The organism is Collinsella aerofaciens (assembly GCF_015554145.1).
Taxonomy (GTDB): Bacteria; Actinomycetota; Coriobacteriia; order Coriobacteriales; family Coriobacteriaceae; genus Collinsella; species Collinsella aerofaciens_AA.
Map to the genome: position 1 here is coordinate 1 of NZ_JADNHZ010000019.1, position 56,776 is coordinate 56,776.

A 56,776-nucleotide genomic window follows, 5' to 3' on the forward strand; every position below is an offset into this window, starting at 1 on the left:
GAATCCGGCGCATCCGCGTTGGCGCGATTGGCGAAAATACGTTGGTGAAAATGGTGAAAAATATATTGACGCTAACAGAGGTACGACCGCACGTGCTGCACCTCATGCGCGGAGGGGTATTCGACATCGCGGGAACCACGGTTCTTACCATGGGCGGAGCCGCGAGCAACGACAGGCAGTATCGCAAGGAGGGGAGGAGCTGGTGGCCCGAGGAGATGCCGAGCGAGGAAGAGACGGAACACTGCCGCTCCTCGCTCAGCCGCGTGGGTTGGAAGGTCGACTGCGTTGTGACTCATGAGGCCCCTGCCGCCCTGGCGGAGAAGCTGTGCCGCGAGCGCGGGCGCGAGTATCGGGGCGACCGGCTTCAGCGATTCCTTGCCGAGCTCGACGGTCAGCTCGGCTACCGCGCCTGGTTCTTCGGCCACTACCACGACGACAAATGGTGCGACGCCAAGCACCGCCTGATCTACCGAGACATCGTGTCGATCGAAGATGCCGCGCTCGGTTCTAGAAACCTTCTGGAAGCGCTCTAGAAGATTCCTAGAAATCAGCAGCCCGACAGGAGAAGCACGGGGCTACTCGCCCTTCATCTGGGTCATGACCTCGACCTTGGCCTCGGCCACAGCCGCCCGCTGCTCGGCTACAGCGAGGCGGTCCTTGAGGGCGGCGACCTCGGCCGTCAGGTCGCGCTGGGCCAGGAGCGCATCGCTCAGCTCGGCTTGGGCTTTCAACGCGGCGTCACGCTCGACGCGCAGACGCTCGATCTCATCGGACATGGCCTCAGCCTCGGCGTGGAGCTGGACGACCTGCCTGCTGAGCTCCCTGGCATCGGCGAGGTATCTGACGCTCGCGGCATGGAGCTCATTGTTCTCGAGCTCCATGCTCGCGGTGTCGAGCTCGAACTTCTCCTCGATAAAGGCGACCCGCTCATTGCAGTCGGCCTCAAGTCTTTCGTTCCGGTCTCTCGCCTCGACGAGCTTGCGGTTGAATTCGTCGAGCTGGGCCCTGAGTAACGCGTTCTCGGTTCTGAGGTCGCCCGTCTCGCGCAGCAGCTTCTCCCGCCACGTCGCCTCGATTCGCTCGGCGGCCTCATCGAGGACGGACTTCACGCCGTAGATCTCCCTGATTTTCTTCTCGTCTGCCATGGTGCGGCACTCCAATCAACAACGGGCATGGCTCCGCCATGCCATATGGCTGGGAACAATGCACGGCCGCTGTTGATTTGTGTTCGCCCTGCAATCGGTGAGTTCTAAAAGGCGTCTCAAGTCATGCATTCACGCAGGTTTTCGGTTGGAGAAATACCGCACGTTTTCATGGTATCACGCGCCTTAAAGACCATGAATGGACGGCCATATCGATTCGTTGAAAATGGCACCTACGACGTGTTGGTGGCGGGAGAGTGATGGCGTTAAAGATGTCGAGAATGATTATGGGATTGTTTTAGATGCGGGCATGAAAAAGGGTCGAATCGAAGTGTCTGGCCGGACGCCAATTGTCCGGGAACTGTTTCGGTTCGGCCCTGTTTCATTTTACATCCGCGGCATGTTTTTGTAGACGCCTGGCGATTACCGACCTTCACGACCTCGATGACGGTTTCCCCGTCCTCGATTCTTGCCAGATTGCGGTGGACATCGCTGCGCGAACGGCCGGATATCATTTGAGCCAGAATCCTCTTCTATTGAAGCGGATTCTGGCTCAGTGGTTTTTAACTCGGTTGTTTGACAGAAGCCCACGTCGATAGTCGGTCTGTGGACTTAAGATTTCGGGGGCTCCCAAGCGTTTTCGATCGCGGCACGGTAGATTGCAGCGTAATTAAGCATCCAGCTGCCATCGCCCGCTTTTTGAATAAACCCCTTATCTTTCAAAGAGGTATAGGCCCGGGAGATCGTGTTCTTACTCAGGTGGTAGCGCTCCTCAATCCATTTGCTTTTTGCGTAAAAGCCCATGGCTCGTTTGTTTTTGGAAGGATTTCCAAGCTTCCATACTAGGCCGAGGATGAGGCGCTCGGCAGCGACAGTGGTGGCGCAACACGCCCAGTCGGGCACCGAAATAAAATTCGCGTTATCCATTTTCCTTCTAATCTCTCGTTGCTCAGTAACATCATTGGAATATTTGTCGGCAATTGACGGTAGCTCGCTCATGTTTACCGCCTAGTCAAGGTGGGCGGTACGACCTTCGAGCTGCTTGAAAAGTTCGTAGAATGAGCTTTCAAACATGTAATTCGAGCGATGGATTTGGATGAGCTTGCCGGACTCGCGCATAAACTTGCGCGCGGTATTTTCGCTCCAGCCAGTGAGTTCGCGGATATCGTTAACGCGGAGCAACCGATCGCACTGAGCGGCACCAGTGGGGAAAGTCGGTGTGGACGCCTGAGTGCTAATCTGTGGAGTAGCCATGATGAGCTATCCTTTCAATGAGGGCCCTCCCTGTGCTTGTAAGACTTACCAGGTTCATAAGCACTTGGGGGGCCGGTTTTTATGACTACATGCGTAGCCATCTGACAGCTTTAGAATCTATTAAAACTCATTAGATGTCAATCAAATAAAGCGTTTACCTGCGGAAATAGTAGTATAGTACCGTAATATTATTGATGAAACGATGAATGAACAACATGCTATTTCTCGCTTTTCTGTATATAGGCGTTGATGAAGTCTTCGTAGCCTTTAACTGCTTTTATTTCTGATTGTTGAACGAGGCTTGTATACGTTTTGAGCGTGATATTGGGGTCCGCGTGGCCAAGAATACCTTGCACGCTTCTAACGTCCGATCCGTTCGCCAGCATAAAAGTGCTTACACAATGCCTGAGCTGATGCGGGCAGATGCCCTTATATAGTTTTCCGCCAGTCGAATTGTTCGGCTCATAGATTCCAAGATTGCAGCTAACTGCGAAATCGCGAAACCAATGGTTGAAGATGTAGTTTTTCATGTGACAGACAGTAGGGACCCCCTGCTTGACAGCAATATCGCTAATGATGGGAGTGCTGCCAGTCTGGGACAGCCCCAGAGAGGCCAGGAGCTCTTTTTGTATGGCTGACCATGATTGAAGACGTTCGGCCAAGGTCTCTCCAACGGGGATTTTGCGTTGGCTTTCTTGTGACTTGGGTGCCCTCAGTTCATGGTCGTTGGTGTACTGCCTGTCAATTTTCAAGGTTTTATTGGCAGGGTCCCAATCGCGCCATTCGAGGCCCAGCATCTCGCCTTTTCGCATACCCGTATACACTAGTACTAGCGTACCAACAGCTTCGGCGGTGAGCTCAATGTGTTGAAGATGTGTGCATAGGGTAGCTACTTGGTCGATTGTCAGTGATTCTCTTTTGTTGCGTGGTCTGCGAACATGAACGGTAGCGCAGGGGTTTCGGTCAATTATTCTCTTTGCGACTGCATTCGACAGAATCTGACGCAGTTTCGAATTGATTCGTACAAGCTCTGATGGTTTGTATTTTCCCGTACGACGAGCTTCGGCATATGCTTCTTCGATTAGATCGGGAGTTAGCCCCTCAATTGTCTGAAACGCACCGAATAGGTCTTCGATATGCCTGCAATCGTACGCTTCTCTTTCATAGCTCGTTGGCGCAAGTTCGGTGTCCCTATTTTCATGAAAGGCCCAGCAGTAGGACGCAAGCAAAGTGGGCTTTTTAGTTTTAGTGATCGTGCCAGAGGAGTTGATTTCAGCCAGCTTGGCCTGCATTGCAGCCCTAGCTTCTGTTTTAGTCTTGCAACGAACCGTATAAGTTGGGGATCGTTTGTAGCGCCCCGTCTTAGGGTCCTTGATCCCAAGTGAGAAATAATAGCGGTAGGTGTTAGGTGACCTCTTGTCTTTCCAACACGTGCCTCTTCCGCTAATGAGTGGCTGTTCTGCCATCTTTGCACTCCGTTTCTTTGAATAGTTTTCAACAATTCATTGAGTGCAGTTTAGCTAAAGCTGTTAGTAATATGTTTGTAAAAGCGTAGGCGCAGCTACCGGAGGCAAAAGACACAAACTGCTATGTTTATCTGCGGTTATATGATGTTCAATGATGCTTGATGAATGGTAGGGGGTAGCATTAAATCATATCTCCTAAAGCGGGTGTCGACGGTTCGAATCCGCCCGGGGGCACCAGAAGATTATAACGGCGTCGCGAGAGCGGCGCCGTTTCTGGTTTGTGGGAGCTGCCGACGGATTAGGACCGTCGACACCCGCGTCACCAATTTCCCCGCGGGGGGGAGTTTTCGAATCAGCCCGGGGACACCAGAGATTGATCGAGCCCGGTACACCGTCACGGTACCGGGTTCTTCTGGTTCATGTCATGTCAAAAACGAAGCGCCCGCTTGCTGGGGGAGCAAGCGGGCGCCTGTGAGCGAATATGTTTGCGGCGGGAGCCGTAATGGGCGGTGGGGCGGCGACTAGTTGGTCGTACCGGAATCGTCGCCCGTGCTCGTGCCCGAGCCAGAGCCCGAACCCGAGCCAGAAATCGAAACCGTCAGCGTAATCGTGCTGTCGGTGGACTGCTTGCCGGTGGGGGAGACGCCCGTAACGGTGGCGTTTTCGTTGCCGCTCACGGGGTTACCGTTCTGATCGCAGAATGCGATGTTGTAGAACCCGGCGTTGTTGAGCGCGGTAACGGCGGCGGAGATGCTCTTGCCGTACAGGTTGCCCGGAACGCTGGCTTTGCCGGACTTCTTGGCAATGACGACGGTAATCGTGGCGCCAGGCTTCTGCTTGCCGCTGGGGTTCCAGCTAATCACGGTGCCCTCGGTAACCGAGTCGTTCTCCTGGTAGCTCACGTCGACGCCAAAGCCTGCCATATCGAGGGCGTTGCGCGCCTGGGCCTCGGTCATGTCGGTCAGGTCGGGGACGGACGTGGTATCCGGGCCGCTCGAGACCTTGTACGAGATGGTCGTGCCCTTCTCGACTTCCTTACCGGCTTCGGTGCCCTGCTCAAAGACCTGGCCCTCATCGGCCTCGTTGGCCTCCTCGGAGGCGTTGCCCTTCAGGCCAACGCTTGCCAGCGCGGCTTCTGCCTGGTCCTTGGTCAGGCCGACCAGCCGGGGAACCTCGACCTTCTCGGAGGGCTTGGGGCCCTTGGAGATTACCAGGTTCACCTTGGTGCCCTTGGCCTTCTTGGTGTTGCCGTTGGGCGTCTGCTCGGCGACCTTGCCCTCGTCGACATCGTCGTTGTAGCTTTGGTCGATGGTGCCGACCTCGAGGCCGGCTTCCTTGATCTGCTCGACGGCAGTCTGCTGGTCCTTGCCTAGCACATCGGGCACGGTGACCTGCTCGCCGCCAAAGAGTCCTGTGGCAAAGGCCACCACGATACCGATGACGGCAACGGCTGCCACCACGGCGGCGATGATCTTGTTCTTGTTGGATTTGGGCTTTTCGACCTCGTAGGAGCCGGTGGAGCCCGAAACCGAGCTACGGGCGGTATTCTGGCCGCTCACGCCCGAGACGGGACGCACCATGGCGCGCGTCTGATCGGAAAGCTCGCGAGTCTTGGTGGCGCCCAGCTCACCGGGGGCACCGATGATGCGCGTGGGCTCCGAGATGTTGACGGCACGGCCCGACAGGTAGCTGTTGAGCACCTGACGCAGCTCGTCGGCGGTCTGGAAGCGGTTTGCCGGGTCCTTCTCCATGCACTTGAGGATGATGCGCTCAAGGTCGGCGTCGACACCGGAGTTGATCTGGCTCGGCGGAATAGGCAGCTCGTTGACCTGCTTGAGTGCGACCGAGATAGCGTCGTCACCGTCAAAGGGAACGCGGCCGGTGGCGCACTCGTACATCACGACGCCCAGCGAGTAGATATCCGAGGTGGGGCCGAGGTCCTGACCACGGGTCTGCTCGGGGCTGACGTAGTGGGCGGTTCCCAGCACGTTGTTGTCTTGCGTGAGGTGGCTGTTCTTGGCGCGCGCGATGCCAAAGTCCATCACCTTGATGTTGCCGTCTGGCAGCACCATGATGTTCTGCGGCTTAATGTCGCGGTGGATGATCTCGTGCTTGTGGGCGACCGAAAGCGCGGAGCTGATCTGCGAGCCGATCTGGGCGACCTTCTTGGGGTCGAGGGCGCCGTGGCTCTTGATGCCGCTCTTAAGGTCGGTGCCGCGCAGGTACTCCATGACGATGTAATAGGTGTCGCCGTCCTTGCCCCAATCGTAGACGCCCACGATATAGGGGGAGGAGAGGCCGGCTGCTGCCTGTGCCTCCTGCTTAAAGCGTGCGGCGAAGGTTGCGTCGCCAGCATACTGTGGCAGCATGATCTTGACGGCTACCGTGCGGTCGAGGACCTGGTCCTGTGCACGGTAGACGGTCGCCATGCCGCCTGTTCCCACCTTATCCTTGAGGAGGTATCTTCCCCCGAGGACCCTCTGTTCCATTCCTGCTCCTAACATAACTATTCGCTCAACGATGTGTGTAGTACCTACGATGTGGCCGCTGGGGCCGTGTGGCGCGTTGCCGCTAACTCTTCGGCCGCGGCGCGCCTCGGGTGTCCGATTCAATCATGGGCATCACGCTCCCTGTGCGGCAAGCGCCGCGGTCAGGACGATGCCGGCGATCTTGGCGGCCTTGACGTCATGCTTGTCGTAATCCTCTAAGGCCACCGAGATAGCGACTGTGGGTGAATCGTAAGGTGCAAAGCCAACGAACATCGAGTTGACGTTGGTGCCGCCGGTCTCGGCCGAGCCAGTCTTGCCGGCGACCTTGACGCCGGGGATTTGGGCATCGGTGCCGGTGCCGGACTGGACGACGGCAAGCATGACCTGCTTGACCTGGTCGGCCGTGGCGGAGCTGACGGCCTGACCCAGCGAGCGGGACTGCGTGGTCTTGACCACGGTTCCGTCCGGGGCGAGTACCTGGGCTACAAAGTACGGGTCCATGACCACGCCGCTGTTAGCGATGGCGGCGGCAATTACGGCGTTTTGCATGACGGTGGTCTGCGGCCCGGGCGTGTGGTCCATGCCGACAGGCTGGCCGGCGCCGGCCCAGGCGGTCTCCCACTCGGTCATGAGCGACGGGTCGGCCATGATGGAGGCCGCGGAGGTCAGGTCTTGGCCGAGCTTTTGGCCGTAGCCAAAGGCGTTGGCAAACTGCACGAGCGTGTTTGCGCCAACTTCGTTTGCCACCTGGCCAAAGACGACGTTGGAAGACACGGCAAAGGCCTGCTGCAGGCTGATGGTGCCGTAGCTCTCGTTGGCATAGTTGGTGACCGGCGCGTTGCCGATGTCCATGGAGCCGGGCGCCTGGTAGGTGCTGGTAAGGCTGGCGGTGCCGGTCTCGAGTGCCGCGGAAAGCGTAACGACCTTAAACGTGGAGCCCGGCGTGTACAGCGCGTCCATGGCGCGATTGTACATGGAGCCGTCCTCGCCGCCGCCCGCCTGCAGCAGGGCGTCGATGTTGGTGTTGTCATAGGTGGGCGAGCTGGCGCATGCGAGCACCGCACCGGTACGCGGGTCGATGACCACTACAGCGCCCTTAAAGCCCTTGAGCGCCTGCTCGGCCGTCGTCTGGATACGCGAGTCGATGGTGAGCTTGGCGGTGTTGCCCGGCTGGGTCTGGCCCGCGAGCGAAGCGATGGCGTTGTTCCAGCTGGAGTAATCCTTAGAGCCGGTGAGCGTGTCGTTCATGACACTCTCGATGGCGGTGGTGCCATACTGCTGGCTCACGTAGCCAACCACGTGCGCTGCCAGGTTGCCGTTGGGGTAGGAGCGTACGTAGGTGCCGTCCTCCTGCTGCAGCGACTCGGCCAGCGTCACGCCGTCGGACGTGATGATGGAACCGCGCTGGATGTACTTGGAGCGGGCGATAGTGTGGTTGTTGGTCGGCATATCCTGATAGTCCTTGGCCTTGATGACCTGGACATAGGTGAGGTTGCCGATAAGGATGGCGAACAGCGCCGTAAAGGCGAGCACCGCACGGGTTAGACGGTTGGCGAGCGCAACGCGGCCGAGCACACCGGATTCAGGCGTGTCGAGCAGGCGACGGCGCATGCGCGAGCCGACGGAATGGCTGCCGCTGCCGTAGGAAGACGAGGTGGCAAAGCGCGTGCCCGTCGGGGCGGCGGCGGATGCGACCTGATCATCGGTGATGGCAGCCATGGTGCCGGTGCCGGTAAGCTCGGCCTCGCGTCCGGTCGCCTCGTCACCGGCGCGCAGCAGGAGCGCGACGATGATAAAGCTCGCCAGCAGAGAGGAGCCGCCCTGGCTCATAAAGGGCAGGGTGACGCCGGTCAGCGGGATCAGGCGGGTTACGCCGCCAACGATCAAGAAGGCCTGGAAGCTGATGGCTGCCGTAAGACCGGTGGCGCTAAAGGCGGCGAGGTCGGATTTAGCGCGGGCAGCCGTGGTGAGGCCACGCACGGCAAAGAGCATAAACAGGATGAGCACGGCGCCGCCGCCCAAAAGGCCCATCTCCTCGCCGATAGCCGAGAAGATAAAGTCGGACTCGACGACAGGGATGTTGTTGGCCATGCCGTTGCCGATGCCAACACCGACCAGACCGCCATCGGCAAGCGAGAAGAGCGACTGGACGATCTGGTAGCCCTGGCCCTGGGCGTCCTTAAACGGATCGACCCAAACCTGGAAACGCACCTGAACGTGCGATAGGAACTTGTAGGCGCCCACGGCTCCGACAGCTAAGAGCGCAAGGCCGATAACGACATACGAAAAGCGCCCCGTGGCAACGTAGAGCATCAGCAAGAAGATGGTGTAGAACAGCACGGCCGAACCCAGGTCGCGTTCGAAGACGACGACGAGCAGGCACACACCCCACACGGCAAACAACGGCAGCAGCAGTCGCAGGCGAGGGATCTTAAGACCTAAGATCTTGCGGTTGGAGATGGAGAGCAGCTCGCGGTTCTCGGCCAGGTACCCGGCTAGGAACAGCACGATAAAGACCTTGGCGAACTCGCCGGGCTGAATGGTAAAGCCGGCGATGCGAATCCACAGTTTGGAGCCCGAGATCGTGGTGCCGATAAAGATAGGCAGCATCAGCAGAATGATGCCGATAATGCCAAAGGTGTACTTGTAGCGCATGACCACGTCGAGGTTTTTGACCAGTGCGAGCGTTCCCACCATCAGGGCCACCGAGACAAACAGGATGATGAGCTGTGAGATGGCGAGAGCGGGGGCGAGGCGTGTCACGAACGTGATGCCGATGCCCGAAAGTATAAATACGATGGGCAGGATGGCAGGGTCGGCGCCAGGCGCCAAGATGCGCACGGCGATATGCGCCGCGGCGAAGGCGGCAAAGAGGCCGATCGGTACGGCGAGCGTCTCAAAGGAGATAACGGCGCCCGCGGTGAGGACGTACATCGCATACAGCAAGATGACGGGGAACGCCGAGGCGATGAGCAAGAGCAGTTCGGTGTTGCGGCGACTCATAAGCGGCACTCCCTTTCTAATTCTTATCGGAGGCTTCGGCCTCGGCGGACTGTTCGGCGGTTTTCTCGGAATCTGATTCGGAGGTCGATCCCTGGTCGGTGTTGTCGCGAATCGTTTGCGCGTCGATCACCTGGCGGGTCTGCTCCTCGTCGATCTGGTGGCGGTACTTGGATATCGTGTCCTGCGCATCGTCGACGCTTGTTTGCGGAATGCCCGCCTTGAGGCGGTTTTGCGTGTCTTCGGGCAGGTCGGACAGCTTGATGCTGGTTTCGCTCTCGAGCCAGTGGAGCTTGAGTCCGAGCGGCTTGCCGGGCAGGCCGCGCCAGACGGCGACATTGCCCTGGTAGGTACCCAGGTAGTACGAGCCGGTGACACCCGTGTAGGCCCAGATGGCAGCCGCCAGCACCAAGACGAGACCTAAGACGACGCCGATGGTGACGTTGCGGCGACGCACGCGTTGCGCCTCGCGCATAACGCCATCGTCAACCAGGTCAACGACTACTACGGTCACGTTGTCGTGGCCGCCGGCGGCAAGCGCCGCGTCCACTAGGTTGTCGACGCAGATTTGCGCGGTTGAGGACTGCGTGGCGATGTTCTCGATATCGCTATCGGGAATCATGCTCGAAAGGCCGTCGGAGCACAGGATCAGGCGGTCGCCTTCCTCGATATGCAGAGTGAAGTGGTCGGCATACATGGCGGGGTCCGAGCCCAGCGCACGGGTGATGACCGAGCGGTTGGGGTGGACGCGAGCCTCGTCTGCCGTGATCTCGCCGGCGTCCACGAGCTCCTCCACGTAGGAGTGGTCGCGGGTCACGCGGATGAGCGTGCCCTCGTGGAGCAGGTAGGCGCGAGAGTCGCCCACGTGGGCGATGGCGAGCGTGTCGTTTTCGATATAGGCGCAAGTGGCTGTGCAGCCCATGCCGGGCTTGCCTAGGCCGTTCAGGGCCGCCTCGATTACGGCGGCGTTAGCTGCCTCGACGGCTGCCGCCAGGCGTGCTGCGTCGGCGGACTGCGGGGCCGTCTTGGCAATAGTCTCAACGGCGATGGAAGAGGCCACCTCGCCGGCAGCGTGACCACCCATGCCGTCGCATACGCAAAAGAGCGGCGACTGCACCAGGTAGGAATCCTCATTGTGCGGGCGTACGCAGCCAACGTCGGAGCGGGCGCCCCACATGAGTTGCGTGGTGGTGCCGGCATCATAGGTCGAGTCGGTCTCGATGCGCTCCTCGGTCAGGGGCTCAAAGCTCATGGTCGAGCCGGGGTCTTTGAGCTTGGCCTCAACGGCGGCAACGTCGATTTCGGCTGTGTCACCGGGAGAGACGGTGTCGGTCTCGGCGTTTGATTCGGAATCGCCGGTGTCCGGGGAGTCGGGCTCCTCGGACACGCGGGCGGTCGACTCATCGTCTTGCGGGCTGACGTCTATAGGCTCGGGCGCCGGCGTAGACGCGGGCGCAACCTCGGATGCCGGGGCTATGGGAAACGCCGGCGCGGCGGGTTCGGGTGCCGCAAACACCGCAGCGCTCTCGTTGATTGCCGCGGCGACGGGCTCTGCAAAGTGAGCCGGCGCCGGGGCTGCTTCGGGCGCTGTGGGCTGTTCCGCAGCATGTGCGCCGATGGGCGCCGCTACGGCATCCTCTTCGTCCTCGTTATCGGCGAGATCCGAAATATCATGCGTTACATGCGAAAGAGGCAGGGAGAACACGGTGTCCTCGGGCTCCACGGGTGCGGAGCCCGCCGGAGCGGCGTGGGCCGGCGCAGCTGTGGCGGCAGCCGGTGCCTCGGTCATAGTCGCGGACTTGTTCTCCTCGTCGATCATCGACGGTTCACCTTCATGACCACATCGCCGATCTGGACTTCGTCGCCCTCGCGCAGCGTCGCGGGCTCCACGAGCTGGCGGCCGTTGACGAGCGTGCCGTTAAGCGAGTTGAGGTCCTCGATGATGAGCGCCGGGCCCTGCAGCGAAAAGCGCGCATGCGAGGCCGAGACGAATGGTTCGTTGATGCAGATGTCCGAAGATGGCGAGCGACCGACGATGACGGGGCCGAGCATGTCTACGTGGATGCCGCGGATACCGCGCGGGCCCTTGTCCACATCGATCGTCCAGATAGCCGAGTCGCGGCGCTGTCCGCGCACAAGTCCCACGCCGGTCTTCATGACGGCGAACAGGAAGATATAGAGCAGGGCGACCAGGACGATGCGGCCTGCAAAAAGGACGATATCGATGTTCATAAGCGACTATCCCCTAAATTCAAAGGTGCTCAGGCCAAACGTCAGCAGATCGCCGTTGCGCAGCGGGCAGCGCGTAATGCGGCGGTTGTTGACGAGTGTGCCGTTGGTGGAATTGAGGTCCTCGATCGACCAATCCGAGCCCGTAAAGGTGAGCTGGGCGTGGCGGCGCGACACGTTGGGGTCGCGCAGGGCAATGTCGGAAACTGAGCGCTCGCGACCGATGGTCACCTGTGCGGAGGTGATGCTATGGCTCTCGCCGCTCACGACGTCGACGAGCTGGGCGAGCGGGCGCTGCGGGGCGCGAGTGCTCGCCATGTTGGAGGCGATGCCGGTTGCGGCGCCTAGGCCCACGGCGGCACCGGTCGCGGCGGCTCCGCCCATGCCGGCAAGCGCGTCGCGCGAGATGGTCTGCGGCACCGGGATGGGTGCGGCGGCGGGGTCGGGGACGCTAGGCGCGAAGGGGTCTGCCGTGGCAAGCGGGTCAGGAGTGGCGGCGCGAGGCGTCGGCTGCTGCTGGGGCATGGCGGCGGGGCGCTGCTGCTGCGGGGCAGCAAACTGCTGCTGGCCGGCGCGCGGGGCGCTGGCGGCACGGCTTGCCGCGGAGTTGTTCTGGCCCAGGCCGTTTTGATAGGCGCGCTCTTCTTCGTACAGGCGGCCGAGCGTGGGGGCATCGACGTTCTCGGCAAAGACCGAGAACTTGCCGGCGCGCAGCTGCGGATCGATCATAAAGCGCACGAGGGGCTCGCCGACAAAGACATAGCGGCGCTTTTCGGCCTGCGCCTTCACAAACTCGCGGACCTCGCGCGAAAGCTCGGGGTAGAACGGGGCGAGCATGGGATCGTCGTCGGCGGCGATCAGGATGGTATAGAGTGCCGGCGCCGTGTTGACGCCGTTAATCACCAGAGTCTGATCCTCCATGTCGCGAGCGGCCTGCTTGGCAAGCTTCTTAAAGGAGAACGGGGCACGGGTGGCACCGAAGATGCCGGCCACGTGGTCCTCGAAGATGTTCAGGAAGTTCACGAAAGATCACTCTCCGTATAGGTTCTTTGGTATCCGAGCAAATATAGGCATATCCCAACGATTATAGAGGATAGGGTTCCCGCAACTGCCGCCTTGGCGGCGACCGCGGCTGCAAGGCTGGCAATTTCCATATGGTGCGCAAGACAGGATGCCGCTGCGCAGCCGATGCCGGTGACGGCGATGGCGGCGATTGCGGCAAGGTTTGAGCCCTGGTCGGCACGCTTGGCATGGGCATTGAGCAGCGCAGATGACGCTGCGGCAGTTGTCGCGACCAGCACAAAGGCAGCCCAAAGGAGCGGGTCTTCCAGCGCTGCGGCAACGTTACCGAGCCCCAGCACGCCTCCGGCTGAAAGCGCGACCGTCGCCAGACGGGCAAAAAGCACGCCCATGCCCGTTGCCGCGGCGGCGCTTGCCGGGCCGAGCCAAAATGACGCGACGCCGGCGGCGACCCCAGCTGCCAGGAAGGTATTGCCAGTCAGACAGCCAAGCGCGAGTGCGCAGGTGAGCGCGGCGCTCGCGGCAGCCTCGGTGCGACCCCAGGCGATCCACCAACCGGACATGGCAGCGGCAAAGATCACCGCGACGGGCAACATCGACAGGATGCCCTGCGCCTGCATGGTGGCGTTGGCCATGAGCACCAAAAAGCCCACAGCCGAGATGGCCGAGCCGATCTGGGGGGCCAGGCCAGCCGCCGCTCCGATCGCGATAGCCGCAATGACCAGGCCGGGAAGCGCCGCGACCCCGGCCGTTTGCATCAGCAAAAAGCTAAAGGCGCCGCACGTTAGCACCGAGATAGCGTGCATGGTGTAGTCGCGCGCATGGCTCCAGCGCGTGCCCGCCCAGCCGAGCGCGGGGTCGACCTCGATGGCGTCGTCCTCGTAGTACGACGGCTCGATATCGTCGAGCTCCTGCTCGTCATCCGAAAGCTCGCCAACCATTTGCTCCAGACTGCGACGGCCCTCGCGCACGCTGCCCAGACCGGCAAGGAGTTGGTCGCAAAATGCCTCGATGCTGTTGGGGCGGTCCTGCGGCATGGGGGAGAGCGCGCTCATGAGCGCGGCCTCGGCTCCCGGGGGAAAGTGTGGTATCAGCTCGCTGGGATAGGTGGCGCCGCCGATGATGCGGTCGAGCGAGTCGGCGGGCGTGGCCGCCATAAAGGGAGCGCTGCCGCACAAGCCCTCATAGATAACGCAGGCAAGGGCAAAGACATCGGCGCGTTCGTCGACCGTGCCGGTCTCGATATCGAGCTGCTCGGGCGGCATGTAGCCGATGGTGCCGCCGCGCGAGCCGCCAAAGCCACCGGCGGACGACAGTCGCGCCATGCCAAAGTCGGTGAGCTTTACATTGCCCGAGTGGTCGATGAGCACGTTGGCGGGCTTAATGTCCAGGTGGAGTACGCCATTGCTATGGGCGAAGGTGAGCGCCTGGCCCAGGGCATCGGCAATGGCCGCGGCCTCGTCAAAGGTGAGTGAGTGGCCGTCCACGCGATGCAAAAACTCGGCCAGCGACATACCGTCGACATACTCCATGACCAGGTAGGCATAGGCGGTGTCATGCGTAAAGTCGATGACCTGCACGATATTGGGATGTTGAAGCATGGCGGCAGTGTGCGCCTCGCGCAGGACATCCATGATGTCGCTGGCGGGCATGCCGGCGCCGTTGATAAGGGGGATGCGCTTAATGGCGACGCGGCGGCGCAGGTGCGTGTCGCGGCAAATCTCGATGGAGCCAAAACCGCCGGTCGCAAGTGTCTCGAGCGGCTGGTACCGCTTGAGCAGCTCGCGAGAGCTGGTGCCCTCCAAAGGAACGTCCGGCGAGAACCGGGCGGTATGTTGCGAGAAAAGCGGCATGGCCAACCCTCGTGCGTTTAAAGTTCGTTTGCGAGTGGCGGGCGCGGAGCCGAGCCGTTCGCGGTGGCATAGATGCTGCTAGTGTAGCACGCTCGGGCGGATGGCGAGGATAACGGGATGTGAGGCTGCCTGTCTGGCTTGGCCTTAGTGCTTCTTCTTGTTCTTCTTCTGCTTGCGCTGCTTGCCCTTGGTCTCCTGGGGCTTGTCGTCCTGCTTGGCCTCGGCTGCAGCCTTCTCGGCCTTCATTTTCTTCTTCTTGGTCTCGATGCGGAGTTTTTTGTTGATGCGGGCCTTGAGGAAGGGACCGAACTGCTCGGCATCGCCACGGACGAAGGTGTCCTTGGGGATCGTCACGCCCTGGTCGGCGAACATGGCCACAAAGATGCGCTCGCCGTCGAGTACGTGGTCGAGCTTGTCAAACGGGAAGAACTGCGACTTGCCGCTCTTGCCCCAAACCATCAGACCGTCTTCGTTGGCGGCGACGCGGCGATAGCGGCCGCCCATGGACTCGTCGGCCTCGACGGCGTCGATATAGTCGCGGGCGAGCGTGTGGTGCAGGTTCTTGCTCCACCAGGCCAAAAAGGCGCCGAACACGATCAGCACGACGCCGAACTTGATCCAGCTGCCGCCGGCCACCAGCATGCCGATGCCGATGAGCGCGGCAATCGCGGCGGCGACGTACAGGGAGCCACGGCGCCTGGGCGAGGCGACCAGGCGCGCAAAGTCGGTGACGAGGTCGTTTTCGTACTGATACTCGTTGAGGTACAGGATGCCGTCGTCGGCTGCGGCCTGCGCCTCGAGCGCGACCTCGACCTGGTCGGCTGCTTCGGAGGGAACGAGGTTGCTCTCTGCGTCTGCCATGCTCTTTGGACTCCTATCGCGGCGGGCTCGCCGTACGGGTTATTATGAATGCAGTATGCCGTGCGACCGCATGGCCGTCGCGGCAACAAGTCTCAGTATACCCGGGGGAGCACCCATGGAATCGTTGTACCGAAAGTATCGCCCGCTCACCTTCGACTCCGTGGTGGGCCAGCAGCATATCGTCTCGACGCTCGAGCACGCTATCACCGAGGGACGCCTGTCCCACGCCTACCTGTTCTGCGGACCGCGCGGCACGGGCAAGACCACCATGGCGCGCATCCTTGCCAAGGCGCTGCTGTGCCGCAATGCCGAGGCGGCGCGCGCCGAGGGTGCAAGCGGCTGCATGCCCGACGGTGCTTGCGAGGAGTGCGAGCTCATTGCCGAGGGCAACCACCCCGATGTCTACGAGCTCGATGCCGCAAGCCGTACCGGCGTGGACAACGTGCGCGAGGAGATCATCAACTCCGTCAACTTTGCCCCGGTGCGCGGCAAGTACAAGATCTATATCATCGACGAGGTCCACATGCTCACGACGGCGGCGTTCAACGCGCTGCTCAAGACGCTTGAGGAGCCGCCGGCACACGTGATCTTTGTGCTGTGCACCACCGACCCGCAAAAGATTCTGGAGACCATCCTCTCGCGCTGCCAGCGTTTCGATTTCCATCGCATCGGCAACGAGGATATTGAGCATCGCCTGGCATACGTATGCGAGCAGGAGGGCTTCGATTACGACGACGAGGCGCTCGCCATCGTGGCGCGCCATGCCAAGGGCGGCATGCGCGACGCGCTCTCCACGCTGGAGCAGCTGAGCGTTTTTGGCAACGGTTCTGTGCATGCGGACGATGCCCGCTCGCTTTTAGGCGAGGTTTCGGACCAGATTCTGGGCGAGTTTTCCCGCGCCATTGCCGATCGCGATGTTGCCGAGCTCTATGGACTGATCCGTGCGCAGGTCGAGGAAGGAAACGACCTGCTGGAGCTGACGCGCGACCTGGTAGCGCATGTGCGTGACGTGTACGTTGCCTGCGTTGCCGGTGCCCGTGCCGAGCTGTTTGAGGGCGGCTCCGAGCAGGCCGAGGCGCTTGCTGCCGAGGCCGCTGCCTTTGGCGAGCATCCTGCCGACCGCCTGGCCCGCGTGCTGACGGTGCTCGACGATGCCGCACTGGAGATGAGGGGCGCGAGCGACGTGCGCCTGGTGCTCGAGATTGCCTGTACGCGTCTGGCACGTCCCGAGGCTGATTTAACGATTGAGGCATTGGCCGAGCGCGTGGCGCGTCTGGAGGCCATGGTTGCCAACGGCGCCGTGCCGGCGAGCGTGGCTGCTGCTCAGGCCACCGCGCCTGCAGCATCCGTACCCGCTGCTGCCCAGCAGCCGACGCTGATCTCGGGTGCCCGAGCCGCTACTCCGGCGGCATCTGCTACCACCGCTGATACGTCCGCGCGCCAGGGCGGTATGCCTTGGGACCGTGGTGCTGCCGCTCCGGCGGCTCAGCCTGCGCCCCGTTCTGCGTCCGTGTCGGCTTCCAAGCCTGCAGCGTCTGCACCTCAGTCTGCGCCGGCTCCGACGCCTCAGCCCGTTGCAGCCCCCGCGCCTGCCACCGCTCCGGCACCTAAGCCCCAGCCCAACACCGCCGCCCAGGTTGCTGCCGCTGGTGCCGCCGAGACCCCCGCGGTCGAGGATGCCGGTGAGCTCCAGCGCAAATGGGCCGAGGTCGTCGAACGCGTCAAGGCTCGTCAGGCCTCCTACGCAGGGCTTTTGCTCAATGCCCGCGCCACAGCAGACGACGGCTCCAAGCTCACGGTCTCGTTCCCCGCGGGCTCGACCTTTGCCATCAAGATGCTCGGACGCGCCGACACGCAGTCGGTGGTCCTGCCGACAGTCAGTGCGGTCTTCGGTCGTCGCACCGTCGACTACGTCCTGGATGGAGGTGGCACGCTGGCTCCTCAACATGAGGAGCATTCTCCATCTGCACGGGCTGCGGCATCTGCGGACCCGCAACCCGTGTCCTCGGCGGCCCCTGCATCCTCGAACGTCAGCGCGACGCAGCCAAAAGCGGCACCGGTAGCGGCACCGACCCCGTCGGCGCCTGAACCCGCTGCGCCCAAACAGGCTGCTCCGGTCCCCGCGCCCAAGCCCGCCGCCGCGCCTGCGCCCAAGTCATCCGACCTGGGCAAAGCCCCCTGGCTGCGCTCCGACAACCCCGCTGGCGCTCCTGCCACGGGCAAGCTCCCGACCGAGCCCGCACCCCGAGCGCCCGAGCGCGCGTCCGCTCCCAAGGCTCAGCCGTCTGCGCAGTCTGCACCGTGGGAATCCGAGCAGGTGCCCTACGATGACGCCATGGTCGGCGGCTTTGCAGGCGATGCGAGCGGGGACGATCTGCCTCCGTTCGACGTGCCGGGTGCGACGCCCGCGCCCAAGCCCGCTGCAACTGCCCCCAAAGAGGAGGACGCTCCTGCAGCTCCCTGGGAGTCCAACCCCGGCGCGGGCAGTCCCTTCGGCCATCAGGGCGCAGCCCCAAGCATCCCGCAGACCGAGGACGAGGCCAAAGCCCTCATCCGCAGCGTCTTCGGTCAGTCCACCATCTTCAAACCGGTGGAGTAGCTGTACAGGCGGGTATACTGCTCAAGAAGAGACGTCTTTGAACGGAGCGAGCTTATGATGTGGGAATATGTCCGCCTTGAGGACGATACGCAAGTTTCGTATTCCGAAGTCCGTGAGGACAACACGGTGAAGGTTGTTGTGGAGCGCCCGCGCGATTGGGGTTTTGACACGGCGGAGTGCATCTTGCCGGCATTCAATTGGGTGTCACGCGAGGGCTTTAGCGAAGCGGACCTCAAAGAACTCGATGATTTCGTGCGCAACAATGCCCCGCTCATCCTGCGTTTTGCCTACGAAGGCGGACGAGTCTATGCCTAGTCTCTTCCGACTCGGCCATATATCACTTTCTTTTGTCCGGGCGCATCTGTATTTCGGACATGTGTAGTGTGGTGCCGCGTATATCGCATTCGAGCAGACAAGCGCGTGACGGTCGGCCTAGGATGCTGAGGTCGACACGATACGTCGCGCGGCTGTCCGTGTACTCGACTTGCTCGGCGTCGAGGGTTGCTCCGATTGTCAAGAAAGCGCCTGGTTCGGCACCGACAATCTTGGAGTCCTTTATCTTGACCTTGAGCTCTTGGTAAAGGGACGGGCTGTTGTAGTAAACGGTCCGGGTCCCGTCGGTGCACTCATCGGTCGCTTCCCATTTGACGACGGGCTGGTCCGAGCTGGCTATCAGCAGTTCTGCTCCAAAGGCTATAGCATGGGTGATGACAACCAGTAATGCCCAGCCGACAAAGAGATAGAGAACCACATATGCAACGGGGTGTTTTGAGCGGATGTTTTGGAGCGCGTCGGGGGCATTCATGGGGGCACCTCCAAATTGCTGTCTGTGACAATCAAATTATACCCTGCCATCATGAGCGCCGCCTCGAGCAGCGGTTCGGCATTTTGTTATCTAGCTGGATGCAGAAAATGTCGGATTCCGGCTCTACAAGATTTAGCTTTCAATAATATGCAGATGTGAATTATTCAACTTCGCATAATCTTTGGGTGCGGTTTGCACTCCAGGACATGTATATCGACTGAGGTAGCGTGTCCGCCCCGCTTGCTTGCCCCGCGCCGTGGTACGATTTTTGAGTTTGAAAGTCCCACCGCGCTCCGGCTGCCCTTGCAGCTCGGCGTGCGGCCGCACGTAAAGGAGCCATCATGGCCGGTATGAACATGCAGCAGATGATGAAGCAGGCTCGCAAGATGCAGGAGCAGCTTGCCGCCGCGCAGGAGAACCTCAAGTCCCAGACCGTCGACGCCTCTGCCGGCGGCGGTATGGTCAAGGTGACCGTTAACGGCGAGATGGAGCTCGTCAACCTTACCATCGACCCCGATGCCCTCGATCCCGAGGACGTCGATATGCTGCAGGATATGATCATGGCTGCCGTCAACGAGGCCGTTCGCGGCGTCAACGAGCTCGCCAACAAGCAGATGGGCGCCATCACCGGCGGTCTCAACATCCCGGGCATGCCGTTCTAAGACGCGCATATATATGAGTGCTAACCATAGCCTGCAAAAATTGCTCGATGAGCTGGGTCGCCTGCCGGGCATTGGCCCCAAGTCGGCTCAGCGCATCGCCTATTACCTGCTCGAGGCCGATGCCGAGGAGGCGCGCCGCTTGGCCGAGGCCATCCTGGAGGTTAAGCAGGAGGTTCATTTTTGCAGCCGCTGCTTTAACTACGCCACGGCCGACGAGTGCTCCATCTGCCAGGATTCGATGCGCGATACCACTCGCATTTGCGTGGTGGGCGAGCCGCGCGATGTCCAGGCGATTGAGCGCACGGGCAGCTACCATGGTCTCTACCACGTATTGGGCGGCGTGATCAGTCCCATGGACAAGATCGGCCCCGAGCAGCTGCACATTCGTGAGCTGCTGGCACGCTTGGGCCACGAGGACATCCACGAGGTCATCATCGCCACCAACCCCAATATTGAGGGCGAGACCACGGCGAGCTACCTGGCCCGCACTATCAAGCCGCTGGGCGTCGAGGTGTCGCGTCTGGCAAGCGGCCTTCCCGTGGGCGGCGACCTGGAGTATGCCGACGAGCTTACGCTTGGGCGCGCCATTGAGGCCCGTCGCACGATTTAGGTGGCGAGCCTGCTCCTGCCGTATGTTATCCTCGCGACGCACGGGGTAGCCATAATTTCCCCGTGCGACTGTAAGTTTGTTGTGCAACAAAGATGCTTTGTATCCGCTTATCGCATGGATGCTTTCATTCGCATCCTTAATTTGCCCATTCGTTTCGCAACCTTTTGGGTTCGCTGATACACTCAAATATGGATTCGAATGAATGCGCCGCTCCCGAGCGGCGTGTTTTTGTTGGAGGAGAACGCATGCGGCCCGGTGGCACTCAGACAAAGCGCGGCGCCGCGGTGCGCATGCGACGCCGACTGGGCTTGGCGCCGCGGGCGTACGCACTGCTGTCTTGCTCGCTGGTGCTGGTCATAGCTGGCGTTTCTGTCTATGGCATGACCGTGCCGTCCATGATGCAGGCGCATGCCGCACGCGAACCGCGCGTGGGGCATGAGGTCAAAAGTGACCTGGGCACCACGACTGGATATGCTTGGGCAAGTGTGGTCGCGCATATTGTGTTTGGCACCGACGACGCGAACGGCGCCGAGGCCCCAGACAACGAAGTCACGCTTGCCAATGGCAAAACCATCGTGCTCACCAACACCAAGATCATCGATCGGTTGTCCAACAATAGCGTGGCGGCAACGGTGAGTAAGGTCGAGCAGCAGAAGGAGCAGGACGCCCAGCAGTCCGGAAAGCCCGGTAGCTCGGATACTTCTGGCTCCGGCTCGGATTCGTCGAGTTCGGGCGGCGGCTCAGGATCGGGTTCCTCTGCCGGAGGGTCTGGAAACGGCGGCTCGACGGGCGGCAACACTGACAACGATGCAAACTCCGGTGGCCTTTCCGCTGCTGAGGAAGAGAGCATTCACAGTTGGCTTGTGACCAAGTACAACATGCTCGACGGCTATGTTTCTCGTGCCAATGACGTGGTTTCGACCTATAACTCTACGGGAGATCCCAGGCCGTGCGACAGTCTGGTCGGGGAGATGTTTGTCATTCGAGCCGAGTTCGGTCGTCAGACATTCTCGCCCCGGTCAAAGTGGTATCAGCAGTATGCCAATCTGTGGGGCTGTTACACCAACCTATGTCAATGGGTCGGCCATTACGGCGATGATGACGTCGCGCTCGGTAACTTCAACAATAACGTGGCGGCGCTTGCCCTATGATGACCGATCTTGCATCCACCACACCACAATCGCTCGGTCGCGATTCCATGGTCGGCCTGCGCCTGGCGCGTGTCGACGGGTTTGAGCCGGCCATTGCGCTCGGTCAGGACGAACTGCCTGCCTATCTGCGTCGTTTTACGATGCTGTTTGCCGACGATGCCACCATACGCCGTGGCGGTATCGGCCGCGTGACGCGTGCCGTCAACGCCCAAGGCGAGGCCGTGGCGCTCAAGCAGCTCATCTTGCCGACGCGCGATGAGTTTGACGACGATGCAACTCACGAGGCGCTGGTCGCCAAGTTCAAGGCGGCGTTTCGCGAGGAATACGAATGCCATCGCGCCCTTTCGGGCCTTAAGGGCTTTCCCCGCCTCTATGGCTGGGGCGAGGTCGACGGTGTGCCTGCAATTGTCATGGAATGGGTCGAGGGCGAGACGCTCGCCCGCTTGCGTTCGCGGCTCGCCGTGGACGATGCCGGACGCCTGTCGCCGCTTGTGGCGGCGCGTTTGGGTCGCGACCTGTTCGATCTGCTCTGCCGTATGAGCCTGGTGGGTGAGGGCTTTGTCCATCGCGATATCTCGCCCGCTAATATTATGGTGCGTACGGCGCGTCTACCGCTTGACCGGCAGCTTGCCGAGGGCACCTTTGACCTGTGCCTGATCGACTTTGGCTCGTCGCTGGCGCTTGAGCCTGCGTCGGCCGTGGCTGGTACCGGCGGCAAGGCATCCTTTACCGAGCGCTATGCCACGCTGCGTCGCGCGACGGTTGCCTATGCCCCGCCCGAGATGCTCACCGACGATATTCCCGACCTGCGCGCTTTGCGTATGTCGCCGGCGATTGACGTCTATGCCGCGGCAAGCACGGTTTACGAGCTCATTGCCGGCGTCGCGCCATACGAAGCCGTGCCGAGCACTTCGGGCGCCTCGGGTTCGCGCAAAAAGACGCGCGACATCGCCAGCCCCTACCGTCTCAAGATGGACACGCAGCCCGACTATCCCATTGGTGCCCATGCGCCCGGTTGCGATTTGACTCAGTTGCTTCGTCGTGAGCCCGATGTGGCGCTCGCCGCGGCCGAGCAGGCCCAGCAGCTGGGGCTTGAGCCGGATTCCGAGGAGCTACGCGATGCGCTGGCGTTTGTCGATGCCCAGCTGTTCGACGTGGTGATGGCCTGTCTGTCCAGCCATCAAAAAGATCGTCCCGAGCCGGCGGCGGTCGAGGCGGCGCTCTCGGCGTTTTGTGACCACTATGCGCAAAATGTCGGTCGTTCGCTCCGCGGCGAGCCGCTCACGCCGTGCCCCATGGATGCGTCCGGCCGCGCGGTTCGTCGCGCGCTGATGGTCGGCGCGGCGGTCGTCTGCGGCGTGGTTTGGGCTGCGGTCGTGGTTTCGGCCGCGCTGCTGGCGTCGGGCGCTCGCGTGACGGCGACTTTGGGATCGCTCGTGTGGTCTGGGTCGCTACCGGGTGTTATTGCCGCACTGGCGCTGGCGCTGCCAGGCATGGCCGGCGTTGCCGCGGGGGCACTTGCGCGCGATCGGCGCTCGGGCTTCCTGCAGGGTGTGCTTGCGCTTTCTGCCTGCGAGGTTCCGGTGCTGGTTGTGGCTGCATGTAGCGTATTTTCCCAACGCGCCGTGATGGGCGGCCTTGTTGCCGCTCTGGTTGCAACCTATACGCTTACGTGGTTTTTGCTTGCGATGGGCTTTGCCTTTGAACTTCCCGTTTCGGCACCGCGACGCACAAAAGCCCAGATGGCGACTCCGCTTGCCGGTGGAGCCGCAGCTGCCCGTACTTTTGGCGGACCTGTCGAAGTATCGTCCGATTCTATTTCTACGACCAAGGAGGCCTAGGTCATGGCATCTCAAGTTGAGCTCACCCCATGCGGGGCCATGTTTGACATCTTTAAGCGCGCGGCGCATCTGAGCCATATCGAGCTGTGCGGCTTGGTGCTTTCGTCCCGTCCGCTCGCCGACGGCCGCAGCCCGCAGAGCCGAGCTGCCGATCGCTCTTGGGTTTCCCGCTTTATCGTTCGCGCACCGGTCGGCACACTTCAGCAGCGCTACTTTGCCGAATACGGTACCTCGGCTGCGCGTATTATGTCGCAACTGGCCCTGCGCCAGCGCAATCCCATGGACTCCACGGCTGTGATCAATATGGTGTGCGGCCCTGCAGGTGAACCGATGGTACGCGCGCTCGAAGAGTGCCACCAGGACACAAATCTCTATCGCAACGCGCTCGATCGCCTGTCCCAGGCGGCGGAACTCATGCCCGCCGAGCGCGCCGAGGCCGTGCTGGTGCTGTTTGTCGCCGTCGGTTGTTCGGCGGATGTGCGGTCCTCGGTGAACTATGCCATCGACTACGCACACGCGACCTGTGGCGGAGGCACATCCACGCCGCGTTCGCTTGGCATGTCGCTGACCGCAGGCGAACGCGAACCCGCCCCGGCGCACCCCTTGGGCTTGCTGCGCGTGCAAAACAGTTTTGTCGTGAGCGCCCCGCGCTGGATTCAGCCGAGTGAGCAGGGTGTTGAGATTGGCGCGCTGGCCACTGGTGAGGGCGATATTACCGACGTCGGCGACGATGTCTCGGCCCGCCATGCCCATATCTGGTGCGATGCTCAAAATATCTGGCACGTCGAGGACTTGTCGTCCACCAACGGAACCGTGGTGGTAAACGGGGCCACGCGCGTCTGCATTCAGGTCGAGCCCGGCCGTTCCGCCCAACTCAATCCCGGCGACGAGCTCAAGCTCGGCGAATCCACTACCTACGCCATCCTTTTCGGTGCCCTCTAGCCGGCAGATGGGGACGTTCCTTTTCTGCCGGCTGGGGACACTCCTTGGCGCGCCAGAGCCGGTCGCCTGGGGATGGAGAGGCCATTTTGGCCCTTGGCAGTCACCCAAGGTAAACCTTTACCGCCCGCCTATATTTGCCGAAATTACACTTGAAGGCGGGGTACAATAAACCCGCATGCGGATTTCCGTTGCGGGCTCTTCCCATCGCCGGGGCGTGCCCGGGAGCATCCGGCATGCGGCCTTTGCGGCGCTCGGTCATGTGCAAGACGGGCGGTCGGGTCTGTGGGGCGCATCAACTGCCCCTCGCCTCGGCATGTCTTCTCTCCACGCCATGTACCTGCTGCTGAGCCTGCCTGCCAGATGATTGGAAGCAACAGCGTAAATCCCATCACGCCAACATCCCGGCGATCGCCGGGGCCTGTATACCTATATGAGAGGAGAGGGGTATATGGCGCGTAAGTTTAAGTCTATGGACGGCAACGAGGCGGCCGCATATGTTTCGTATGCGTACACCGAGGTAGCGGGAATCTATCCCATTACGCCGTCCAGCCCGATGGCCGACCATGTCGACCAGTGGGCGGCCCAGGGTCGCAAGAACATCTTCGGCACCCCGGTCAAGGTCGTCGAGATGGAGTCCGAGGCAGGTGCAGCCGGTACCGTTCACGGTTCGCTGGGCGCCGGTGCTCTAACCACCACCTACACGGCTTCTCAGGGTCTGCTCCTGATGATCCCGAACATGTACAAGATCGCGGGCGAGCAGCTCCCGGGCGTCTTCCACGTCTCCGCGCGTTGCGTCGCTTCCCACGCCCTGAACATTTTTGGCGATCACTCCGACGTCATGGCCTGCCGTCAGACCGGCTTCGCCATGCTCGCCGAGGGCAACGTCCAGGAGGTCATGGACCTCTCGCCGGTGGCTCACCTTGCCGCCATCGAGGGTAAGACCCCGTTCCTCAACTTCTTCGACGGCTTCCGCACCAGCCACGAGATCCAGAAGGTCGCCATGTGGGACTACAAGGATCTGGCCGAGATGTGCGACATGGACGCCGTCCAGGCTTTCCGCGACCATGCGCTCAACCCTGAGCACCCGCACACCCGCGGCAGCCACGAGAACGGCGATATCTTCTTCCAGAACCGTGAGGCCTGCAACAAGGTCTACGACGAGCTTCCCGCCGTCGTCGAGGGCTACATGAAGAAGATCAACGAGAAGCTCGGCACCGATTACGGCCTGTTCAACTACTACGGCGCTCCCGACGCCGATCGTGTCGTCGTGTGCATGGGCTCCTTCTGCGACGTGCTCGAGGAAGTCATCGACTACCTCAACGCTCACGGCGAGAAGGTCGGCCTGGTCAAGGTTCGCCTGTTCCGTCCGTTCTCCATCAAGCACTTCGTCGACGTTCTCCCCGAGACCGTCCAGAAGATCGCCGTCATGGACCGCACCAAGGAGCCGGGTTCCATCGGCGAGCCGCTCTACCAGGACGTCGTCTCCGCTCTCTACGAGGCCGGCAAGACGGGCATCAAGGTCGTCGGCGGCCGTTACGGCCTGGGCAGCAAGGACACGCCTCCCGCGTCCGCGTTCGCTGTCTTCGAGGAGCTTAAGAAGGACGAGCCCAAGCGCGAGTTCACCATCGGCATTGTCGATGACGTGACCAACCTGAGCCTGCCCGAGGCCGAGGATGCGCCCAACACTGCAGCCCCCGGCACCATCGAGTGCAAGTTCTGGGGTCTGGGTGGCGACGGTACCGTCGGCGCCAACAAGAACTCGATCAAGATCATCGGCGACCACACCGACAAGTACGTTCAGGCCTACTTCCAGTACGACTCCAAGAAGACCGGCGGCGTCACCGTCTCGCACCTGCGCTTTGGTGATTCCCCGATCCGCTCGCCGTACTACGTGACCAAGGCCGACTTTGTCGCCTGCCACAACCCCAGCTACATCGTCAAGGGCTTCAAGATGGTCCGCGACGTCAAGCCGGGCGGCACCTTCCTGGTCAACTGCCAGTGGAGCGACGAGGAGTTCGCCGAGCACATGCCCGCCGTGGCCAAGCGCTACATCGCGAACAACAACGTCAACGTCTACCTGATTGACGCTATCGACCTGGCCGCCAAGGTCGGCATGGGCAAGCGCACCAACACGGTGCTCCAGTCCGCCTTCTTCGCGCTGGCCAAGGTCCTGCCCGCCGAGGACGCCCTGCAGTACATGAAGGACGCGGCCACCAAGTCCTACATGAAGAAGGGCCAGGCCATCGTCGACGCCAACCACAAGGCCATCGATGCCGGCGCTACCGCCTTCCGTAAGTTCGAGGTTCCGGCCGACTGGGCAACTGCCGAGGATGCCGCTCCCGTCGAGCTCTCCGAGGAGACCAAGTCCGCCATCGCCCAGCAGGTCAAGAACCTGCTCGAGCCCATCGATCGCATGGATGGCGACAGCCTGCCCGTTTCCGCCTTCGTCGATTGCGCCGACGGCCAGTTTGAGCTGGGCGCCTCCGCATACGAGAAGCGCGGCGTCGCCGTGGTCGTTCCTCACTGGGACGAGACCAAGTGCATCCAGTGCAACCAGTGCGCCTATGTGTGCCCGCATGCCACCATCCGTCCGTTCGCGATGACCGAGGATGAGGCTGCCGCCGCGCCCGAGGCTACCCGCACGCTCGACGCCATGGGCCCCAAGGCCAAGGGCATGAAGTTCACCATGGCCGTGTCCCCGCTCGACTGCATGGGCTGCACCAACTGCGTCAAGGTCTGCCCCAAGGGTGCCCTCGAGATGGTTCCCACCGAGCAGGAGATGGACCAGCAGCCCGTTTGGGACTACATGGTCGAGAACGTCTCCGAGAAGAAGGAGCTCATCGCGGCCAACGTCAAGGGCAGCCAGTTTAAGCAGCCCTACCTGGAGTTCTCTGGCTCCTGCGCCGGCTGCGCCGAGACCGCCTATGCACGTCTGGTGACCCAGGTCGCCGGCGACCGCATGTTCATCTCCAACGCCACCGGCTGCTCCTCCATTTGGGGCAACCCCGCTGCCACCGCTCCTTACTGCAAGGACAAGGACGGTCACGGCCCGGCGTGGAACAACTCCCTGTTCGAGGACAATGCCGAGCACGGTCTGGGCATGGCTGTCGGTTACGAGGCCGTCCAGAACAAGCTGATCGCCGCCACCCAGGACATCATCGCTGCCGATGGTCCGTCCGACGAGCTCAAGGCCGCCGGCCAGGCTTGGATCGACTCCGTCAACGACGCCGAGGCTTCCAAGACCGCTGCCGCTGCCTACGTTGCCGAGCTCGAGAAGTGCGGCTGCGACGCTTCCAAGGCGATCCTCGCCGACAAGGCTTACCTCACCAAGAAGTCCTTCTGGATCTTCGGCGGCGACGGCTGGGCCTACGACATCGGCTTCGGTGGCCTGGACCACGTCCTGGCTTCCGGCCACAATGTCAACGTCTTCGTCTTCGATACCGAGGTCTACTCCAACACCGGTGGTCAGGCCTCCAAGGCCTCGAACCTGGGCCAGGTCGCTCAGTTCGCCGCTGCCGGTAAGGTGACCAAGAAGAAGTCTCTGGCCGAGATTGCCATGAGCTACGGCTACGTCTACGTGGCACAGGTTGCCATGGGCGCCAACCCGGCTCAGACCCTCAAGGCCATCCATGAGGCCGAGGCCTACGACGGCCCGTCCCTCATCATCGGCTACAGCCCCTGCGAGATGCACTCCATCAAGAAGGGCGGCATGCAGAACTGCCAGGCCGAGATGAAGAAGGCTGTCGAGTGCGGTTACTGGAACCTCTTCCGCTTCAACCCCGAGGCTGCTGCCGGCAAGAAGTTCTCGCTCGATTCCAAGGAGCCCGCGGGCGGTTATCAGGAGTTCCTGATGAACGAGGCCCGTTACGCTTCGCTGACGCGTTCCTTCCCCGAGCGCGCCGAGGAGCTCTTCAAGGAGAACGAGCAGGCCGCCATGGATCGCTACCAGCACCTGCTGAAGCTCAAGACGGTGTACAACGAGGCCTAGGTCTCTCACCGCAGGATCTGAGGGCTGACCTTCGCGGACGTCCTCGGACATGAAAGAACCCCCGCTGTGCACTTCGTGCGGCGGGGGTTCTTTCGTCCTGCGGAATGTCCGCGAAGGTCAGCCCTCAGATCCTGCTACGACTACGTCCTCGGATTGTGGGACTGAACGGGGGGCGTGGTTGGCAGGGCCTTTTGTCCCGGTTGCTGTTTCGCGGCATTGCCGCGAAACCACGCGCTTCTCTGGGTATAGAGGGGGAGCTGATAACAAGCAACGCCTTATTGGAGTTGTTTTGCCAGTTCAAAAGCCCATCAATGATCTTACTGGGTGGCATTAAAACTCCTAAATGACAAAAATTGGTAGATAGGATTGCCCCTATAAGTACAAAAATTGGCAGTTAGAAATGACCCAAATCATACAGAAATTGGCAGATAGCGAAGATTCGCTTAGGTCTCAAAGCCATCGAACCGGCGCGGTACCATGCAAAAAGGCTGGGGACGCTGTTGCTTGCGTCTCCAGCCTCTTGATTACTACTTTGGGCCCCGTGATGGGGTGTGGTTGGTGCTGCTAGTCCGGTTTACCTTGTCTCGCCGGTTTCGGTGCGCAGACGGTAGCCGTGGACCAGGTCGCTGATGGCCGGCCAGGGAATCTGGCGATCGACCCAAAATTGCAGCTGGACCAGATAGCGCTCGGTGGCGCGGGTGAGGGCGGCAAACTGCTCATGGGTCTCGACCTGGGCGTAGAGGTCGCGGCTGCGGGCGAGGACGGCGGTCGTATCGTCCATCTTGCCGGTGACGTCAAAGGCGCCCGAGAACCAGTCGCACAGGCGCGCGGCGCTGTTGTTGAGGGTGGCCAAGTCGGCGGTGTTACCGTTGACGTTCTCGGCTGCCTGGGCGCGCAGGAGCGAAAGGGCGTCGGCAGCGTTCATGCAGTAGCCGACGGTAAAGTTCCATACTGCGAACTCGCGGCCAGTGTCGAGCTTGCGGCGACGCATATAGTCGATATCGCGCGGCTCCTCAAGCATCATTTGGTCGGCAAGGGCTTCTAGCGAAGTGGTGTACTCCGCAAGGTCGAGTACAAGCAGGGTGTCGATATTCATCATCTTTAGGCCTCCGCTTCGATCTCGACGATTTCGTTTTTGATGTACATGCCCTGATTGTCCCAAATGTTGCGACAAGCGGTGGCAAAGCGCTCGCGGTCGGCCTCGCAGATGCGGGCAAACATGTTGCAGGTGCCAAAAGGCTCGCAAACATCAAAGAAGATACAGACCGAAGACCAGCCGCCGTACCAGCTCACCGCACCCGCCGGCTCGTTAAAGACGGGATTCTCGATGTGCTCGTAGTTGGCGATGGGGCCCGATACGGGATAGGTCACCTCGGTATCGCAAATCTTTGCCGAAAAGATGCGCGACTCGACCGGACAGGACGCTTCGAACAATCTGCATGCTTCGGGCGCTTTGTCCCAGAGCATGTCGGCGAGAAACGTCTCACCATTCAGCGTAATCTTGAGCATTTTTGTCATAGTAAGGACCTCCTCAATCCGTCGCTCAAGGGGCTCGCTGGCGGATAAAGGAGAAGACAGCCACGGGGTCGCCGAACCCAAACTTCACGACAGATGCCTGCCGCCCCAGCCCGTGCTGTACTTGGCTAAAGTATCACGCCTTGGGAGCCGAAGCAATATCCCTGTTTAGATTTTTTTGGACGCTTGGGCACAGCGCAACTTGTTCACAGTCGCTTACCGCAGGGTGAAGCACGATCGACTATCCTTTTTGTTGGATGAAAAGCCCCATGTTTTTGCAGGGATGCATACTCGTCCTATAAGTGCATAGAATCTCGTATAGTGCGAGTAAGATATTATGCTGTCCGTTTTGTGTTTAGCAGAGATATAGTTTGTATAATCCAACATAATCCTTGCTGTATTCAAATAAAGTCGCACGTAAATGGCGTAGATATGTCTGAGCTGGGATTCTGTACGCTGAGCGGATAAAAACGACCGTTCACCGCTCCACTATTTTCAAAATGAATAAAATGAGCGATAAAGAGAATATAAACCTTAATAAACTCGCGTATCGCACGGACGCGGGTTATTAATGGGTTGTAGGCCTTTTACAGAAAGGATTCCAGCAATGTCTAAGCCTCTTGGCAAGCCCGATCGTATTGTCGTCGCCCTTGGCGGCAACGCCCTCGGCAACAACCCCGTCGAGCAGATCGAGGCCGTGAGCAACACCGCCCACGCTCTCCTCGGTCTTATCGAGCAGGGCAACGAGATCATCATCACCCACGGCAACGGCCCGCAGGTCGGCATGATCCAGAACGCCTTCGCCGCTGCCCACGACGCCATCGGCACCCCCGAGATGCCGCTGCCCGAGTGCGGCGCCATGTCCCAGGGCTACATCGGCTACCACCTGCAGCAGGGCATCGGCCGCGAGATGCACAAGCGCTATAAGCGTTGGCACGCCGCCACCGTCGTCACCCAGATCGAGTGCGACCCCGACGATCCCGCGTTCAAGAACCCGACCAAGCCGATCGGCCCGTTCTACACCGAGGAGCAGGCCAAGGAGTTCATGGCCGAGGACCCCTCCAAGGTCTTCGTCGAGGATTCCGGCCGCGGCTGGCGTCGCGTCGTCGCCTCCCCCGATCCCAAGAAGATCGTCGAGGCTGACTCCATCCTCAACCTGCTCGACAACGAGTTCATCGTCATCGCCTGCGGTGGCGGCGGCATCCCCGTCGTCCGCGACTACGAGAACAAGGGCTGCTACAAGGGCGTTCCCGCCGTCATCGACAAGGACCTGGGCGGCGAGCTGCTGGCCGAGGACTGCGACGCCGACGTTCTGTTCCTGCTGACCGCCGTTGAGCATGTCGCCATCAACTTTGGCAAGCCCAACCAGGAGGAGCTCGAGGACCTCACCGCCGACGAGGCCGAGCGTCTGGCCGACGAGGGTCAGTTCGGCAAGGGTTCCATGGAGCCCAAGGTCCGCGCTGCCATCAAGTTCGCCCGTTCCCGCAAGGGCCGCACCTGCATTATCGGCGCCCTGGACAAGGCCGCCGAGACCATGGCCGGCCTCTCCGGCACCCGCATCCACGAGTAGTCTCTACTCTGTTGCCTCTCTCGTGGGCGCCAGGCAAAGCGCCCACAAACTACCTCTCTTCATGAGCCCCGCAGTCCGCTCCGACTGCGGGGCTTTTGCTATTCACCTAGTCATTGGGGACAAACCCGGCACTTGGGGACGGTCCTTTCCTGCCGGCAGCTTGGGACAGTCCTTAATAGTCATTGGGGACGTTCTTAAACGACTAGTCAAACAAGAACGTCCAACGACTACTCATTTAAGCCTGTCCCCAATGACTGCCCAATGGCTGGGAAGGCGCATCCCACACCGACGCATTGCCTTCGGGCCCTCTCCCCAGGCTCTCCATAGCTCAGCTGGACTCCCCGCAACCTGTTCCGAGTTGGCGGAACGAGCGCGACGTGGAGTGTCATTCTTTACCGAGTTAGACTAGACGCAGGGAAAGGAGGAGGACATGGATGCTCGCGTCAAGCAGCTTGTAAATATGATCGAGGACGCTCAGCCTGTCGCTGTCGCGGTACTTGCCAAGCGTCTCGAGGTAAGCGAACGCGCCGTGAGAAACTATATCCATCGCGCAAACGACAACCTTGCAGGGGTTGCACGCATCGTTGGCAGCAAGGGGCAGTATCGTATCGATGTTGCACGTGCAGATGAGCTTGCTCGCTTGCTAGACGGTGCGGCTCTGGCTCATCCGGGCATTCCTGATACGCGCGACGGCCGTGTGTCCTTCCTTCTTAACGACCTCCTCATGCGGTCCCAGTGGGTGACGATTGAGGAGTATGCGGATTTACTCTACGTTTCGGCGCGAACTCTGTCCAATGACATGCGTCTGGTAGAGCAGAAACTCGCCCAATTTGACTTAACGCTCGAAAAGCGCCCACGCTACGGAATCCGCGTTGCGGGCGGGGAGTCGCAACGGCGCCTGTGCCTCGCCTCGCTGGTGAGGCCCGTGTTGCCCGACACCGACGATGCAAAGCTCGCCGAGCGCCTGCGGGCCATCGCCGCATGTGTGGACGATGCCCTGACGGCCTCGCCCGTCACGGTGAGCTCGCTGGCATCCCGCAATCTCATCATGCATCTTTGCATCGCTCTTGGCCGCATCGAGCAGGGCTGCTATGTCCCAGCTGCAGAATCGGACGTTCAAAAACTGGAGGGAACGCGCGAATACGCCGCGGCTTTCCAGATTGCCGCAAACATCAAGGATGCCCTGGGCGTGAGCATGCCCCGAGAAGAGGTTGCCTTTATCGCAATCCATTTGCTCGGCAGGGGCACGGGCGTGCCCGAGAAGGGCTCTGCCGTTATCTCGGATGAGATGTGGGAGATTGCTTCCGAGATGGTACGTGCGGTCAACGATGAGTTTAGGTTTGACTTTAGCGGCGATCTTGAACTTCGCATGAACCTTGCTCGGCATATCGGCCCTCTGGGCTATCGCCTTGAATATCACATGCATATGGATAACCCCATGCTGCCCGATATCAAGACGAGGTTTCCGTTGGCCTATTCGATGGCAGCTGGCACCTCGCAGGTACTCGAGCGTCATTTTGGCAGCCAGCCCTCTGATGAAGAGCTCGGCTACATCGCCATGGCATTTGCCCTGGCCCTCGAGCAGCAAGCCGACCAGCCGCGTCGCAAACGCATCCTGATCGTGTGCGCCTCGGGAGCGGGAAGCGCCCGTATGCTAGAGCACCAGTACCGCAAGCAGTTTGGCATGTATATCGATTCGATTGAGACATGCGATGTCGCCCGCGTGGGAACGCTCGATTTTTCGCACATCGACTACGTGTTCACAACGGTGCCGCTCAACGTCAAGTTGCCCGTGCCCGTTCGCGAGGCCGATTTCTTCTTGGAGACGAGCGATGTCAACGCTATCCGCAAGGTGTTGAGCGACGACACTGCGCAATCGGACTCCGTGAGCTCTTTCTTTAGCCGTGCCCTGTTCTTCAACCGCGTTGAGGCGTCGTCGAAGCAGGCCGTTCTCCGATATCTCTCCGAGCGCGCCGTCGAGAGCGGCCGTGTCGATGCCCAGTTTGCCCAAGAGGTCGCCGAGCGCGAGAGCGCAAGTGCCACCTCGTTTGGCAATGGGGTAGCCATGCCCCATGGGATGCATCCCTTGAGCGCCGAGGCCTTTGTTACCGTGGGCCTGCTCGAACATCCCATTCTTTGGGACGAATACGGCCATGAGGTCGATATCGTCTTTATGGTGTCGTTTGCCCGGTCGGGCGGCGATGAGGCGCGGATCTTGAGCTCACTGCTCGCCGAGATCTTTATGGACCGCCAGGGGGTCGAGCGCCTACGCGAGCGCCGGTCCTGGCATGAGCTGATGGCGCTTGTGCAAGCGCATACGGCTTAAGACTTCTTTTGTCGATAACCCTGTCTGTCTACCTGCAATAAACCTCGAGGATTGCGGGCGGGAGATAGGCGTTTCGAATATTCAAGTACAAACCAAACATCACGGGAGAGGAGACCGTTATGGACGATCAGGGAACCGAGATGGTTTCGTTTCAGCTGGTCGCTGCAGCGGGAGAGGCACGCAGCCTTGCCTTCGAAGCCCTTGAAAAGGCAAAAGCGGGGGATTTTGACGCCGCCGCCAAACTCATGAAGCAGTCAAAGGATGCGGGAATCAAGGCTCACCACATCCAAACGCAGCTGCTTTCGACTGAGGCAGCGGGCGAGCATCTGTCGGTGGATGTGTTGCTGGTCCATGCTCAGGACCACCTCATGTGCTCCATGCTTGCTCAGGAGCTCGTGCAGGAGCTGATCTGTCTGTATGAGCGCACTGCAACCAAGAACGCCTAGCGGCGTGCGGTGACTATCCAACCAATCAATGCGAAGGGAATCCCTTATGAAGATCCTTCTTGTTTGCGCAGCTGGTCTGTCTACAAGCATTCTGATGAAGAAACTCGAGAAATATGCGGAGCAAAACGGCATCGAGCTCGATATCGATGCGGTGGGTATCGGCGAGTATCAGGAGACGTGCGCCAATTATGACGTGCTGCTCTTGGGGCCGCAGGTGTCCTACCAGCTCAACACCGTCAAGCAGGGGAGCGGTAAGCCGACCGCGGTCATCCCCGCACAGGACTACGGCATGGGCAACGCCGCCAACGTGCTGGCACTCGCCCAGTCGCTGTTGGGTTAGGAGGCGACCATGGAGAAGTTCATGACCCTGCTTCAGGAAAAACTGACCCCTATCGCCAATTTCTGAGGCACCGAGCGCCACTTTGCCTCCATGCAAAAGGGCTTTATGAGCGCGATCAGCTTCATCTTGGTATCTGCCGTCTTTATGGTCCTCGCCAACCCGCCGGTCACGGTCGACCTGGCGGCGCAGGGCGGGTTCTGGTCCGTCTTTGGCCCTTGGCTCGATTTTGCCACGGCCAATAAGCTCACGCTGCTCATCCCCTTCAACATGACGATGGGCATACTGTCGGTGATCGTGACGTTCGCAATCGCCTATAACCTGGCGGGCACCTACAAGATGCCCAAGCTTAACGCCGGCATGACCTCACTGGTGATGTTCCTGATCGCCGCGGCGCCGTCGTCCTACTACCAGCTTGCTGACGAGTCCGTGCTCCAGGCGGTCCCCTGCACCTATCTGGGTGCGCAGGGCCTGTTTACCGCCATCATCGTTGCCTTGGTCTCCGTCGAGGTCACGCGCTTCTGCCAGACCAAGGGCATCACCATCAAGATGCCCGATGGCGTGCCGCCGTTTTTGTCCGAAACCTTTGGCGCCATCGTACCTATGCTCGCCAACATCCTCATCTTCTTTGGCGGCAACCTGCTGATCCAGATGATCGATCCCGCGCTGTCCATCCCCTCGGTTATCGAGAAGCTGCTCGCTGCCCCGCTTTCCGTCGCAGTTGACTCTGTGCCCGGCGCACTGCTTATCTGCTTCATGACGCTGCTGTTTTGGTGCTTTGGCGTCCACGGCAACATGATCGTAATGCCCATCACCGCCCCGGTCACGCTTGCCGCCTTTGCCGCCAACGCCTCGCTCTATGCTGCCGGGCAGCCGCTTGAGTTCCACCCGGTGCTCATGTCGATGGTCATCAACCTCATCGGCGGCACGGGTAATACGTTCTCTTTTGTGGCGCTCTGCGCGTTTAGGGCAAAGTCGCAGCAGCTCAAGGCATTTGGCAAGGCATCGATCGTGCCGAGCTTCTTCCGTATCTCCGAGCCCGCGATCTTCGGCGCGCCCATCATCTTCAACCCGATCCTCATGATTCCGTTTGTGCTAGGCGGCATGATCTCGGCCCTGCTGTATTGGGGTGCGGTCTCACTGGGTCTTGTCTCTAACTTCTACATCTTGGTGAGCGGCACGTTCCCCATCTTCGTTCAGGGCTTTATCCAGTGCCTCGACCCGCGCATCTGGGTGTTTACGATCGTTTTGATCGTGGTCATGGCTGTGGTCTGGTACCCGTTCTTTAAGGTGTACGACAACCTGCTCCTGGCTCAGGAGCAGGAGAACGCCGCGGCAGCTTCTGCCGAGGATACTGAGTAGCATGAGTTACTTTGACAGAACGTCTGCCGCCGGTATGCCCGAGGGCTTTTTGTGGGGTGGTGCCCTCGCCGCCAACCAGGCCGAAGGGGGCTGGAACGAGGGCGGCCGCGGCATGTCGCACTCCGACCTGATCCCACAGGGTTCCGACCGCTGGGATGTAATGTTTGGCAGGCAAAAGCCCGTGGACGATCCGGACAGGCTGTATCCATGCCGCTGGGGCAACGACTTCTTCCATCATTGGCACGAGGACGTCGAGCTCTTTGCCGAGATGGGCTTTAAGTGCCTTCGTCTTTCGATTTGCTGGAGCCGTATTTTTCCCACAGGGATGGAGGCCGAGCCCAACGGCGAGGGCTTGGAGTTTTACCGTCAGGTATTCGAGGCGCTGCGCGAGCATGGAATCGAGCCGCTTGTGACGCTGTCGCACTACGACTATCCGTTGGCTCTGGTCGAGCGCTATGGTGGCTGGCAAAGCCGAGAGATGATCGAGCGGTATGCGCACTACGTCGAGACCGTCGGACGCGCGTACCAGGGCCTCGTGCGATATTGGCTTACGTTCAACGAGATCAACAGCGTGGCGCTGTCCTATCTCAACGCGGGTGTCACGCTCGAGGATGAGCGTGACCGTGCAGCCGTGACCGCGGCGTTCTCGCACCATATGTTTATGGCGAGCGCTCGCGCTGTCGAGATTCTGCACAAGATCGATCCCGCAAACAAGGTGGGTTGCATGATCGCTGCCGGCGCGACCTATCCGTACCGTTGTGCGCCCGAGGACGTATGGCTTGCGTATGAGGAGGACCGCGGCCGCTACTTCTACACAGACGTGATGGCTGCGGGCGCCTATCCTGCTTGGAAGCTGCGTGCACTCGAGAAAGAGGGTGTTCACGTGCCCTTTGAGCCGGGCGATACGGAGTATCTGGCAGAGCATACGGTCGACTTCATCTCGTTCTCGTACTATTGCTCGCGCTTGGTGTGCGCCGATGATCAGGTGATCGCCGAGAAGGCGGAGGGCAACGTGTTCCCGACGCTGCGCAATCCGTACCTCAAGGATAAAGAGACTGCCTGGAAGTGGCAGATCGATGCGCTGGGTTTGCGCGTGACGCTTGCCGGATACCACGATCGTTGCCATCTTCCGCTCTTTATCGCCGAGAACGGTGTGGGCGGACTCGATGCGCTGGAAGACGGCAAAGTCCACGATGCGTATCATATTGATTACCTGCGCAGGCATATTCTTGCGCTGCGCGATGCAATTGTCGAGGACGGTGTTGACCTGATGGGATACACGCCGTGGGGCTGTATCGATTTGGTGTCGGCCTCGACGGGGCAGATGAAGAAGCGCTATGGCTTTGTTTATGTCGATGCCGATGATACGGGCAAAGGCACGTTCGATCGCTACCGAAAGGACAGCTTCTGCTGGTACCAAAAGGTCATTGCATCAAATGGCGAGGACTTGAGTTAACTCTTGCAGGTCTGTTGCCCCCGCGGTCCGCTTCGGCCGCGGGGCTTTTGCTATTGAGGCGGCTGTTCATGAGGAGCATTGCAGACTGCGGAAACCCGGCACTTGGGGACGTTCCTTTCCTGCCGGCAGCTTGGGACAGTCCTTAAAGGCCGCATCGATCAACTGCGGAAAGCACATCCCAGAATGAGCGTCCAACATGGGGTGCGGTTTCCCTTGAGGCCCTCAATCGGAAAATGCATCCCAGATTTTTGTCGAAAAGCGGTCCCTAGTTTCCCAAACGGGCCGCTAACGGAAAGCGCATCCCGCTATTGGGCCCCAAAGCAGGATGCGCTTTCCGTGCCGGCAGTTCCAAGCAGTTCGGGATGGCCCTTTTCGTCTGCTCTCGGCCGGCGTCCGTAAGACTGTCCCCAACGACCACTCGTTTAAGTCTGTCCCCAATGAGTGCTCACTGACTAGTAGTAGGCCCACATGGCTTCGACTTCGTTGAGGACTTCTACGACGCCCCAGCGACGGGCGCTGCGGCTGGCCGAGTTGGGGTCGTAGACGCCAATCTGGTTGGCATCGTCGATGCCGTAGAGCACGATGTAGTGGCCTACGTTGGTAAACGTACCGGGGTGCACTGCGGCGATAACGGGCGCACCCGAGCGAAGTGCTTGGGTAATCGATTCACGATCGTTATAGAGCTGTGTTCCGTTGAGTCCCAGCTGCCACGCACCGCCTGTCATAAACGACCACTCGGTGGCACCAGTGGGGGCGTAGTTGCCGGCTTCGGCCAGCGCGCATATATCGACCGGCGTCTTATCGGTGTGGCCGGTCTTAAAGATATAGACCATGGTGAGGCAAGTGGGACCGCAAGCGTTTTCGCGGATAGTGCCACCGGCATAGGGCAGCTCCGACCATGCGGGGTCAATTTGGTAGATGTGGGGCATGGTGCCGGCCTGCCATTGCGAGCGTGGGGTCGAGAACGCAAAGGAGTAACCGGGCGCGACGGGAGCTTTAAGCAGCTTGTCCTCGGCAGTGGGCTCAAGACCGGCTGATCCGTGGGAGATACAGGATCCCAAAAACACAAAGACGAGGCAGGCGGCGATGGAGCAAAGCGCAAGGCGTAGGCGGCGGGCCGGAAGCACGTGGCTTGTGGTATGCGACGCGGGGTGAGGGGCGGAATTGCCGCGATCGCGTTGAGGTCGCGAAAAGGAGCGTTTAACGTAGTAGTCGGTCTTACGGCGATCGTAGCGGCGCGGCTGCGATGTGTCGGTCTGGCGTTGGCGCGTGCTCGTGCTCACGCGGTCTGACTGCTGCACGGTACGGCTTTGTTGCCGAGAAGAAGCCCTGGGCTGCTCTTGGGGGCGCTGCGGGTTGCCGTTGTCGGAGGTGCTTCTGGGCGTTGGCGTGGTGCGGCCGGCAAGGCGCACGCTTTGTGGCCGTTGGTCGCCGTCATTGTATCCGTATGCCATTCGAATCACCTTGCCTCGTGTGTAACTTGTCTATCCTACATAAAAAGATGCACGACACATGGGTATGTGCGCCAAAAGCCTGACAAATGGTATGAACGTTGCCGCGCCGCGCGCCAAGCGTCACGGCAACAGGTATCCAAAAGCAGACAAGATGAAAGCGTCCAGGACGAATGACGTCTCCCGCCGTTCGTCCCAAAAACGGCGCCGCTCGTTTTGCAGTTCTGCCTTCGGTCGAGCCATAAGCGGCAGCGTGGCGCCGAGGCCGTATCTTAAAGCCACGAAATAAAAGCGCGCGGTCGAACAGGCCGCGCAAGGGGTGACGCCAGGGGGCGTCAAAAAGGAAAGGAGGGGAACAATGGCGGACAAGAACGCAGAAGTTGCAGTCGAGGACAACGGCGGCATGAAGAAAACGCTTTCGCTCTGGAACTTCTTCACCATCGGTTTCGGTGCCATCATCGGTACCGGTTGGGTTCTGCAGGTCGGCGACTGGATGGTCGTGGGCGGCGGTCCCGTTCCCGCTATGATTGCATTCCTCTTGGGCGCAATCTTCCTCGTGCCCGTCGGAGCTGTTTTCGGTGAGCTCACGGCTGCTATCCCCATTTCGGGCGGCATCGTCGAGTATGTCGATCGTAGCTTTGGCCGTACGATGAGCTACATCACCGGCTGGCTCCTGGCCCCGGGCAACGGCATCCTGTGCCCGTGGAAGGCCATCGCCATCTCGACCCTCGTGTCCGAGATGTTCGGCAGCCTGCCCGGCCTTGAGTGGCTGCGCGCCGTCAAGCTCTACACCATCCTGGGCGCCGACGTTTACCTGTTCCCGACGCTGATCGCGCTCGGCTTTGCAACCTACGTCATCTTCCTCAACTTCCGCGGTGCCAGCTCGGCCGCCAAGCTGCAGGCCTTCCTGACCAAGGCCCTGCTCTGCGGCATGCTACTCGCCATGGGCGTCTCGCTGTTCACCGGCTCGCCGGACAACGCCATGCCCGTGTTCTCCCAGGTCACCGGTGCTGGCGGCGGCAAGCCCGCTACCGAGGGCACCAGCCTGTTCGCAGGCATCGTTTCGGTTCTGGTTCTGACCCCGTTCTTCTACGCCGGCTTCGACACCATTCCTCAGCAGGCTGAGGAAGCAGCCGAGGGCCTCAACTGGAACAAGTTCGGCAAGATCATCTCCTTGGCTCTGCTGGCCGCCGGCGGCTTCTACATGGTCTGCATCTACTCGTTCGGCACCATCCTCGACTGGCATGAGTTTGTTAAGAGCCCGGTTCCCGCGCTTGCCTGCCTCAAGGGCATCAACATGCTCCTGTACCTGGCCATGCTCGTCATCGCCACGCTTGGACCCATGGGCCCGATGAACTCCTTCTACGGCGCCACGAGCCGCATCATGCTCGCCATGGGCCGCAAGGGCCAGCTGCCCGAGAAGTTCGCCGAGGTCGATCCCAAGTCCGGCGCTCCCAAGCTCGCCTGCGTCGTTCTGGGCGTCATCACCGTCGTCGGTCCGTTCCTGGACAAGAACATGCTCATCCCTCTGACCAACGTGTCGGCTCTCGCCTTCATCTTCTCCTGCGGCATGGTCGCCCTCGCTTGCCTGCGCATGCGCTTCACCGAGCCCGACCTGCCTCGTCCCTACGAGGTGCCTGGCGGCAAGTTTGGCATCAGCCTCGCTATCGTTGCCTGCGGCACCATCATTGGCCTGCTCGTGATCCCGTTCTCTCCCGCCTCCCTCAACATGGTGGAGTGGAGCATCGTGATCGGCTGGCTGGCTGTTGGCCTGGCCCTCATGGCCTTCACCAATTCCCGCAAAAAATAACGCCTAGCCGGGACGGATCGGGTGTGCGGGGCCCTCTCTCCCGCGCACCGAACCCGGCACCACTTGGGTAGTTTTGTGAGGCCTTAACTCAACGCGGCCTCGCCCACTATATGGATCCATAAGGAGGAACCATGTCCACTAAGTATGCAATCGTTGGCGGCAAGCTCATCGACGGTACCGGTGCCGAGCCGGTCGAGAACTCCCTCGTTCTCGTCGACGACAATGGCAAGATCGAGTACGCCGGTGTCATGCAGGACCTTCCCGAGGGCGTTGAGGTTATCGACGCCGCCGGCAAGACCGTCCTTCCCGGCCTGATCGACACCCACCTGCACTTCTCGGGCAACCTGACCGACGATGACACCGACTGGGTCATGCAGCCGCTCCTCGAGAAGCAGGCCGTCGCCGTCAAGCAGGCCTACGACTGCCTCACCCACGGTCTCACCACCGTCTGCGAGATCGGCCGCTTTGGTATCCAGATCCGTGACTGCATCGACAAGGGCGTCTTCAAGGGCCCGCGCGTTCTGGCAACCGGCCTTGGCTTCTGCCGCGTTGCCGGCCACGGCGACTCCCACCACTGCAGCCAGGAGCTCAACAAGGAATCGCACCCCTGGGGCGATCAGGTCGACGGTCCTTGGGATCTGCGTAAGGCCGTCCGCCGTCGCCTGCGCGAGAACCCCGATGCCATCAAGATCTGGGCTACCGGTGGCGGCATCTGGCGCTGGGACTCCGGCCGCGACCAGCACTACTGCTCCGAGGAGATTCAGGCCGTGGTCGAAGAGGCCAAGATGGTCGGCATCCCCGTGTGGAGCCACTGCTACAACAACCACGCCGCTGCCTACGATTCCGTCCGCTTTGGCTGCGAGCAGCTGATCCACGGCTTCGATATCGATGAGCGCACCATGGACCTCATGGCCGAGCAGGGCACCTTCTTCACCCCGACGATCGCCTTCCTGCCCACCTGGTACGCCACCTATCCGCCCGTCTACGTCCCCGAGCTGCACGACAAGTACGAGGGCACCCTGGTCGAGAAGGAGCTGCAGCGCAACTACGACTGCCTGCGCGAGGCCAAGAAGCGCGGCGTCGTCATGACGATCGGCTCCGACTCCTTCTCCTTCGTCACCCCGTACGGCACCTGCTCCATCGAGGAGATGTACGAGTTCGTCGACAAGATCGGCTTCACCCCGGTCGAGACCATCACCTGCGCCACCCTCAACGGTGCCAAGATGTGCCACATCGAGGACGAGACCGGTTCCATCGAGGCCGGCAAGTGCGCCGACCTGCTGGTCGTCAACGGTGACGTCGCCGCCGACATCCACGTGCTCAACACCGACAACATGGACGTCATCATGAAGGACGGCTGGATTGTCGAGGCCGGCACCTTCGGCGAGGGTAACAAATACAACGCCTAGAGTTCATCTTTGAGCTAAGAGAAAGGGGCTCTGTGAGCCCCTTTCTAAAGATACGATTCGCGATGTGCCTGCCGATTACAAAATGAGCATCAGCACGGTGACAAATGAAACAGTGATCACGGTAAGCAAGGCCATATATTTGGCGGCCGTCTTGATGTAGGTCGCGTAGCTTACCTGGGCAAGTTCGAGACCGGCCATGATGGAACCGCATGTGGGGGTGATCATGGCTACAACGCCATGTGTGGCGAGGTAGATTGCGACCATGGCTTCGGGGGCAAAGCCCAACGATGCTGCCAACGGTCCCATGATGGGCATGGAGACGGTTGCCATGCCGGTGCTCGAGGGGATCAAGAAGGATAGCGCAAAGTACAGGGCGTACGAGAGTGGCGCGAACACTGCGGCGGATACGCCGGCGAGCGCGTTGGCGGCGTTGGTGAGGATCCACACGTCGAGTCCGGTGATGGACATGAGTACGGAGACGCCGCGGGCGACGGCGACGACGAGCGCGACGGAAACCAGGTCGGCGCATCCATGCAGGATGGTATCGACGAGTTCTTTCTCCTGCATGCCGGCAACCTTGCCGATGATAATCGTCATCGTGAAGAACCAGATGCCGCATTCGGTAAAGTACCACTGGCCAAGCGGCAAGCCGGTCAAAAGCGCGCTCCATGCGGTGCTGAGGTCATCGCCCGTGGCTCCGATATCAAATAAGCCAACTCCGAATGTCTGCCACGGAATAAAGCCGATAATCATGACGACAAACGTGAGGGCGAAGAGAACAAGGACGCGCTTTTGAATCTTGGATAGCTCGATGTGTGCGTCTTCAGCGGAATCGCCATCCTTGTCGCCGTAGAGGCGCTCGGCGGTCTTCCATTCCTCGGGGGTAAGCGATGAGGAAGTGCGGTCAGTGCGAACGCGCTTGGCGTACCGCATGACAAAAATGATGCCCGAAATCTCGGCGATGGTGAACATTGCCAGGCCGATGCCGATCATGAGCCCCTGGTCATAGGGGATGCCGGCTGCCTTGAGGGCATCGAGTGCGAGTCCGGTTGAAAACGGGTTGACCGTCGATCCCAAAACGCCAAGGCCGCAGCCCATCAGGACGACCATGCATCCTACGAGCGGATCCCAGCCCATGGCAAACGTGACCGATGCCAGCAGCAGGTAGAAGGGGACAGATTCCTCGAGCATGCCGTACGTGGATCCGCAGATGCCAAAAGCGAGCATGAGGACGGGGACGAGCAGTAGGTCATTGCCGCCCAGTTTGCGGACGAGCACGGCGATACCGGTGTCGAGTGCGCCCGTTTTTTGGACAACGCCCAAAAAACCGCCAAGCACAAGAATGAACACGCAGACTTGCATGGCGCTCTCGAAGCCCAAGAAGGGGGAGGCCATAAAGTTGCCAAGCGTTGCGGCCTGCACATCGGGGCTAAATGACGAAACGACCCACGAGACGATGGCCACGAGCAGCAGGCAGCCAAAGAGGATGGTAAAAGATGATGGCATCTGGCGTGGCTTGCGCTTCTCGCCAGAGCCGGCAGCCTTATCGAACATACCGAGCTCCTTCACGACGAAACACATCCCAGCGAGGGGGATGCGCCTCTAAATTAAGTGGTGAGGTCTTGACTCTGTTGCCGACTTGAAGGCTGCACCCTTCATGTCAGGGAAGCGATGCGTTTAATAATACGTGCATCACATATCGATATTATCACTCGGGTAGTATGTGAGAACGTCTTTGGCGGCATGTATTCCGCAAACGAGCCGACCTATCGGTGAACGTACAATGTGATATACGTTATTGTATATATGCTGGTATTTTAAAGAACTATCCCCTAGAGAATTCTTTGCTGTTGGTCTTGTGGCCCCTGCTGTTTCGGTTTGTGGTGACTGCATGTTGCTCTAGCGAGAGGGGGAGCAATAAAACGGGATGAAGAACAGGCCTTCATCCCGTTGGGCCACATGTTTTGGAAGCCGTTTAGGCTCCTACAGCACGTTCTCGACGGGAACGTCGTTAACTAGCTTAAAGAGCTGGTCCTTTTCGCCCTTGAGGAAGTGTCCGATGTTGTTGCACGGGAAGATCATGAGGTCGCGCAACGATGAAGACGAATAGAATGCGGAGTGCGGCGTGATGATGACGTTGTCACGGCCGACGAGCGGGTGGTTTGCCAAGTCGGGCGTCTCGTCATACAAAACGTCGGCGCCAAATGCGCGAATCTGGCCCGAGTCGAGCGCCTCGATAAGAGCGGGCTCGTCCATGCAGAGGCCACGACCCAGATTGATCACGATCGGCTTTTTCTTCATCTTGGAGAACTTCTCGGCATCGAAATAATGGTAGTTCGTCTCGTTGAGGTTCATATGATTGATGATGATGTCGGCCTCGGCCAATACCTCATCGATTTCTGCCTGTTCAACACCGTTTTGCTCAAAGAGATCCTGATCGATAAACGGATCATTGGATACAATGCGCTTGACGAGACCCTTGGCTTTGCGAGCGGTGCACTTACCGATTTTTCCAAAGCCAAAGATGCCGAGCGTTTGGTCTTCTAGGCGAGGGACTTCGGGCGCCGCCGCGTAGTCCCAGCGGTGCTCTTGCTCGATCTGTCCGATGTAAAACTTAAAGTTCTTGTTGAGGGCATACATGTAGGCGATGGCACTTTCGGAAACATCCCAGGTGCAATACTCGCCGACGGGGCAGATTCCGACGCCGCGCGCGGTTGCTTCGTCCATGTCCACGTTGTCATAGCCGGTGGCGTTGATGGCGATAACCTTGAGGTTGGGGGCGTGCTCAAAGGCTTCCTTGTCCACCTTGATGAAGGCAGTGAGCAGGGCGTCGGCATCGGCGAGATGTTCGTAGAACTCCTCGCGTGCCTCATCGGTGTACGCGTAGACGTCAACCTCGATGTCGTCGCCAAGATGGGACTTGAGGGTTTCGGTCTCAAGGTCGTGCTGGGGCATCATGCTCTCGGCATAATCACTGATCAGGATCTTCATAGGTGGCTTCCTTTTCCCGTTACGGGGTTGGCATGTAAAGGGGCGCCGCTGCGCCGGAATCCAGCAGAGCGGCGCCCCATGAGAGGCTCGGACAATACTGTCCAGGCGAAACGTTCGGACTACGGACGCTCGATTGGCTGGGTCAGGCAGTGCGGGCCGCCACCGGCGTGCAGAATCTGGTCGAGCGGCACGTCGATGACTTCGATGCCCAGAGCGCGCATCTTGTCATTGATGTGCTTGTTCTTCTCGATGGCAACGACCTTGTTGTTGCCGATGCACTGGACGTTGCAGCCGTGCTTGTACATATCCTCGCTGGCGACGGGGATGAGTTCAAAGCCGCGGCGCTTGAGCATTTGCAGGAAGTTGTAGGGCAGCTGATCGATACAGGCGAGGGCAACCTGGGGAGCGACGATGTTAAAGATCATGTCGAGGTGCAGGTTGTCGGGCGGGCAGGGAACGCCGACGACGGTATAGCCAAACTTCTCGAGCTGATGGCGGAGGCTGGCGACTCCCTGTTCATCGGTACGATCGACCATGCCCCAGGCGAGCGTATGCTCATCGATCATCCAGAAGTCGCCACCCTCCATGCAGCCCGCGTTAACGCGGGCGACAATGGGAACACCCATCTCCTTAAGCTTTGCCTCATAGGATTGGGCCTCGATCTGGCGGACCGGATGACGGAAGTGACCCATGACGGCGCCTTCCTTGATCATGCAGCCGTAGTCGCGGGCAAAGGTCATGACCTCATACTTGGGGTTGGCTTCGACCTCGACGACCTCGATGCCGTTATCCTTGTAGGCGTCAACGAGCATCTGCCATTCCTTGACCATGATGTCGTTCTGTTCGGTATCGCCCTTCTTCATCCACTCGGAAGTGATGACATTGATGCCGTTGAAGGTGTAGTACTTCGGCGAGCACATCATGACTTTTTTAAGCGGATTGGTGGCGTTGGAGACGTAGATTTTCTCTTCAGACATGGCAGGTTCCTTTCTTTAAGACCTACATACCTTAGATGGAAAGCGCGCGGCGGGAAAAACGGAGGGGCTTGCCCGCCGCGCGAGAATCCCCACGGGGGGGCGCCTAGAGCATCACGAGGACGCAGAGGAAGGCGCAGCAGGCGGCGAACAGGATGGCGACGATGGGGGCGATCTTCTTGACCCAGTCGCCGTAGCTCATGTGCGCCGCGGCCGTGCACGTCATGACGACGATGGAGCACGGGGTGATCATCTTGGCCAGGCCGAGCGCCATGAGGTAGATGATGACCATGATGTAGACGTCGACGCCGGCGAAGGTGGACAGCGTGCCCATGATGCCCATGGTGGCGGCGGCCAGGCCGGTGGAGCTGGGGATCAGGCAGGCAATGAGGAAGTAGCAGACCAGGGCGACGACGACGAAGGCGAAGGGCGGCAGGGAGGCAAGCGCGTTCTCGCACATGTTGAGGATGGATGGGGTGATCTGGCCGTTGTCCATGACGACCTGGATGCCGCGGGCCAGCGGCACGACGAAGGCGGTGGAGACCAGGCCGGAGGCGCCCTTTAGAATCGTGTCGATGATGGTGTCGGCGTCATAGTGCATAACTAGGCCGATGAGGATGACCATGATTAGCGTGATCATCGAGAGCTCGGGGAAATACCAGTTTCCGAAGGCGGTGATGTCGGTGCCCAGGATGTTGCGCAGGACCGGAGTCGCGGCGACCCAGGCGGTGAAGTCCTCGAAGAACGTCCACTCGGGGTTGAGGGAGGTCCAGGGAGTCAGGCCGACGATCATAAAGGCGAAGGTAAGCATGAACAGTACGAGCGCGCCCTTCTGGCGGCCGGTGAGGGTGAGGTCCTCGTCGTCGGCGGCGGGGAACTCCTTGAGATCCTGCTCGCGGCGGAAGAACTGGACGGACTTCTCGGGATGCGCCTTGATCTTGTCTGCATAGCGGCAGATGAGAAGGATGACAAGGCCGGTGAAGATGACGAACATCGCGATGCGGGGGATCATGCCCTCGCCGGGGGAGATGCCGGCGATGCCTGATGCGATGCCCGTGGAGAACGGGTTAATGATCGAGGAGAGGCAGCCGATCTGGGTGCCGAGGACGACGATCATGATCGCGGTGACCGTATCGAGGCCGAGGGCCAGGATGACGGGTACGAACATCAGGAAGTAGACGATGCCTTCCTCGTAAGCGCCTTCGAGTGTGCCAAAGAATGCCATCAGGATAACGAGGATGGCGATAAGCGCGTGCATGTTGTTCTGGTTGGCGATCGTGATGCGCTTGATGGCCGTCTTGAGCGCGCAGGTGCGATCCATCATCTCGAGCAAGCTGCCGAACAGCATGATGGTGAGGGAGATGGAAATGGCGCCGGAGACCGTGCCACCACCGAGCATGCCGGTGATGGGGGCCATGAAGATGTCCCAGAGGCCCTGGGGGTTGCTCTCGACCACGTGGTAGGTGCCGGCGATGGCGTCGCCGCCCTCGGAGAGCTCGTAGGCTCCGCCGGGAACGAACCAGGTCAGGAGGGCGATGAAGGCGATGACGGCGAACAGGATCACGTACGTGTTCGGCATCTGGAATTTCTTCTTCGCCGGCTTTTCCTTAATTTCTTCAGCCATGGGGCTTCCTCTCTTGAGGCGGATGGAGGGGCGCCGCGCGGAGGGGGGGGGTACCGTGCGGCGCGTGGAAAATCGGTGCTCCGTGCTAGACGCGCGGGATGTAGAGGTTGCCGAGGGTCGCGGCCATGATGGCCTTGATGGTGTGCATGCGGTTCTCGGCCTCCTCGAAGCAGCGGGAGTGCTCGCTGTAGATTACGTCGTCGGTGCACTCCATCGCCTCGATGCCGTGCTCCTCCTTGATCTTGGCGGCATACTCGGTCTCGGCGTTGTGGAAGGCCGGGAGGCAGTGCAGGAAGATCCAGTCGGGGTTCTCGATGTGGGAGACGAGCTCGGCGTTGACCTGGAACGGGGTCATCAGGCGGACGCGCTCGGCGAACTGGGACTCCTCGCCCATGGCCGCCCAGACGTTGGTGTAGACGGCGTCGGCGCCGCGGACGGCGTCCACGGGGTCGTTGGTGACGCGGATGGTGGCGCCGGACTCGGCGGCGAACTTCTGCGCGAGGGCGACGATCTCGGGGTCGGGCTCGAGCTCCTTGGGCGTGGCGTTGACGTAGTTCACGCCCAGGATAGCGGAGGTGATCATGAGGGAGTTCTGGACGTTGTTGCGACCCTGGCCGCAGTAGGCGAGCGTGAGGCCCTCGAGCTTGCCGAAGTGCTCCTTGATGGTCATGAAGTCCGCCAGCATCTGGGTGGGGTGCTCGCGGTCGGTGAGGCCGTTCCACACGGGGACGCCGGAATACTCGGCGAGCTGCTCGACGTGGTCTTGCTTGAAGCCGCGGAACTCGATGGCGTCGAACATGGAGCCGAGCACCTTGGCGGTGTCGAGGACCGTCTCCTTCTTGCCCAGCTGGATGTCGCCCTTGCCCAGGTACTCGGGATGGGCGCCTAGGTCGATGCAGGCGGTGGTGAAGGCGGCGCGGGTGCGGGTGGAGGTCTTCTCGAAGAGGAGTGCGACGTTCTTGCCCTCGAGGTAGCGGTGCGGGACGTTGCGCCTCTTGAGGTCCTTGAGGTGCTCGGCGAAGCCGATGAGCCACATCAGCTCGTCCTTGGTGTAGTCCCTCGTGGAGAGCAGGTGGCGACCCTGGAAAACCGAATCAGTCATAGTTTGTCCCCTTTCGTCGGGTTTTGTCCTATCCCCGACGGACGCCCGTGCGGGCCCCTCCAGACAGGTTAGGTGTTTCGTTCGCCCCATTTGGGGCATCGATACCTGTTGTCGGGTGCCGGTGCAGCGGCACGCCGAAACCATGACTCAAAGTCTAGAAGCACCCAGATGCCGTGTATTTGGTGCCAACTCAAAGCCTTCTAGGGGTCTATTTGTTATTTTTTACAAATGTATGGACATTCATGAACGATTGGCGGCCTGTAAGCCCAATCATCCGAGCGTAGTTGGGGCTGTTTTGTGAAAAATGACGATTCTGGTTAGCTCGCGCTATCTGCTAAGGAAGGCGAGCGAAAGGAATACGAGTAGCTCACGGTCGTGTGAGTCATCCATGTCAAGGAGCGCTCGAATGCGCCGCAACCGATATCGGACGGTGTTGGGGTGTTGGTGTAGGTGTTCGGCGGTGTCGACGATGTCGCCGCTGCAGCGCACAAAGGCGCGTGCCGTTTGGACCAGTTCGGTAGAGTTGTGTGCGTCGTAGTTTTCGATACGGCGGCGGAAACCTTGCGCGGTGCGCTCGAACATTGGGTTGGTCTGCGCTGCATACGAGAAAGCGTCCATGGACAGATCCGACCACTCAAGCCTGCGCGCTCCGCTCAGATGGGATTCATTGAGAAGAATCGTTGCCTGGCGAATGGAGATATCTGCCTCGCCGAGGGGTACCAGGTCGCCTACGCCGCAGTAATTTACGCCAACGCCTCGAATGGCATTCTCTAGGTCGCAGAAGACGCCCTCGTGCTGTTCATCGGTGGCATACGAGACAAAAACGAGCAATGCATCGTGATAGCGAAACGCACAGGCATTTTGGACATCCTCGTGTCGCTGGCGAAACGAGTCCAGATAATCGTTGAGTGTATCTTGAATTGCGTACAGTGAGCATCGGTCATCCTTTTCAGCCGAGATGGCGATGCAACGCATCGTCGAGCCGGTGAGACCTGCCAGTTTGTTGATTTCTTGTCGTACTTGAGACTTCGATCTTCCCACCAAGAACTGATCAACGGCATCGCTTTTGTCGGATGCGTCAAGATCGCGTTGAAGAAGATTAAGCGATTCGAAAGCGACGCGTTCATGGTAGGCACCGGAATAGAGATACACCGGGACGCCCATACGCACGCTTGCTTGGGCGACTGCATCGGTGAAGCAAGGCGAGTACACACGTTTCACGGCAATGGCTGCGACACGTCGTTCAATCATGGCAATAAGCGACGTGTCGGAGAGGTCGGGATCTTCGTAGCAAAAACCAAGATTGGTGAGAATGAATTCACCGGGCATGTATGCGCTGTAGTCGTTGATTGAGGGAGGGCAGTCTAGGATGCCAACGTTGTAGACGCGGTGCTCCCCGGCGTCTTTGATAGGAGCGACTAGGTCGATTTGCTCAAATGCCGGTAGGGCCAAAATATCGGCGACTGTAATCATGAGTGTCTCCGTGCGACGCGAGGCTGTTTGATGGATGCGAGGCAAGCGCTGCCTGTCCATATAATGGTATGACAAGAATTGGGTGCGGGGTGCATATGTTGATATTAAACGATAACCCCCTGTTTCCATGCCGGGGCCGCAGTGGAGAAGGCGTGAGCAGCGGAAAAGACTGGCTGCGGCGCGCATCGTTCAGCATATCGTTTATCATTACAGGTTTGGTATGGGCACGCGGTGGGCATAATGGGTGGCATCGAATGAAATCGAAAGGATCATTATGCCCGCGCTTATCACCCATCATCTGTTTGGCGAGGAAAGCATCGACCGTCTTCCGCAGGGCGTCATCGCGTCCGATGAAGAGCGCATTGCCTTTATCTTGGGCAACCAAGGCCCCGACCCGTTTTTCTTTCACATTCTGACGCCGCGCGTTTCCGACTGCACGCTGCTGGCGCAGGTCATGCATCGCTCGCGCATGTCTCGCCAGTTCGCGTGCCTGCGCGACGGCGTGTCGCATCTGCTGCCGCGCGACGCCAACTTGGGCCGTGCCTTTGCGTTGGGCCTGCTGTCTCATTACGTGCTCGACCGCAACGCCCACCCCTTTGTCTATGAGCAACAGTTTGGCATCGTGGAGTCCGATTCAGAGCTTGAGGATTCGAGCAGTCAGGTCCATGCCGTGATCGAGAGCGACCTGGATGTACTGATGCTGCAGCTTAAACGCGATGGCGCTACGGTCGACGATTACTCGCCGGCGGGCGAGATCGTTACCACCGACCGTATCAATCGCGTTGCCGGCGTGCTGATGAGCTATGTTGCCGGACGCGTGTACGGCATTGACATTCCGGCGGGGGAGTACGGTGCCGCCGTTGCCAATATGCAGCGACTTTACCGCGCGATTGAGCCGGCCGGCTCCGTAAAGACGCGCGCGATCTCGTTGGTTGAGGGCTTGGTGCACGATTATTCGCTGCTCGACGGCCTTGCGCACCGTGTGACGACCGAGCTGCCCGAGCGTACCGGCAACCTGGGCCACTTGGCATGGAAGAACCCCTTTACCGACGAGGTCTCGAACGAGAGTTTCCCCGAGGTCTTTGACCGCGCGCTGGTCGATTACGAGTGCACGGTCGCCCGCTTTATCGAGACCGGCGATATGGAAGCCGTGACCAACCATGTCAATTACAGCGGTCGCGTGCTCGACGTCGACGAAGAGTTCGACCGCGAAGAGTAGGGCTCGTGCGTGCCCCTTTGCCGAATCCTTACCGGCGCCTCTGGACAATTGGGGTACGATGAACTAACTGCATATCGGGCGAATACGAAGGGGCCCTGTCCATGAAATACACCAAGCTCGAGCGTAACTGGGTTATGTACGATGTGGGCAACTCGGCCCTCGTGCTGCTCAATACCTCGGTGGTGCCCATCTACTTTAACGCCATCAATACCGGTGCTTCCTCGGCAGACCTGGTGGTCGCTTGGGGCAACGCTCAGACGATTGCCTCGCTAGTCATTGCCATGCTCATGCCCATTCTGGGCGCGCTTGCCGATTACGCCGGCAACAAGATCAAGTTCTTCTTGGGCTTCTTCCTCACGGGCCTGGTCCTTTGCCTGGCGCAGGCTATCCCAATGTCCGCCATGGCATTTTTGACCGTGTACGTGCTGTGCACCATCGGCCTTAACTCTTCTATGACGTTCTACGACGCTATGCTGCCCGACATTACCACCGACGAGCGCATGGACGCCGTGTCCAGCTCGGGTTATGCCTGGGGCTACATCGGTTCCACCGTGCCGTTCATCATCTGCTTGGCGCTTATCATGGGTGGCCCCGCTCTTGGCGTCCCCACCATGCTGGCAACGCGTCTGTCGTTTATCATCACTGGTGCCTGGTGGCTCATCTTTACCCTGCCGCTCATTCGCACCTATAAGCAAAAGTACGGTCGCGAGCGTGGTCCCGAGGACACCATCGGCCACATCGTGGGCGGTGTGTTCTCCGAGGTCGGACACACCATGCGCGAGATTGCCCACAACAAGACCGTACTGGTCTACATGATCGCGTTCTTCTTCTACATCGACGGTGTGCACACGGTTATTTCCATGGCAACCAGCTACGGATCGGCCTTGGGCATCGATTCGACGCAGCTGGTGCTTGCGCTGCTCGTTACGCAGTTCGTGGCCTTTCCATCCGCCATCATCTACGGCAAGCTCGCCGGACGCGTGGGCACGCTCAACATGATCTTGGTGGCGGTCGCCGCCTACATGGGCATTGTGCTGTTCGCCGCGTTCTTCCTAAAGACCGCCTTTGAATTCTGGGTGCTTGCCATTATGGTCGGCCTGTTCCAGGGTGGCGTGCAGGCGCTCAGCCGTAGCTACTTTGGACGCATTATCCCCAAGGAAAAGTCCAACGAGTACTACGGCTTCTTTGACATCTTTGGTCGTTATGCAAGCGTTATGGGCACCTTCCTGGTGTCGGTCGTCACCTCGCTGACCGGCAACCCGTCGCTGGGCGTCCTTTCCATTGGCGTGCTGCTGATTGTTGGCTTTATGCTGCTGGTCCGCCTGTCCCGCATGACTCGGGCGGCAGAGCATGCCGCATAGGAGCGAGCGGCTATTGTGCCTGTCCACGGTACTCTTTTGGGGTTATCCGCAATAAACATTGCGACTTGCGAGCAATGATTTGCCCAAGTGGGTATGATGGAATCAGCTAGGTCGCGGGGCGTCGCCTGTGTTTGGCGGCGTCCCGTTTTTGTGTTGCAGGGAGGGTAAGGCATGAACGCTACGGTCGTGATTCCAACGTATTGGGCGGGCGATGACGCTTGCGCAAACGCCCCTGGCACCTATGACCACTCGACGCGACTCAACGCCGACAATCCCGAACTCGACCGCTGTCTGGCCTCGCTTGAGCAGGTACGTGACATCCCGCGCATCATCCTTTTGGTGGTCTGTCCCGTTTCTGCCACAGCCGATGTGTCGCTGCGCGTGCGCGAGATTGTCGACGCGCATCCCACGCTCAAGGTCACCGTTGTCACCAATACCCAGGCCTCGCGCATCGCAGATCGGGTTGCTCAGATCGCGCCCAAGGGTTCGGGCGAGTGCGTGAGCCTGCGAGGTTACGGTGCCATCCGCAACATGGGGCTGGCCTGTGCCGCTGTGCTGGGGCATGACGCGGTTATCTTTTTGGATGACGATGAGACTGTCATCGACGCCGATTTTATGAAGCGCGCGACCTACGCGCTGGGTCAGCAGACGCGTCAGGGCCTGCCGATCTTGGTCAAGAGCGGCTATTTCTACGATCGCGACGGCTCGCCGTTGGCTCCCACGGACAAGGCGGGCATCTGCCATCGTTGGTGGACCAAGCGCATCGAGTTCAACCGTTGGATGAAAAAGGCGCTCTCGGGCACCCGCATCTCGCGCTCCAACTACGTGTGCGGCGGCCTGATGGCCCTGCACGCCCGCGCCTTTACGCGTGTGGCCTTTGACCCGTTTATCACCCGCGGCGAGGACTTGGATTACCTCTTTAACATGCGCATGTTTGGCTACGACGTGTGGTTCGATAACGAGTGGACCGTGCGCCATCTGCCTCCGGAGTCCGAAAAGCGCTCACCGCGCTTTATGCAGGATGTATACCGTTGGTACTACGAACGGGCCAAGTTGACATTCGCCGCGCATCAAAAGGAGCTCATTTCCGTTACGGCGGCATCGCTCATGCCCTACCCGGGCCCGTGGATTTCGCGCGAGCTCGACGACCGCGTGCGCAAGACCGCTATGATCCGCAGCGTGTTTACTCGCGAGCATGAGGGCTACCTGCGCATCTGGCGCCATGGTATCGACGAGGCAAAGGCCTATGCACGCCAAAACGCTGCAAGCTACCTGCGTTTCCAGAGCTTTTGGCCCAAGATCATGGACGGGCTTTGGCGTGACGCACAACTGATCAGTATCCTGGAGGGGGCCGAATGATCGACCGCCGCGCCCAGCGCGATAGTTCATTATCAATCTTTCGCATCATTGCCGTTGCCTGCGCCATTTGCGTGCTGGTGTACTTTATTTTTGCCCTGGTGACCGGTATCGAGCCGATCGCCACGGTGATTGCCTGCGCGCTGCTGTGCATCTTTCTGTGCATCTTTATCTTTTTGACGCTCAATCCCGATTCGGTGCGCTCCCAGTACACCGAGGAGACGCTCTCGGTGGCCTCGGCCATGCTCGAGGACATTAAGGGCGGTCTGACGCAGGAGTCGGCGCGTTTGGTGTGCCAACGCATTTTGCCCGAGACGCGCGCCATGACGGTGGCCATCACCGACGAGGACAACGTGCTTGCCTGCGCGGGCGAGTTTGAGGAAAAACTACTGCCAGATTCTCCCATCCACACGCTTGCCACACGCTACGTTATCGAACATGGCATCGTGCAATCGTTCAACCGTATGGTGGATGTCGTGGGCTCGGACGGCTCGCACAACCAAGTCCCCGCCGGCATTATCGCCCCCATCAAGGTGGGCGATCGTACCGTCGGCACGCTCAAGTTCTACTACAAGACTCCGCGTGCCGTCGACCGTACCCAGTATGCGCTCGCCTCGGGTTTTGCCGAGATCCTGTCCACGCAGCTCGCCATCCACGAGCTCGAGGTGCAAAAGGAGCTCACGGCCCGTGCCGAGGTTCGTGCCCTACAAGCGCAGATCAATCCGCACTTTCTGTTCAACACGCTCAACACTATCGCGTCGTTTACGCGCACCGATCCGCTGCGCGCCCGCGAGCTGCTGCGCGAGTTCTCGTCGTTCTATCGCGCCACGCTCGACAACTCGGGGTCGCTTATCCCGGTCTCGCGCGAGGTTGCCCAGACCAAGCGCTACCTGACGTTTGAGAAGGCGCGCTTTGGCGAGGACCGCGTACTGGCGACCTTCGATGTCTCCGAGGATGTCGAGGACACGTTGGTCCCGGCCTTTGTAATACAGCCCATCGTCGAGAACGCCGTGCGGCATGGCATGGGCGATGACGGTGCCCTGCGGATCGATGTGACCGTCCATCAAGACGGCGACGACGCAATCCTGATTGCCGTAGCCGACAACGGTGTGGGCATGGACGAGGGCACCGCCGCCAGGCTGTTTGATGAGCGCTCCGCCCGCCCCGATGCCAGTTCCCCGCAAGGCGGCGGCGCCGGTGTGGCCATGCACAATATTTCTGAGCGCATCCATCGCTTTTATGGACCGCACTCCTATACGCGCGTCGAATCGGCGCCGGGCAAGGGCACCAAAGTGCTCCTGCACCTTGATTTGTCAGAGAGCATCTTTGACATTCAAGAGTAAAATAAAAGGCTATGGGCTCAACGTCATGCGACGGATGCCCGGCGTAGTTAGTTGACGAAAGGTTTTATCCCTATGCTGCGTGCGATGATTGTGGATGATGAGGCGCCGGCTCGCTCGGAGCTTCGCTTCCTGCTCGAGCAAACGGGCAAGATCGGCAAGATCACTGAGGCGTCGAGCGTCCGCTCCGCCATTGAGATGTTGATGGAAAGCCGCGTCGATGTCGTATTTCTCGATATCTCGATGCCCGGCGCTTCTGGTCTGCAGCTTGCCGAGGCACTGCATAAGCTTAAGAATCCGCCGGCGATTGTGTTTGTGACCGCGTATAGCGATCATGCCGTCGAGGCGTTCGACGTAGATGCTGTCGATTACCTAATGAAGCCGGTTGAGGAGGCACGCCTGGATCGCGCGATCGAGAAGGTCATGCAGCGCGCCAAGCCCGTCACGGACAGCAAGGCCACCATCGAGCGCATTCCGGTGGAAAAGGGCGGCCGCAAGGTGCTCATTCCCGTGGATGACATCCGCTTTATCATGGCAAAGGACGATTACTCCTGCATCTATACCGTCGATGATCGCTTTTTGTCGACGACCTCGCTGGCGCAGTTTGAGGCCAAGCTCTGCGACTTTGGCTTCTTCCGTGTTCACCGCCGCTATATCGTCAACCTAGCGTGCGTCACGGACGTTGAGACGGTGCCCTCGGGCGCCATCCAGCTGGGCATTACGGGCGTCGACGAACGCGTGCCGGTTTCTCGCCGCCGCGTCGTGCCGCTCAAGAAGGCTCTGAGTCTCTAGCACACTGGCCCCGCAGCCCTGTAGACCCATCGTCTGCGGGGCCGTGGGGCCTTTTTTGTATGTATCTGCCGAATCGTTTTTTGCGGAAGGGATCCCATGAACAGCGCAAGCGCCAAGCGCATCGACATCATCTCGGACACCCACGGCTATTTATCGCCTGCGCTCTTGGATGAGCTTGAGGGCGCAGACCTGATCATCCACGCCGGCGACCTTACGTCAGAGATGGACTACGAGCACCTATGCACCATCGCCCCCGTGCGGGCCGTATTGGGCAACAACGATTACTACCGCGACTACGGCCCCGATGTAGACCGTCTTGCGCTCTTTACCTACGAAGGCCTCAAATTCGCCGTAGCCCACTACCGCGAAGACCTTCCGGTGGGATCCGTAGACGTAGCCATCAACGGTCACACCCACGTAACCAAAGAAGCCCAAGTGGGCCGTTGCTTGGTCCTCAACCCGGGCAGCGCCAGCTACCCCAGAGGTACCCGAGGTCCCACTATGGCCAGAATGCTCGTCAACGACGGCCAAATCATAAGTACCAAGTTTATTGACCTAGAGTAACCGCAACAAAAACGGGGGATGCAGATCGCATCTCCCGTTTTTTATGAGCCAAAGGTCAAAGTTCAACAAGATCCATCAGACCAACCCCGCCGAGGAGCACGCGGGCTAGCCGCGCAGCGGCGCACGCCCGCAAAACTGGTTGAATAATGTGACGGCAGGGAGGGTCTCCGGGGCTGAGGGCGGGGGTTAAGTTTGTCGCGAGTTCCGCACGCAAAGGAAAGCACTTAATGTGCTTTCCGTCTTGCGCAGGACTGTAGAGCAGCAAACTTAACCCCCGCCCTCAGCCCCGGAGACCCTCCCGGAGGGACCGGTTGATTTTCAATCTCAGCGCAACAGCCTGAACGGACCCCGCGTTTCCGCAGCTAGCGCAACGCGGAAATAGCCCC

At 60.2% G+C, this 56,776-nt stretch carries 44 protein-coding genes and 1 pseudogene; 24 read left to right on the plus strand and 21 right to left on the minus strand.

Annotated elements, in window-relative coordinates; translation table 11 throughout:
• The first annotated feature begins 65 nt into the window (after positions 1-65).
• Complete coding sequence (locus tag I2E13_RS08010) at positions 66-533, plus strand: hypothetical protein (RefSeq protein WP_229057895.1); 468 nt, start codon at positions 66-68, stop codon at positions 531-533.
• 42 nt (positions 534-575) lie between these two features.
• Here the strand turns inward: I2E13_RS08010 and I2E13_RS08015 are convergent, their stop codons facing one another.
• Entirely contained in the window at positions 576-1,109 is a 534-nt protein-coding gene (locus I2E13_RS08015) for a hypothetical protein (RefSeq protein WP_195404762.1), read from the minus strand.
• A 232-nt stretch (positions 1,110-1,341) separates the two neighbouring features.
• On the opposite strand from I2E13_RS08015, the gene I2E13_RS08020 reads away from it, so the two are divergent.
• A complete protein-coding gene (locus I2E13_RS08020; RefSeq protein WP_195404763.1) occupies positions 1,342-1,554 on the plus strand; it encodes a hypothetical protein in 213 nt (70 codons plus the stop codon).
• A 200-nt stretch (positions 1,555-1,754) separates the two neighbouring features.
• Here the strand turns inward: I2E13_RS08020 and I2E13_RS08025 are convergent, their stop codons facing one another.
• The 10 genes from I2E13_RS08025 to I2E13_RS08070 all read right to left on the minus strand — a co-directional run bounded on the left by I2E13_RS08025 (position 1,755) and on the right by I2E13_RS08070 (position 15,314).
• The gene (locus tag I2E13_RS08025) at positions 1,755-2,141 is read right to left on the minus strand and encodes a hypothetical protein (RefSeq protein ID WP_195404764.1); all 387 of its coding nucleotides are present in this window, start codon (positions 2,139-2,141) and stop codon (positions 1,755-1,757) included.
• Between the two features lie 9 nt (positions 2,142-2,150).
• On the minus strand, positions 2,151-2,396 hold the full coding sequence (locus I2E13_RS08030) for a hypothetical protein (RefSeq protein ID WP_117629696.1): 246 nt from the start codon (positions 2,394-2,396) through the stop codon (positions 2,151-2,153).
• 218 nt (positions 2,397-2,614) lie between these two features.
• Positions 2,615-3,862 carry a site-specific integrase gene (locus tag I2E13_RS08035; RefSeq protein ID WP_195404765.1) on the minus strand — a complete coding sequence of 416 codons (1,248 nt, stop codon included), beginning with the start codon at positions 3,860-3,862 and terminating at the stop codon, positions 2,615-2,617.
• 521 nt (positions 3,863-4,383) lie between these two features.
• A complete protein-coding gene (gene pknB / locus I2E13_RS08040) occupies positions 4,384-6,351 on the minus strand; it encodes a Stk1 family PASTA domain-containing Ser/Thr kinase (RefSeq protein ID WP_195404766.1) in 1,968 nt (655 codons plus the stop codon).
• Positions 6,352-6,483: 132 nt separating this feature from the next.
• Positions 6,484-9,354, minus strand: a complete 2,871-nt coding sequence (locus tag I2E13_RS08045; RefSeq protein WP_195404767.1) for an FtsW/RodA/SpoVE family cell cycle protein — start codon at positions 9,352-9,354, stop codon at positions 6,484-6,486.
• Positions 9,355-9,370: 16 nt separating this feature from the next.
• Positions 9,371-11,170 (minus strand): Stp1/IreP family PP2C-type Ser/Thr phosphatase, encoded by a 1,800-nt coding sequence (locus tag I2E13_RS08050; RefSeq protein ID WP_195404768.1) that lies wholly within the window; start codon positions 11,168-11,170, stop codon positions 9,371-9,373.
• Entirely contained in the window at positions 11,167-11,583 is a 417-nt protein-coding gene (locus I2E13_RS08055) for an FHA domain-containing protein (protein ID WP_006235180.1), read from the minus strand. The genes I2E13_RS08050 and I2E13_RS08055 overlap by 4 nt, the downstream gene beginning before the upstream one ends.
• A gap of 6 nt (positions 11,584-11,589) precedes the next feature.
• Complete coding sequence (locus I2E13_RS08060) at positions 11,590-12,603, minus strand: DUF3662 and FHA domain-containing protein (protein ID WP_195404769.1); 1,014 nt, start codon at positions 12,601-12,603, stop codon at positions 11,590-11,592.
• Positions 12,600-14,453, minus strand: a complete 1,854-nt coding sequence (locus I2E13_RS08065; protein WP_195404770.1) for a serine/threonine-protein kinase — start codon at positions 14,451-14,453, stop codon at positions 12,600-12,602. Before I2E13_RS08065 ends, I2E13_RS08060 begins: the two co-directional genes overlap by 4 nt.
• 144 nt (positions 14,454-14,597) lie before the next feature.
• Positions 14,598-15,314 (minus strand): hypothetical protein, encoded by a 717-nt coding sequence (locus I2E13_RS08070; protein WP_195404771.1) that lies wholly within the window; start codon positions 15,312-15,314, stop codon positions 14,598-14,600.
• A 115-nt stretch (positions 15,315-15,429) separates the two neighbouring features.
• Here I2E13_RS08070 and dnaX point away from each other — a divergent pair, with 115 nt between their 5' ends.
• Entirely contained in the window at positions 15,430-17,913 is a 2,484-nt protein-coding gene (dnaX, locus tag I2E13_RS08075) for a DNA polymerase III subunit gamma/tau (RefSeq protein WP_195404772.1), read from the plus strand.
• Between the two features lie 54 nt (positions 17,914-17,967).
• The gene (locus I2E13_RS08080; protein ID WP_117817911.1) at positions 17,968-18,228 is read left to right on the plus strand and encodes a hypothetical protein; all 261 of its coding nucleotides are present in this window, start codon (positions 17,968-17,970) and stop codon (positions 18,226-18,228) included.
• 22 nt (positions 18,229-18,250) lie between these two features.
• On the opposite strand, the gene I2E13_RS08085 is transcribed toward I2E13_RS08080, so the two are convergent.
• Positions 18,251-18,718, minus strand: a complete 468-nt coding sequence (locus I2E13_RS08085; RefSeq protein WP_195404773.1) for a hypothetical protein — start codon at positions 18,716-18,718, stop codon at positions 18,251-18,253.
• Between the two features lie 341 nt (positions 18,719-19,059).
• Between I2E13_RS08085 and I2E13_RS08090 the strand changes: the two genes are divergently transcribed.
• The 6 genes from I2E13_RS08090 to nifJ all read left to right on the plus strand — a co-directional run bounded on the left by I2E13_RS08090 (position 19,060) and on the right by nifJ (position 27,912).
• Positions 19,060-19,380: a YbaB/EbfC family nucleoid-associated protein gene (locus tag I2E13_RS08090; protein ID WP_006235174.1), complete on the plus strand. Its 321-nt coding sequence runs from the start codon at positions 19,060-19,062 to the stop codon at positions 19,378-19,380.
• A gap of 13 nt (positions 19,381-19,393) precedes the next feature.
• Positions 19,394-19,990, plus strand: coding sequence for a recombination mediator RecR (gene recR, locus I2E13_RS08095; RefSeq protein ID WP_089573257.1), 597 nt, complete (start codon positions 19,394-19,396; stop codon positions 19,988-19,990).
• 245 nt (positions 19,991-20,235) lie between these two features.
• Positions 20,236-21,141, plus strand: coding sequence for a hypothetical protein (locus tag I2E13_RS08100; RefSeq protein WP_117743975.1), 906 nt, complete (start codon positions 20,236-20,238; stop codon positions 21,139-21,141).
• Entirely contained in the window at positions 21,138-22,982 is a 1,845-nt protein-coding gene (locus I2E13_RS08105; protein WP_195404774.1) for a serine/threonine protein kinase, read from the plus strand. Before I2E13_RS08100 ends, I2E13_RS08105 begins: the two co-directional genes overlap by 4 nt.
• Before the next feature lie 3 nt (positions 22,983-22,985).
• The gene (locus tag I2E13_RS08110; RefSeq protein WP_118270928.1) at positions 22,986-23,924 is read left to right on the plus strand and encodes an FHA domain-containing protein; all 939 of its coding nucleotides are present in this window, start codon (positions 22,986-22,988) and stop codon (positions 23,922-23,924) included.
• Between the two features lie 448 nt (positions 23,925-24,372).
• Positions 24,373-27,912 (plus strand): pyruvate:ferredoxin (flavodoxin) oxidoreductase, encoded by a 3,540-nt coding sequence (gene nifJ, locus I2E13_RS08115; protein WP_117743978.1) that lies wholly within the window; start codon positions 24,373-24,375, stop codon positions 27,910-27,912.
• 574 nt (positions 27,913-28,486) lie between these two features.
• Here the strand turns inward: nifJ and I2E13_RS08120 are convergent.
• Both I2E13_RS08120 and I2E13_RS08125 read right to left on the minus strand, forming a co-directional pair.
• Positions 28,487-29,011, minus strand: a complete 525-nt coding sequence (locus tag I2E13_RS08120) for a hypothetical protein (RefSeq protein WP_117743979.1) — start codon at positions 29,009-29,011, stop codon at positions 28,487-28,489.
• A gap of 2 nt (positions 29,012-29,013) precedes the next feature.
• Positions 29,014-29,430 (minus strand): DUF3830 family protein, encoded by a 417-nt coding sequence (locus I2E13_RS08125; RefSeq protein ID WP_117763384.1) that lies wholly within the window; start codon positions 29,428-29,430, stop codon positions 29,014-29,016.
• 604 nt (positions 29,431-30,034) lie between these two features.
• Between I2E13_RS08125 and arcC the strand changes: the two genes are divergently transcribed.
• The 6 genes and pseudogenes from arcC to I2E13_RS08155 all read left to right on the plus strand — a co-directional run bounded on the left by arcC (position 30,035) and on the right by I2E13_RS08155 (position 36,924).
• Entirely contained in the window at positions 30,035-30,997 is a 963-nt protein-coding gene (arcC, locus tag I2E13_RS08130) for a carbamate kinase (RefSeq protein WP_006235166.1), read from the plus strand.
• 430 nt (positions 30,998-31,427) lie between these two features.
• Entirely contained in the window at positions 31,428-33,323 is a 1,896-nt protein-coding gene (locus I2E13_RS08135) for a BglG family transcription antiterminator (protein ID WP_195404775.1), read from the plus strand.
• Positions 33,324-33,442: 119 nt separating this feature from the next.
• Positions 33,443-33,769, plus strand: a complete 327-nt coding sequence (locus tag I2E13_RS08140) for a PTS lactose/cellobiose transporter subunit IIA (RefSeq protein WP_117757821.1) — start codon at positions 33,443-33,445, stop codon at positions 33,767-33,769.
• Positions 33,770-33,815: 46 nt separating this feature from the next.
• Positions 33,816-34,109, plus strand: coding sequence for a PTS sugar transporter subunit IIB (locus I2E13_RS08145; protein WP_117648560.1), 294 nt, complete (start codon positions 33,816-33,818; stop codon positions 34,107-34,109).
• An 81-nt stretch (positions 34,110-34,190) separates the two neighbouring features.
• Positions 34,191-35,468 (plus strand): annotated as a pseudogene (locus I2E13_RS08150) (PTS sugar transporter subunit IIC); the annotation flags it as partial.
• Between the two features lies 1 nt (position 35,469).
• A complete protein-coding gene (locus I2E13_RS08155; RefSeq protein WP_267472489.1) occupies positions 35,470-36,924 on the plus strand; it encodes a family 1 glycosylhydrolase in 1,455 nt (484 codons plus the stop codon).
• Between the two features lie 452 nt (positions 36,925-37,376).
• On the opposite strand, the gene I2E13_RS10970 is transcribed toward I2E13_RS08155, so the two are convergent.
• Positions 37,377-38,378, minus strand: coding sequence for a C39 family peptidase (locus I2E13_RS10970; RefSeq protein ID WP_229057897.1), 1,002 nt, complete (start codon positions 38,376-38,378; stop codon positions 37,377-37,379).
• Positions 38,379-38,733: 355 nt separating this feature from the next.
• Between I2E13_RS10970 and I2E13_RS08165 the strand changes: the two genes are divergently transcribed.
• Positions 38,734-40,185, plus strand: coding sequence for an APC family permease (locus tag I2E13_RS08165; protein WP_195404776.1), 1,452 nt, complete (start codon positions 38,734-38,736; stop codon positions 40,183-40,185).
• A gap of 131 nt (positions 40,186-40,316) precedes the next feature.
• Positions 40,317-41,594, plus strand: coding sequence for a metal-dependent hydrolase family protein (locus I2E13_RS08170; RefSeq protein ID WP_195404777.1), 1,278 nt, complete (start codon positions 40,317-40,319; stop codon positions 41,592-41,594).
• 75 nt (positions 41,595-41,669) lie between these two features.
• On the opposite strand, the gene I2E13_RS08175 is transcribed toward I2E13_RS08170, so the two are convergent.
• The 6 genes from I2E13_RS08175 to I2E13_RS08200 all read right to left on the minus strand — a co-directional run bounded on the left by I2E13_RS08175 (position 41,670) and on the right by I2E13_RS08200 (position 49,758).
• Entirely contained in the window at positions 41,670-43,148 is a 1,479-nt protein-coding gene (locus I2E13_RS08175) for a YfcC family protein (protein WP_195404778.1), read from the minus strand.
• Between the two features lie 429 nt (positions 43,149-43,577).
• The gene (locus tag I2E13_RS08180) at positions 43,578-44,585 is read right to left on the minus strand and encodes an NAD(P)-dependent oxidoreductase (protein ID WP_195404779.1); all 1,008 of its coding nucleotides are present in this window, start codon (positions 44,583-44,585) and stop codon (positions 43,578-43,580) included.
• A gap of 119 nt (positions 44,586-44,704) precedes the next feature.
• Positions 44,705-45,562, minus strand: coding sequence for a dimethylarginine dimethylaminohydrolase family protein (locus tag I2E13_RS08185; RefSeq protein ID WP_118098110.1), 858 nt, complete (start codon positions 45,560-45,562; stop codon positions 44,705-44,707).
• Positions 45,563-45,665: 103 nt separating this feature from the next.
• Entirely contained in the window at positions 45,666-47,183 is a 1,518-nt protein-coding gene (locus I2E13_RS08190; protein ID WP_118098108.1) for a YfcC family protein, read from the minus strand.
• Positions 47,184-47,268: 85 nt separating this feature from the next.
• Positions 47,269-48,285 (minus strand): ornithine carbamoyltransferase, encoded by a 1,017-nt coding sequence (gene argF, locus I2E13_RS08195; RefSeq protein ID WP_118098106.1) that lies wholly within the window; start codon positions 48,283-48,285, stop codon positions 47,269-47,271.
• Positions 48,286-48,612: 327 nt separating this feature from the next.
• The gene (locus I2E13_RS08200) at positions 48,613-49,758 is read right to left on the minus strand and encodes a helix-turn-helix domain-containing protein (protein WP_158567301.1); all 1,146 of its coding nucleotides are present in this window, start codon (positions 49,756-49,758) and stop codon (positions 48,613-48,615) included.
• Between the two features lie 274 nt (positions 49,759-50,032).
• On the opposite strand from I2E13_RS08200, the gene I2E13_RS08205 reads away from it, so the two are divergent.
• The 6 genes from I2E13_RS08205 (at position 50,033) to I2E13_RS08230 (ending at position 56,390) form a co-directional block, all read left to right on the plus strand.
• Positions 50,033-50,977, plus strand: coding sequence for a zinc dependent phospholipase C family protein (locus I2E13_RS08205; protein ID WP_195404780.1), 945 nt, complete (start codon positions 50,033-50,035; stop codon positions 50,975-50,977).
• A 101-nt stretch (positions 50,978-51,078) separates the two neighbouring features.
• Entirely contained in the window at positions 51,079-52,338 is a 1,260-nt protein-coding gene (locus I2E13_RS08210) for an MFS transporter (protein WP_055310082.1), read from the plus strand.
• Positions 52,339-52,509: 171 nt separating this feature from the next.
• Entirely contained in the window at positions 52,510-53,697 is a 1,188-nt protein-coding gene (locus I2E13_RS08215; RefSeq protein ID WP_195404781.1) for a glycosyltransferase, read from the plus strand.
• Positions 53,694-55,037, plus strand: a complete 1,344-nt coding sequence (locus I2E13_RS08220) for a histidine kinase (protein ID WP_195404782.1) — start codon at positions 53,694-53,696, stop codon at positions 55,035-55,037. The genes I2E13_RS08215 and I2E13_RS08220 overlap by 4 nt, the downstream gene beginning before the upstream one ends.
• Before the next feature lie 72 nt (positions 55,038-55,109).
• Positions 55,110-55,826, plus strand: a complete 717-nt coding sequence (locus I2E13_RS08225; protein ID WP_195404783.1) for a LytR/AlgR family response regulator transcription factor — start codon at positions 55,110-55,112, stop codon at positions 55,824-55,826.
• A gap of 96 nt (positions 55,827-55,922) precedes the next feature.
• Entirely contained in the window at positions 55,923-56,390 is a 468-nt protein-coding gene (locus I2E13_RS08230; protein WP_195404784.1) for a YfcE family phosphodiesterase, read from the plus strand.
• Positions 56,391-56,776: the final 386 nt, after the last annotated feature.

What these genes read in the sequence shown, in the direction of transcription:
- I2E13_RS08100 (WP_117743975.1), top strand. Translation starts at nt 20,236, where the DNA reads ATGCGGCCCGGTGGCACTCAGACAAAGCGCGGCGCCGCGGTGCGCATG.
- I2E13_RS08065 (WP_195404770.1), bottom strand. Translation starts at nt 14,453, where the DNA reads ATGCCGCTTTTCTCGCAACATACCGCCCGGTTCTCGCCGGACGTTCCT.
- I2E13_RS08045 (WP_195404767.1), bottom strand. Translation starts at nt 9,354, where the DNA reads ATGAGTCGCCGCAACACCGAACTGCTCTTGCTCATCGCCTCGGCGTTC.
- I2E13_RS08185 (WP_118098110.1), bottom strand. Translation starts at nt 45,562, where the DNA reads ATGTCTGAAGAGAAAATCTACGTCTCCAACGCCACCAATCCGCTTAAA.
- I2E13_RS08205 (WP_195404780.1), top strand. Translation starts at nt 50,033, where the DNA reads ATGCCCGCGCTTATCACCCATCATCTGTTTGGCGAGGAAAGCATCGAC.
- I2E13_RS08085 (WP_195404773.1), bottom strand. Translation starts at nt 18,718, where the DNA reads ATGAATGCCCCCGACGCGCTCCAAAACATCCGCTCAAAACACCCCGTT.
- I2E13_RS08120 (WP_117743979.1), bottom strand. Translation starts at nt 29,011, where the DNA reads ATGATGAATATCGACACCCTGCTTGTACTCGACCTTGCGGAGTACACC.
- dnaX (WP_195404772.1), top strand. Translation starts at nt 15,430, where the DNA reads ATGGAATCGTTGTACCGAAAGTATCGCCCGCTCACCTTCGACTCCGTG.
- I2E13_RS08180 (WP_195404779.1), bottom strand. Translation starts at nt 44,585, where the DNA reads ATGAAGATCCTGATCAGTGATTATGCCGAGAGCATGATGCCCCAGCAC.
- I2E13_RS08155 (WP_267472489.1), top strand. Translation starts at nt 35,470, where the DNA reads ATGAGTTACTTTGACAGAACGTCTGCCGCCGGTATGCCCGAGGGCTTT.
- I2E13_RS08050 (WP_195404768.1), bottom strand. Translation starts at nt 11,170, where the DNA reads ATGATCGACGAGGAGAACAAGTCCGCGACTATGACCGAGGCACCGGCT.
- I2E13_RS08110 (WP_118270928.1), top strand. Translation starts at nt 22,986, where the DNA reads ATGGCATCTCAAGTTGAGCTCACCCCATGCGGGGCCATGTTTGACATC.
- argF (WP_118098106.1), bottom strand. Translation starts at nt 48,285, where the DNA reads ATGACTGATTCGGTTTTCCAGGGTCGCCACCTGCTCTCCACGAGGGAC.
- I2E13_RS08105 (WP_195404774.1), top strand. Translation starts at nt 21,138, where the DNA reads ATGATGACCGATCTTGCATCCACCACACCACAATCGCTCGGTCGCGAT.
- I2E13_RS10970 (WP_229057897.1), bottom strand. Translation starts at nt 38,378, where the DNA reads ATGGCATACGGATACAATGACGGCGACCAACGGCCACAAAGCGTGCGC.
- nifJ (WP_117743978.1), top strand. Translation starts at nt 24,373, where the DNA reads ATGGCGCGTAAGTTTAAGTCTATGGACGGCAACGAGGCGGCCGCATAT.
- I2E13_RS08035 (WP_195404765.1), bottom strand. Translation starts at nt 3,862, where the DNA reads ATGGCAGAACAGCCACTCATTAGCGGAAGAGGCACGTGTTGGAAAGAC.
- I2E13_RS08125 (WP_117763384.1), bottom strand. Translation starts at nt 29,430, where the DNA reads ATGACAAAAATGCTCAAGATTACGCTGAATGGTGAGACGTTTCTCGCC.
- I2E13_RS08230 (WP_195404784.1), top strand. Translation starts at nt 55,923, where the DNA reads ATGAACAGCGCAAGCGCCAAGCGCATCGACATCATCTCGGACACCCAC.
- I2E13_RS08055 (WP_006235180.1), bottom strand. Translation starts at nt 11,583, where the DNA reads ATGAACATCGATATCGTCCTTTTTGCAGGCCGCATCGTCCTGGTCGCC.
- I2E13_RS08145 (WP_117648560.1), top strand. Translation starts at nt 33,816, where the DNA reads ATGAAGATCCTTCTTGTTTGCGCAGCTGGTCTGTCTACAAGCATTCTG.
- I2E13_RS08030 (WP_117629696.1), bottom strand. Translation starts at nt 2,396, where the DNA reads ATGGCTACTCCACAGATTAGCACTCAGGCGTCCACACCGACTTTCCCC.
- I2E13_RS08020 (WP_195404763.1), top strand. Translation starts at nt 1,342, where the DNA reads ATGGACGGCCATATCGATTCGTTGAAAATGGCACCTACGACGTGTTGG.
- I2E13_RS08090 (WP_006235174.1), top strand. Translation starts at nt 19,060, where the DNA reads ATGGCCGGTATGAACATGCAGCAGATGATGAAGCAGGCTCGCAAGATG.
- recR (WP_089573257.1), top strand. Translation starts at nt 19,394, where the DNA reads ATGAGTGCTAACCATAGCCTGCAAAAATTGCTCGATGAGCTGGGTCGC.
- arcC (WP_006235166.1), top strand. Translation starts at nt 30,035, where the DNA reads ATGTCTAAGCCTCTTGGCAAGCCCGATCGTATTGTCGTCGCCCTTGGC.
- I2E13_RS08080 (WP_117817911.1), top strand. Translation starts at nt 17,968, where the DNA reads ATGATGTGGGAATATGTCCGCCTTGAGGACGATACGCAAGTTTCGTAT.
- I2E13_RS08210 (WP_055310082.1), top strand. Translation starts at nt 51,079, where the DNA reads ATGAAATACACCAAGCTCGAGCGTAACTGGGTTATGTACGATGTGGGC.
- I2E13_RS08215 (WP_195404781.1), top strand. Translation starts at nt 52,510, where the DNA reads ATGAACGCTACGGTCGTGATTCCAACGTATTGGGCGGGCGATGACGCT.
- I2E13_RS08140 (WP_117757821.1), top strand. Translation starts at nt 33,443, where the DNA reads ATGGACGATCAGGGAACCGAGATGGTTTCGTTTCAGCTGGTCGCTGCA.
- I2E13_RS08025 (WP_195404764.1), bottom strand. Translation starts at nt 2,141, where the DNA reads ATGAGCGAGCTACCGTCAATTGCCGACAAATATTCCAATGATGTTACT.
- I2E13_RS08225 (WP_195404783.1), top strand. Translation starts at nt 55,110, where the DNA reads ATGCTGCGTGCGATGATTGTGGATGATGAGGCGCCGGCTCGCTCGGAG.
- I2E13_RS08135 (WP_195404775.1), top strand. Translation starts at nt 31,428, where the DNA reads ATGGATGCTCGCGTCAAGCAGCTTGTAAATATGATCGAGGACGCTCAG.
- I2E13_RS08170 (WP_195404777.1), top strand. Translation starts at nt 40,317, where the DNA reads ATGTCCACTAAGTATGCAATCGTTGGCGGCAAGCTCATCGACGGTACC.
- I2E13_RS08190 (WP_118098108.1), bottom strand. Translation starts at nt 47,183, where the DNA reads ATGGCTGAAGAAATTAAGGAAAAGCCGGCGAAGAAGAAATTCCAGATG.
- I2E13_RS08165 (WP_195404776.1), top strand. Translation starts at nt 38,734, where the DNA reads ATGGCGGACAAGAACGCAGAAGTTGCAGTCGAGGACAACGGCGGCATG.
- I2E13_RS08200 (WP_158567301.1), bottom strand. Translation starts at nt 49,758, where the DNA reads ATGATTACAGTCGCCGATATTTTGGCCCTACCGGCATTTGAGCAAATC.
- I2E13_RS08220 (WP_195404782.1), top strand. Translation starts at nt 53,694, where the DNA reads ATGATCGACCGCCGCGCCCAGCGCGATAGTTCATTATCAATCTTTCGC.
- I2E13_RS08070 (WP_195404771.1), bottom strand. Translation starts at nt 15,314, where the DNA reads ATGGCAGACGCAGAGAGCAACCTCGTTCCCTCCGAAGCAGCCGACCAG.
- pknB (WP_195404766.1), bottom strand. Translation starts at nt 6,351, where the DNA reads ATGGAACAGAGGGTCCTCGGGGGAAGATACCTCCTCAAGGATAAGGTG.
- I2E13_RS08175 (WP_195404778.1), bottom strand. Translation starts at nt 43,148, where the DNA reads ATGTTCGATAAGGCTGCCGGCTCTGGCGAGAAGCGCAAGCCACGCCAG.